At 66.6% G+C, this 56,671-nt stretch carries 51 protein-coding genes (1 of these 51 cut by a window edge); 14 read left to right on the top strand and 37 right to left on the bottom strand.

Annotated elements, in window-relative coordinates; genetic code table 11:
* Window positions 1-755, top strand: partial view of an amino acid ABC transporter permease gene (locus C9424_RS13495; protein ID WP_116767330.1) — the 3' portion only. 79 nt of this gene lie to the left of the window's left edge; only the last 755 of its 834 coding nucleotides appear in the window; its start codon lies beyond the left edge, outside the window; it ends in the stop codon at window positions 753-755.
* Between the two features lie 109 nt (window positions 756-864).
* Here the strand turns inward: C9424_RS13495 and dapE are convergent, their stop codons facing one another.
* The gene (gene dapE / locus C9424_RS13490; protein ID WP_116767329.1) at window positions 865-1,962 is read right to left on the bottom strand and encodes a succinyl-diaminopimelate desuccinylase; all 1,098 of its coding nucleotides are present in this window, start codon (window positions 1,960-1,962) and stop codon (window positions 865-867) included.
* A gap of 209 nt (window positions 1,963-2,171) precedes the next feature.
* Between dapE and dapD the strand changes: the two genes are divergently transcribed.
* Together dapD and C9424_RS13480 are read left to right on the top strand one after the other, a co-directional pair.
* The gene (dapD, locus tag C9424_RS13485; protein WP_116767328.1) at window positions 2,172-3,194 is read left to right on the top strand and encodes a 2,3,4,5-tetrahydropyridine-2,6-dicarboxylate N-succinyltransferase; all 1,023 of its coding nucleotides are present in this window, start codon (window positions 2,172-2,174) and stop codon (window positions 3,192-3,194) included.
* A 108-nt stretch (window positions 3,195-3,302) separates the two neighbouring features.
* Window positions 3,303-4,154, top strand: coding sequence for a hypothetical protein (locus C9424_RS13480; RefSeq protein ID WP_442862038.1), 852 nt, complete (start codon window positions 3,303-3,305; stop codon window positions 4,152-4,154).
* A 15-nt stretch (window positions 4,155-4,169) separates the two neighbouring features.
* On the opposite strand, the gene C9424_RS13475 is transcribed toward C9424_RS13480, so the two are convergent.
* The 5 genes from C9424_RS13475 to fdxA all read right to left on the bottom strand — a co-directional run bounded on the left by C9424_RS13475 (window position 4,170) and on the right by fdxA (window position 8,739).
* Entirely contained in the window at window positions 4,170-4,781 is a 612-nt protein-coding gene (locus C9424_RS13475; protein WP_116767326.1) for a hypothetical protein, read from the bottom strand.
* A gap of 48 nt (window positions 4,782-4,829) precedes the next feature.
* On the bottom strand, window positions 4,830-5,507 hold the full coding sequence (locus C9424_RS13470) for a TetR/AcrR family transcriptional regulator (RefSeq protein ID WP_116767325.1): 678 nt from the start codon (window positions 5,505-5,507) through the stop codon (window positions 4,830-4,832).
* A gap of 232 nt (window positions 5,508-5,739) precedes the next feature.
* Entirely contained in the window at window positions 5,740-7,023 is a 1,284-nt protein-coding gene (locus C9424_RS13465) for a citrate synthase (protein ID WP_116767324.1), read from the bottom strand.
* A 228-nt stretch (window positions 7,024-7,251) separates the two neighbouring features.
* Window positions 7,252-8,400: a succinyldiaminopimelate transaminase gene (dapC, locus tag C9424_RS13460; RefSeq protein ID WP_116767323.1), complete on the bottom strand. Its 1,149-nt coding sequence runs from the start codon at window positions 8,398-8,400 to the stop codon at window positions 7,252-7,254.
* A 12-nt stretch (window positions 8,401-8,412) separates the two neighbouring features.
* Window positions 8,413-8,739, bottom strand: coding sequence for a ferredoxin (gene fdxA, locus C9424_RS13455; protein WP_091248992.1), 327 nt, complete (start codon window positions 8,737-8,739; stop codon window positions 8,413-8,415).
* Window positions 8,740-8,892: 153 nt separating this feature from the next.
* On the opposite strand from fdxA, the gene C9424_RS13450 reads away from it, so the two are divergent.
* Window positions 8,893-9,141, top strand: coding sequence for a putative acetyltransferase (locus C9424_RS13450; RefSeq protein ID WP_116767322.1), 249 nt, complete (start codon window positions 8,893-8,895; stop codon window positions 9,139-9,141).
* Window positions 9,142-9,669: 528 nt separating this feature from the next.
* On the opposite strand, the gene C9424_RS13445 is transcribed toward C9424_RS13450, so the two are convergent.
* The 3 genes from C9424_RS13445 to typA form a co-directional block, all read right to left on the bottom strand.
* Window positions 9,670-10,479 carry a type IV toxin-antitoxin system AbiEi family antitoxin domain-containing protein gene (locus tag C9424_RS13445; RefSeq protein ID WP_116767321.1) on the bottom strand — a complete coding sequence of 270 codons (810 nt, stop codon included), beginning with the start codon at window positions 10,477-10,479 and terminating at the stop codon, window positions 9,670-9,672.
* Window positions 10,480-10,797: 318 nt separating this feature from the next.
* On the bottom strand, window positions 10,798-11,175 hold the full coding sequence (locus tag C9424_RS13440) for a hypothetical protein (RefSeq protein ID WP_237563449.1): 378 nt from the start codon (window positions 11,173-11,175) through the stop codon (window positions 10,798-10,800).
* A 27-nt stretch (window positions 11,176-11,202) separates the two neighbouring features.
* Window positions 11,203-13,131 (bottom strand): translational GTPase TypA, encoded by a 1,929-nt coding sequence (gene typA / locus C9424_RS13435; RefSeq protein WP_116767320.1) that lies wholly within the window; start codon window positions 13,129-13,131, stop codon window positions 11,203-11,205.
* 293 nt (window positions 13,132-13,424) lie between these two features.
* Here typA and C9424_RS13430 point away from each other — a divergent pair, with 293 nt between their 5' ends.
* Window positions 13,425-14,315 (top strand): SGNH/GDSL hydrolase family protein, encoded by an 891-nt coding sequence (locus C9424_RS13430; RefSeq protein ID WP_116767319.1) that lies wholly within the window; start codon window positions 13,425-13,427, stop codon window positions 14,313-14,315.
* A gap of 202 nt (window positions 14,316-14,517) precedes the next feature.
* Here C9424_RS13430 and C9424_RS13425 read toward each other — a convergent pair whose 3' ends face one another.
* The 5 genes from C9424_RS13425 to C9424_RS13405 form a co-directional block, all read right to left on the bottom strand.
* Window positions 14,518-16,233, bottom strand: a complete 1,716-nt coding sequence (locus C9424_RS13425) for a dipeptide ABC transporter ATP-binding protein (protein WP_202615871.1) — start codon at window positions 16,231-16,233, stop codon at window positions 14,518-14,520.
* Window positions 16,234-16,244: 11 nt separating this feature from the next.
* A complete protein-coding gene (locus C9424_RS13420; RefSeq protein WP_116767317.1) occupies window positions 16,245-17,237 on the bottom strand; it encodes an ABC transporter permease in 993 nt (330 codons plus the stop codon).
* On the bottom strand, window positions 17,227-18,156 hold the full coding sequence (locus C9424_RS13415) for an ABC transporter permease (protein ID WP_116767316.1): 930 nt from the start codon (window positions 18,154-18,156) through the stop codon (window positions 17,227-17,229). Before C9424_RS13415 ends, C9424_RS13420 begins: the two co-directional genes overlap by 11 nt.
* A 224-nt stretch (window positions 18,157-18,380) precedes the next feature.
* A complete protein-coding gene (locus tag C9424_RS13410) occupies window positions 18,381-20,021 on the bottom strand; it encodes a peptide ABC transporter substrate-binding protein (RefSeq protein WP_116767315.1) in 1,641 nt (546 codons plus the stop codon).
* Window positions 20,022-20,313: 292 nt separating this feature from the next.
* Window positions 20,314-22,140 (bottom strand): ABC transporter ATP-binding protein, encoded by a 1,827-nt coding sequence (locus C9424_RS13405; protein ID WP_116767314.1) that lies wholly within the window; start codon window positions 22,138-22,140, stop codon window positions 20,314-20,316.
* A gap of 79 nt (window positions 22,141-22,219) precedes the next feature.
* Between C9424_RS13405 and C9424_RS13400 the strand changes: the two genes are divergently transcribed.
* Window positions 22,220-22,849, top strand: coding sequence for a PH domain-containing protein (locus C9424_RS13400; RefSeq protein WP_116767313.1), 630 nt, complete (start codon window positions 22,220-22,222; stop codon window positions 22,847-22,849).
* Window positions 22,850-22,876: 27 nt separating this feature from the next.
* Here the strand turns inward: C9424_RS13400 and C9424_RS13395 are convergent, their stop codons facing one another.
* From C9424_RS13395 to ychF, 4 genes are all read right to left on the bottom strand, one after another.
* Window positions 22,877-24,007 (bottom strand): ABC transporter permease, encoded by a 1,131-nt coding sequence (locus C9424_RS13395; protein WP_116767312.1) that lies wholly within the window; start codon window positions 24,005-24,007, stop codon window positions 22,877-22,879.
* Between the two features lie 26 nt (window positions 24,008-24,033).
* On the bottom strand, window positions 24,034-25,575 hold the full coding sequence (locus C9424_RS13390) for an ABC transporter permease (protein WP_116767311.1): 1,542 nt from the start codon (window positions 25,573-25,575) through the stop codon (window positions 24,034-24,036).
* Window positions 25,576-25,752: 177 nt separating this feature from the next.
* The gene (locus C9424_RS13385; protein ID WP_116767310.1) at window positions 25,753-27,534 is read right to left on the bottom strand and encodes an ABC transporter family substrate-binding protein; all 1,782 of its coding nucleotides are present in this window, start codon (window positions 27,532-27,534) and stop codon (window positions 25,753-25,755) included.
* Between the two features lie 337 nt (window positions 27,535-27,871).
* The gene (gene ychF, locus C9424_RS13380; RefSeq protein ID WP_116767378.1) at window positions 27,872-28,957 is read right to left on the bottom strand and encodes a redox-regulated ATPase YchF; all 1,086 of its coding nucleotides are present in this window, start codon (window positions 28,955-28,957) and stop codon (window positions 27,872-27,874) included.
* A 263-nt stretch (window positions 28,958-29,220) separates the two neighbouring features.
* Between ychF and C9424_RS13375 the strand changes: the two genes are divergently transcribed.
* Window positions 29,221-30,459 (top strand): DNA recombination protein RmuC, encoded by a 1,239-nt coding sequence (locus tag C9424_RS13375; protein ID WP_116767309.1) that lies wholly within the window; start codon window positions 29,221-29,223, stop codon window positions 30,457-30,459.
* A gap of 39 nt (window positions 30,460-30,498) precedes the next feature.
* Here the strand turns inward: C9424_RS13375 and C9424_RS13370 are convergent, their stop codons facing one another.
* Together C9424_RS13370 and C9424_RS13365 are read right to left on the bottom strand one after the other, a co-directional pair.
* Window positions 30,499-31,587 (bottom strand): 4-hydroxy-3-methylbut-2-enyl diphosphate reductase, encoded by a 1,089-nt coding sequence (locus tag C9424_RS13370; RefSeq protein WP_091248953.1) that lies wholly within the window; start codon window positions 31,585-31,587, stop codon window positions 30,499-30,501.
* Between the two features lie 9 nt (window positions 31,588-31,596).
* Window positions 31,597-32,457, bottom strand: a complete 861-nt coding sequence (locus tag C9424_RS13365; RefSeq protein ID WP_116767308.1) for a hypothetical protein — start codon at window positions 32,455-32,457, stop codon at window positions 31,597-31,599.
* A 246-nt stretch (window positions 32,458-32,703) separates the two neighbouring features.
* On the opposite strand from C9424_RS13365, the gene xseA reads away from it, so the two are divergent.
* Window positions 32,704-33,990, top strand: coding sequence for an exodeoxyribonuclease VII large subunit (gene xseA, locus C9424_RS13360; RefSeq protein WP_116767307.1), 1,287 nt, complete (start codon window positions 32,704-32,706; stop codon window positions 33,988-33,990).
* A gap of 144 nt (window positions 33,991-34,134) precedes the next feature.
* Window positions 34,135-34,365 (top strand): exodeoxyribonuclease VII small subunit, encoded by a 231-nt coding sequence (locus C9424_RS13355; RefSeq protein ID WP_116767306.1) that lies wholly within the window; start codon window positions 34,135-34,137, stop codon window positions 34,363-34,365.
* A 25-nt stretch (window positions 34,366-34,390) separates the two neighbouring features.
* Here C9424_RS13355 and C9424_RS13350 read toward each other — a convergent pair whose 3' ends face one another.
* From C9424_RS13350 to C9424_RS13310, 9 genes are all read right to left on the bottom strand, one after another.
* Window positions 34,391-35,245, bottom strand: coding sequence for a polyphosphate kinase 2 family protein (locus C9424_RS13350; RefSeq protein WP_116767305.1), 855 nt, complete (start codon window positions 35,243-35,245; stop codon window positions 34,391-34,393).
* Between the two features lie 70 nt (window positions 35,246-35,315).
* Complete coding sequence (locus tag C9424_RS13345) at window positions 35,316-36,536, bottom strand: pyridoxal phosphate-dependent aminotransferase (RefSeq protein WP_091248941.1); 1,221 nt, start codon at window positions 36,534-36,536, stop codon at window positions 35,316-35,318.
* Window positions 36,537-36,773: 237 nt separating this feature from the next.
* Window positions 36,774-37,736 carry an ABC transporter substrate-binding protein gene (locus C9424_RS13340; protein WP_116767304.1) on the bottom strand — a complete coding sequence of 321 codons (963 nt, stop codon included), beginning with the start codon at window positions 37,734-37,736 and terminating at the stop codon, window positions 36,774-36,776.
* Window positions 37,733-38,479: an ABC transporter permease gene (locus C9424_RS13335; protein WP_116767303.1), complete on the bottom strand. Its 747-nt coding sequence runs from the start codon at window positions 38,477-38,479 to the stop codon at window positions 37,733-37,735. Before C9424_RS13335 ends, C9424_RS13340 begins: the two co-directional genes overlap by 4 nt.
* Complete coding sequence (locus C9424_RS13330; RefSeq protein WP_116767302.1) at window positions 38,476-39,210, bottom strand: ABC transporter permease; 735 nt, start codon at window positions 39,208-39,210, stop codon at window positions 38,476-38,478. Before C9424_RS13330 ends, C9424_RS13335 begins: the two co-directional genes overlap by 4 nt.
* Window positions 39,210-40,313, bottom strand: a complete 1,104-nt coding sequence (locus C9424_RS13325; RefSeq protein ID WP_116767301.1) for an ABC transporter ATP-binding protein — start codon at window positions 40,311-40,313, stop codon at window positions 39,210-39,212. The genes C9424_RS13330 and C9424_RS13325 overlap by 1 nt, the downstream gene beginning before the upstream one ends.
* A 240-nt stretch (window positions 40,314-40,553) precedes the next feature.
* Window positions 40,554-41,723 carry a ribosome small subunit-dependent GTPase A gene (rsgA, locus tag C9424_RS13320; protein ID WP_237563452.1) on the bottom strand — a complete coding sequence of 390 codons (1,170 nt, stop codon included), beginning with the start codon at window positions 41,721-41,723 and terminating at the stop codon, window positions 40,554-40,556.
* 391 nt (window positions 41,724-42,114) lie between these two features.
* Complete coding sequence (locus C9424_RS13315) at window positions 42,115-42,570, bottom strand: NUDIX hydrolase (protein WP_091248929.1); 456 nt, start codon at window positions 42,568-42,570, stop codon at window positions 42,115-42,117.
* Complete coding sequence (locus C9424_RS13310; RefSeq protein WP_442862037.1) at window positions 42,567-43,601, bottom strand: N-acetylglucosamine kinase; 1,035 nt, start codon at window positions 43,599-43,601, stop codon at window positions 42,567-42,569. The genes C9424_RS13315 and C9424_RS13310 overlap by 4 nt, the downstream gene beginning before the upstream one ends.
* 36 nt (window positions 43,602-43,637) lie before the next feature.
* On the opposite strand from C9424_RS13310, the gene C9424_RS13305 reads away from it, so the two are divergent.
* Window positions 43,638-44,729, top strand: coding sequence for a nitronate monooxygenase (locus C9424_RS13305; protein ID WP_202615870.1), 1,092 nt, complete (start codon window positions 43,638-43,640; stop codon window positions 44,727-44,729).
* Between the two features lie 152 nt (window positions 44,730-44,881).
* Here the strand turns inward: C9424_RS13305 and C9424_RS13300 are convergent, their stop codons facing one another.
* On the bottom strand, window positions 44,882-45,880 hold the full coding sequence (locus C9424_RS13300; RefSeq protein WP_116767299.1) for a LysR family transcriptional regulator: 999 nt from the start codon (window positions 45,878-45,880) through the stop codon (window positions 44,882-44,884).
* 150 nt (window positions 45,881-46,030) lie between these two features.
* On the opposite strand from C9424_RS13300, the gene C9424_RS13295 reads away from it, so the two are divergent.
* Window positions 46,031-47,281, top strand: a complete 1,251-nt coding sequence (locus tag C9424_RS13295) for an MFS transporter (RefSeq protein WP_237563448.1) — start codon at window positions 46,031-46,033, stop codon at window positions 47,279-47,281.
* A 138-nt stretch (window positions 47,282-47,419) separates the two neighbouring features.
* On the opposite strand, the gene C9424_RS13290 is transcribed toward C9424_RS13295, so the two are convergent.
* Window positions 47,420-48,565 (bottom strand): trans-sulfuration enzyme family protein, encoded by a 1,146-nt coding sequence (locus C9424_RS13290; RefSeq protein WP_202615869.1) that lies wholly within the window; start codon window positions 48,563-48,565, stop codon window positions 47,420-47,422.
* A gap of 150 nt (window positions 48,566-48,715) precedes the next feature.
* Between C9424_RS13290 and C9424_RS13285 the strand changes: the two genes are divergently transcribed.
* On the top strand, window positions 48,716-49,219 hold the full coding sequence (locus tag C9424_RS13285; protein WP_091248924.1) for an Lrp/AsnC family transcriptional regulator: 504 nt from the start codon (window positions 48,716-48,718) through the stop codon (window positions 49,217-49,219).
* Between the two features lie 75 nt (window positions 49,220-49,294).
* Here C9424_RS13285 and C9424_RS13280 read toward each other — a convergent pair whose 3' ends face one another.
* A complete protein-coding gene (locus tag C9424_RS13280; RefSeq protein WP_116767297.1) occupies window positions 49,295-50,536 on the bottom strand; it encodes an MFS transporter in 1,242 nt (413 codons plus the stop codon).
* A 175-nt stretch (window positions 50,537-50,711) separates the two neighbouring features.
* On the opposite strand from C9424_RS13280, the gene C9424_RS13275 reads away from it, so the two are divergent.
* Window positions 50,712-51,251 carry an Lrp/AsnC family transcriptional regulator gene (locus C9424_RS13275; protein WP_116767296.1) on the top strand — a complete coding sequence of 180 codons (540 nt, stop codon included), beginning with the start codon at window positions 50,712-50,714 and terminating at the stop codon, window positions 51,249-51,251.
* 7 nt (window positions 51,252-51,258) lie between these two features.
* A complete protein-coding gene (gene corA / locus C9424_RS13270; protein WP_116767295.1) occupies window positions 51,259-52,254 on the top strand; it encodes a magnesium/cobalt transporter CorA in 996 nt (331 codons plus the stop codon).
* A 28-nt stretch (window positions 52,255-52,282) separates the two neighbouring features.
* Here the strand turns inward: corA and C9424_RS13265 are convergent, their stop codons facing one another.
* From C9424_RS13265 to C9424_RS13245, 5 genes are all read right to left on the bottom strand, one after another.
* The gene (locus C9424_RS13265; protein ID WP_091248913.1) at window positions 52,283-52,606 is read right to left on the bottom strand and encodes a hypothetical protein; all 324 of its coding nucleotides are present in this window, start codon (window positions 52,604-52,606) and stop codon (window positions 52,283-52,285) included.
* Between the two features lie 174 nt (window positions 52,607-52,780).
* Complete coding sequence (locus tag C9424_RS13260) at window positions 52,781-53,557, bottom strand: hypothetical protein (protein ID WP_116767294.1); 777 nt, start codon at window positions 53,555-53,557, stop codon at window positions 52,781-52,783.
* Between the two features lie 195 nt (window positions 53,558-53,752).
* Window positions 53,753-55,345 (bottom strand): ABC-F family ATP-binding cassette domain-containing protein, encoded by a 1,593-nt coding sequence (locus C9424_RS13255; protein ID WP_116767293.1) that lies wholly within the window; start codon window positions 55,343-55,345, stop codon window positions 53,753-53,755.
* Window positions 55,342-55,812, bottom strand: a complete 471-nt coding sequence (locus tag C9424_RS13250; RefSeq protein ID WP_116767292.1) for a GatB/YqeY domain-containing protein — start codon at window positions 55,810-55,812, stop codon at window positions 55,342-55,344. Before C9424_RS13250 ends, C9424_RS13255 begins: the two co-directional genes overlap by 4 nt.
* Before the next feature lie 25 nt (window positions 55,813-55,837).
* Complete coding sequence (locus C9424_RS13245) at window positions 55,838-56,206, bottom strand: hypothetical protein (protein WP_116767291.1); 369 nt, start codon at window positions 56,204-56,206, stop codon at window positions 55,838-55,840.
* Window positions 56,207-56,671 lie beyond the last annotated feature (465 nt).

Below are 56,671 nucleotides of genomic sequence, written 5' to 3'. Positions count from 1 at the left end.
TGATCGGCGGCCTCCTCGTCCTGGCGGTCATGACCCTGGCCCAGCAGGGAATCTTCGACCCCAAACGCTGGGCGGTCTTCCAGATTCCCGATGTCTGGGTGCTGATCGGCAACGGCATCGGCGCGACGCTCGCCGCCGCGGCCGTGGCGGCCGTCATTGCCTTCCCGCTGGGCCTGCTCGTGTGCCTGCTGCGCATCTCGGACAACGCCTGGGTGCGGATGCCCATCAGGGTGGTGCTGGAATTCCTGCGGGGCATGCCCGTGGTGCTCATGATGCTGTTCGTTCTGCTCGTCTTTGCCACGAGCTCGTTCGTCGCAGTCGTGGCCGGCCTGGTCCTGTACAACTCCGCAATTTTTGCCGAGATCATCCGCGCCGGCATCCAGTCGCTGCCCAAGGGCCAGCGCGAGGCCGGCCTGGCGATCGGCCTGACCAGTTTCCAGTCCCGGCTGACCATCGAGCTGCCGCAGGCCATCCGCCGCATGCTGCCCTCGCTGGTCGCGCAGCTCGTGGTGCTGCTCAAGGACACCTCGCTGGGCTACATCGTCGCCTACGGCGAGCTGCTCCGGGCCGTGCAGGTCATGGCCGACTTCCTCGGCCCGCAGTACCTGTTCCCGGTGTTCTTCGTCGCCGCGGCCATCTACATCGCGATCGACCTTGCGGTCTCCCGCCTGGCCATCTGGCTCGAACGCCGCGGCTCCAAGCGTGCCGCCGGCGGCGTGGCACACGTCCCGGTCGCCGGGATCCCGACCAAGTAAGGCCTTTAGACGCTGAAAAGGTCCGGAACCCCACGGGTTCCGGACCTTTTCTGCGTCCTGACGTGCGCGGTCCGCGTGCTCCGCCGCGTGCGCGCGTTGCGCTGTGCGGTTAGGCGCTGAGCCAGGTCCGCAGCGCCCGCAGGCATTCCCGGATGGCGTCCGCCTCGACGTGCTCGTTGTCCTTGTGCGCCAGCCGAGCATCGCCGGGCCCGAAGTTCACCGCCGGGATGCCCAGCTCGCTGAACCGTGCGACGTCGGTCCAGCCGTACTTGGGCTTCGGTTCCGCGCCGACGGCGGCCACGAAGGACGCGGCGGCCGGGTGGTTCAGTCCCGGCCGCGCCCCGGCAGCGCTGTCGGTGCGAACGACGTCGAATCCGTCCAGCAGCTCCCGCACCACGGCCTCGGCCCCGTCCGGGGTCTTGTCCGGGGCGAAACGGTAGTTAATTTCCACGACGCACTTGTCCGGGATGACGTTTCCGGCCGTGCCGCCGTGAATCTTCACGGCGTTGAGGCTTTCCCGGTAGTCGAGGCCGTCGACCGTCACGGTCTGCGGCTCGTACGCCGCCAGCCGGGCCAGGATCGGGGCGGCCGCGTGGATGGCGTTGCTGCCCATCCAGGCCCGGGCCGAGTGGGCGGCCTCCCCGAGTGTGGTCGCCTCGAAGCGCATCGTGCCGTTGCAGCCGCCTTCCACCGTGCCGTCGGTCGGCTCGAGCAGGATCGCGAAGTCACCGCCGAGCAGGGACCCGTGATTGCGCACCAGCCGGCCGAGGCCGCTCTTCACTGCCTCGACTTCCTCGTGGTCGTAGAAGACGAACGTGACGTCCTTGTCCGGCTCCGCGCCGGCGTCGAACATGGTGGCCGCAAGCGCCAGCTGCACAGCGACGCCGCCCTTCATGTCGGTGGCGCCGCGGCCGTAGAGGATGCCCTCCCCCGGCGCCCCTGAAGGCCAGTACGCCGGCACGGTCCCAAGCGAGCCCTCCGTGATGGGCAGCGGCACGGTGTCCAGGTGCCCCGCCAGGATCACGCGCTCGGCGCGGCCGAGGTTGGTGCGGGCGATGATCGAATCGCCGTCGCGGACCAGCTCCAACTGCGGCAGCAGCCCGAGGGCACGCTCCACGGCGTCGGCCAGCACCATTTCGTTGCCGGAGACGCTGTTGATGTCGATCAGGGCGGCCGTGAGCAGGGCGACATCCTGGCGGAGGTCCAAGTGGACAGGAGGATGCCCTGAACTGCGGTCAAGGGCGCTGGCAGGGGTGCGGTGGTTCGTCGGGGTCACCGTCCCACTTTATCTGCTCGCCTGCCTCTCCCGACTGACCCGCAGCAGGGGCCGTTTCAGGCGTCACAACGGCCCCTGCCGCGGGTCACTTGGGCGACTCACGTTTCAGCGCGCAAGGACGCTCTCGTTAGACTTGGGCCATGACTGAAACTGCTTCTTCCGCTGTGCCCGCCGACGCCCGCTCTGACGCCCGTTCTGCCCATGGCTTCGGATTGGCCACCGTATCCACCCGCAATGGTGAAGCCACCGTGTTGGACGTGTGGTTTCCGGCTCCGGCGCTGGGAGTCGCGGCGCCGAGCCTGCGTGACGTGGCCAATGCGGACCAGTCGCTGATCGATATCGCGGCCAACGGCACCGACCCGGACCGCGGCACCGAGCAAAAGGTCGTCTTCGCCCAGATCCACCTGGACGAGGCACCGGCTGACACCGCGGACGCATACCTCCGCCTGCACCTGCTCTCGCACCGGCTGGTCCAGCCCAACAGCATCAACCTTGAGGGCATCTTCGGCAAGCTCCCCAACGTGGTGTGGACCAACTTCGGTCCCGCGGCCGTCGAGGACTTCGAGCTCACCCGGGCACGCCTTCGCAAGCGCGGCGCCGTCACCGTCTTCGGCGTGGACAAGTTCCCCCGCATGGTGGACTACGTGGTCCCCTCCGGCGTCCGGATCGCCGACGCCGGCCGTGTCCGGCTCGGCGCGCACCTCGCCGAAGGCACGACGGTCATGCACGAGGGCTTCGTGAACTTCAATGCCGGAACCCTGGGCACCTCGATGGTCGAGGGCCGCATCTCGGCCGGCGTCGTCGCCGGTGACGGGTCCGACGTCGGCGGCGGTGCCTCGATTATGGGCACCCTTTCCGGCGGCGGCAAGGAAAAGATCGCCCTCGGGGAACGGGTCCTGCTCGGCGCCAACTCCGGCGTGGGCATCAGCCTGGGCGACGACTCCGTGGTGGAGGCAGGCCTTTACGTCACCGCCGGGACGCGCGTGCGAGTCATTAGCCCCCGGGATGCCGAAGGCGAGGACACGAGCCGGGTAGTCAAGGCCGTAGAGCTTTCGGGGGTTCCGAACCTGCTCTTCCGCCGCAATTCGACCACCGGCGCCGTCGAGGCGCTCCCCCGCAAGGGCCAGACCGTGGAGCTCAACGCGGACCTGCACGCCAACTGACCGGACCGGCTGGTACGGTATGGCGGGCGGTGAAGGCCGCTCCGGCGGGGCGCCCGTCGATGAAGCAGCCGATGACGCAGCCCGCTAGGGCCTGAGGGAGTAAGTTTCGTGGCACGACGTGGGAGCTGGCGACGCCGGATCGTCCTTCTGCTGACCCTTGCGATGGTTGCAGGAGCAATCTACACCGCGGTGGCGTTCCTGCAGCGTTCGGAAACGCTGATCACCGAACGCTGCACGGCGGTGGGCAGCGGAGGCGATGACCTCGCCACCGATCAGGCGGCCAACGCCTCCCTCATCACGGCTGTGGCGGTCCGGCGCGGGCTTCCTGCCCGCGCCGCCAGCATCGCGCTGGCCACCTCCATGCAGGAATCCAAGCTGCGCAACATCGGCCACGGCGACCAAGCCGGCCCCGACTCACGGGGGCTCTTCCAGCAGCGGCCGTCCCAGGGCTGGGGCACCACGGCGCAGGTGATGGACCCATACCACGCCAGCAATGCGTTCTACGATGCGCTCGTGGAGATCTCCGGCTACCAATCGCTGGACATCACCGACGCCGCCCAGCAAGTCCAGCACTCGGCCTACCCGGGTGCCTACGCCCAGCATGAGGGGATGGCCCGCGCGTTCGCCTCGGCACTGAGCGGCCAGACGCCCGCCGGCCTGGACTGTTCGCTGCGGTCTCCCGACACCGCCGGGGATCCGGCCGCCGTCACCGCAAAGCTGACGGCGGCGCTCGGTGACGTGCCGACGTCGACGGACGGCCGGATCTTGATCGTGGAGGCCGACGGCACCCAGGCCTGGACTATAGCCCAATGGGCCGTGGCCAACGCCAAAGCGCTGTCCATCACCAGTGTCGAGGTGGACGGCCGCGCATGGAACCGGAAGTCCCGCGATGGCTGGCAGCCGGCGCAGGTCCCGGCCGGGCAGGTCCGGGTGACCGTCGCCGACGCGCCCGCCAGCTAGCGGCGGGCGACCGGCTCACACGAGGAGATCGACCACCGGCTGGACATAGCTGCGGAACAGTTCCGGCTCGGACAAAAGCTCCTGGCTCATGAGAATCTTGTCCGGCTCGAGGTACCAGGCCCGCGGCTCCGCCAGCGGGAGTTCGATGATCGTCAGGCTGAAATCCCGGGCCGGGCGGCCCACTTCCAGCAACCGGTCCTCCACCATGTCGGCCAGGAGCTCATTGTTGCTGTTGGATTCGCGCTCCGCTTCCAGGGCCAGGTATTCCGCGCGGCGTTCCCGGGCCCACGTCAGCGCGGCGCCGAAGTGCGCCTGCAGCACGCGGCGAAGCGCCGGTGAATTGCTGAACGACCCGAAGCCCGGCGGGGTGAGCTCGGGCGACATTTCCGGGTGGGCCTTCAGCAGCTGCTCCCACCAAGCCTCCCACTCGGTCTTGAGCACGGCCGTGCCTCCCACCTCTGCGATCAGGTGTGTATGGTCCGAGGCTCGGATCTTCGGCGCCACGTGACACAGTGCCGGATGCCCCGCGGTGTCCAGTCCGGCGGCGTCACGAACGTAGAGGGCAATGAGCATGGGACCAGATGTATCCATGGTGATCCGCCAGCCCGGTCCGCCGGTGTGGTGCATCCAATTGCCTCCCTTGGCAAGACGTACTATCTCAGTCTATTCCTGTTGTTAGTGCACGTTAACGGCTGGGGCCCGGTCCGCCATCCGGCGGCTCAGGCCCTCGAGATGGGCCTCCAGCACATCCTTGCACATGCGGGCCGTCATCCACTCCGGCTGCAGGAGGGCGTGCATCGTCAGCCCGTCCAGGACGGCCAGCAGCAGCTCGGCTTCAGTGACGAGCACCTGCTGGTCCATCCCGGCCGCGGCGTCGTCACTGTCGCGGCCATTTGCCCCGGCGGCCAGGCCGAGGATGAGGCCGCCGACTATTGCGGCCACGGCACGATGGCTGCGGTCGGCCTCGGCGGCCAGGAACGGCCGGGTCCGGGCGGCGTTCTTGAAGGCCATCCACACGCATGCGTCGACGGCCCGTTCCTCGTCCAGCGGAAGAAACTCATCCAGCAGCGCGGCTACGGCGTTGTGGTGCTCGGCCGAGCCGGGCGGCAGTTCTCCCACCCGGGCGTCCGCGGCGGCAAGGCGGCCAAGAATCCGGTCCACCACAATGGCGAACGCGTGGGACAACAGCTCGTCACTGCTGGCGAAATAGTGCCGCACCGAGCCGACGGCCAGCTGCGCTTCGTCGGCAACTTCGCGCAGGGAGGCCCGCTCAAGACCATCCGTAGCAATGATCCTGAAGACTGCGTCTACTACTTCCTGGCGCCGGATTACGGCGTCGACAAATTTAGGCACTGGTCTTTTTTAGCACGTCCGTGCCGTTGCCGCCCCGGGGCACACCGGTTCCCCCGTGCACGTGGCGCGGGTCACAACGGCCCTGGTCACAATGGCGCTGGTCACAATGGAGCGTTGGCATGGAGCGTTGGCACGGCGCGCCCCGAGCACGACGCCGGCCGCGCACCTCAGCGAGAGGTGCGCGGCCGGCGTCATGCTTTGCTGTGCGGCGCTGCCGTAAACGGCCGGTCCGCTACACCGAAGGGTAGTTCCGTTCCGGTTCGCCGATGTAGAGCTGGCGCGGACGGCCGATCTTGGTGTTGGGATCGCTGATCATCTCGCGCCACTGGGCGATCCAGCCCGGCAGGCGTCCGATTGCGAACAGCACGGTGAACATCTTCTCGGGGAAACCCATGGCCTTGTAGATCAGGCCGGTGTAGAAGTCCACGTTGGGGTAGAGCTTGCGCTGGATGAAGTAGTCATCGCCAAGGGCCTTCTCTTCAAGGCGCATGGCGATGTCGAGGAGCTCGTCATTGCCGCCCAGCTTGCTGAGGACCTCGTGGGCGGTGGCCTTGATGATCTTGGCGCGGGGGTCGTAGTTCTTGTAGACGCGGTGCCCGAAGCCCATGAGGCGGACGCCGTCTTCCTTGTTCTTGACCTTCTCCATGTAGTCCTCGGGCTTGATGCCGTCGGCCTGGATCTGGCGCAGCATCTTCAGCACGGCCTCGTTGGCGCCGCCGTGGGCGGGTCCGAAGAGGGCGTTGATGCCTGCGGAGACGGACGCGAACAGGTTGGCGTTGGAGGAGCCGACCAGCCGGACCGTGGAGGTGGAACAGTTCTGCTCGTGGTCGGCGTGCAGGATCAGGAGCAGGTCCAGGGCCTTGGCGATAACCGGGTCAACCTCGTACTGCTCGGCCGGCAGGCCGAAGCTGAGGCGCATGAAGTTCTCCACGAGGTTCATCGAGTTGTCCGGGTACAGCATGGGCTGGCCGATCGACTTCTTGTGGGCGTAGGCGGCGATGACCGGCATCTTGGCCATGAGGCGGATGGTGGAGACCTCCACCTGCTCGGCATTGAACGGATCCAGCGAGTCCTGGTAGAACGTCGAGAGCGCGGACACAGCCGAGGACAGTACCGGCATCGGGTGGGCGTCACGCGGGAAGCCGCTGAAGAAGCCCTTGAGCTCCTCGTGCAGCAGGGTGTGGTGACGGATCCGCTGGTCGAAGGACTCCAGCTCCGTGGGGGTCGGAAGGTTGCCGTAGATCAGCAGATAGGAAACTTCCAGGAAGCTCGAGTGCTGAGCCAGCTGCTCGATCGGGTAGCCGCGGTAGCGCAGGATGCCGGCGTCACCATCGATGTAGGTGATGGCCGAGGTGGTGGCCGCGGTGTTCATGAAACCGGGGTCGAAGGCGACGGCGCCGGTCTGCTTCAGCAGCTTGGAAACGTCGTAGCCTTCGTTTCCTTCTACAACCTTGATGCGCGGGAGCTCGAGCTCGCCGCCGGCATGGCGCAGGGTTGCGCTGGTGGTTTCAGTCATGGAGTCTCCTCATGAGGCATCGGGGCCTCTGTCGAAAGCTGGTCCAACATCTGGTGAAGCTGCCCGCGGATCCTGTGCGGACAGGATTTCCAAAGGCTGCGCTGCCTTCTTGTGGAAAGCCACCATTGATCGTCAGTTAAAAAGTACCGTCACTTCGCGGGTGGCACTAATCCGAGAGGACTCCAAAGCACCGAAAAGACGCCACATGTGGTAGGCGTCACAGCATTGTTACGCTCCGCTGGCCAGCCGCGCCGCGGCGGCGTCGATCCTCTCGTCGCTTGCGGTCAGCGCCACCCGGATGAATCCGTTGCCGGCGTCGCCGTAGAAAACCCCGGGGCCAACGACGATTCCGCGGTCCGCGAGCCTGCCCACGGTGTCCCACGTCGCTTCGCCGGCGGTGGCCCACAAATAGAGGCCCGCGCGGGACTCATGAATCGTCAGCCCGAAGCCCTCCAACGCGGGGACGATCCGCTCCCGCCGGCCCCTGTAGAGGTCCTTCTGCGCCGTGACGTGGGCGTCGTCGCCCAGTGCGACGCGCATGGCTTCCTGGACCGGGTAGGGGACGATCATGCCGGCGTGCTTGCGGCTGTTGACCAGATTCGCCATGATCGCCGGATCGCCGGCGACGAAGGCGGCCCGGTAACCGGCAAGGTTGGACTGTTTGCTGAGCGAATAGACGGCGAGCAGACCATCATGGGAGCCTTCGGCGACCTGCGGATCCAGGATGCTGGGGACCGGGGTGCCGCCGCGCTGGACGTCCCACTCACCCCAGCCGAGTTCGGCGTAACATTCGTCGGATGCGACGACGGCGCCGAGCTCGCGGGCCTGCCGGACGATCCGTCGCAGCGAAGCGATGTCCCGGACGCTGCCGGTGGGGTTCGCCGGAGAGTTGACCCAGACCAGCCGCACGCGGGCGCGGGTCCCGGCGTCGAGCTCGTCGAGGTCGTCGGCGGCGATGTGCTCGGCACCGGCGAAGGTGGCGCCGATGTCATAGGTGGGGTAAGCGACCGTGGGACGGACCACGACGTCGCCCGGCTTCAGGCCGAGCAGGAACGGCAGCCACGCGACGAGTTCCTTGGATCCCACCGTCGGCATCACGTTCTGCGGATCCAGCCCGGGCACGCCGCGCCGGCGCTCAAACCAGCCGGCGATCGCCTCCCGCAGTGCCGGCGTTCCGTGCACCGTGGGATAACCGGGAGCGTCCGCGGCGGCGCGCAGCGCGTCCTGGATGAGGGCCGGCGTCGGGTCCACCGGCGTGCCGATGGAAAGGTTGACGGTTCCTGCCGCGTGCCGGGACGCCGTGGCGAGATAGGGCGCCATGGCCTCCCACGGGTAGTCGGGCAGGCTCAGGCCGAAAGTGCGCACCGCGGATGCCACTGCAGCGCCGCCCTAGTTGTCTTGGTTCTGCGGCGGCAGGGCGGCGATCATGGGGTGGTCCGTGTGGGTGTTCCCGACCTTAGCGGCTCCGCCCGGCGAGCCGAGCTCGTCAAAGAACTCGACGTTGGCCTTGTAGTAATCGGCCCACTCGTCCGGGGTGTCGTCCTCGTAGTAGATCGCTTCGACGGGGCAGACCGGCTCGCAGGCACCGCAGTCCACGCACTCGTCCGGGTGGATGTACAGGGAACGCTCACCCTCGTAAATGCAATCGACGGGGCACTCCTCAATACATGCCTTGTCTTTGACATCTACACACGGCTGCGCGATTACGTACGTCACGTCCCTGGCCTCTCCACGTTGGTTCCCGGCGACCGGCCGGATGGTTTGCCCGGCCTGAGCGCCGGGCTGCTGACTTCTGAGCCTATTATCTCCCAGCTTGTTCCCGCGAACCTAGCGGGACGTCATACACGGTCCACGTCTTACTATGATCTGATGAGCTCGCCATTGCCGTTGCCCCAGCAGTTCCTCTCCGGCGCCCCGCTCGGCACCCGGGTTGTGGTCCGCTACCGGATCGAGGGCGGCCTGACGGATGCGCTCGGCGAGCTCGTGGAACGGGCCGACGGCGCGTGCACCGTCCGCACCCGCCGGTCCGACGTCGTCATTGCGCTCCCCCTCGTCGTGGCCGCCAAGGAAGTCCCTCCGGCCCCGCCGCGCCGCGCCCCGCGGGTCCAGTCGCCCTGACCGGGCCGGCCAGTGGACATGCCCTCCCCACACCTCAGCCCATGGACATGTGCCCTCCCCACACCTCAGCCCATGGACATGTGCCCTCCACGCACCTCAGCCGATGGACATGCCCTCTCTGATTGCCCCCAACCAATGGACATGCCCTCCCCTTGTTGCCAGCCGCGTGCATATCCGGCCATAGCTTCTCTACCAATGGACATGCCCTCCCCCGGGCTCTGGCAGTGGACACGCGCTTCTCACCTGCCCGCACCCCGTGGACATGTCTTCCCCTCGCTCCGACCACCGGACATGCCCCCTCTGATTGCCCGCAACCGATGGACATGCTCTCCCTTTGTTGCCAGCCATGGACATCCCGGCATCATGTCCATCACTGACGGCCAGTGCGGGACATGTCCAACGGCGGAACGAGGCAGCCAGGGACATGTCCGGTGACGGACTGCCACGGCGCAGGACATGTCCCATGGTGGAAGGACGTATCTCAAGGGGGCCCTGCAGGACGCGTGAAGGCGGAAATTGCGTCCGACTCTAAGCAGCTGCCGACAACCTGTTGAGGGTTTCACGGACCATCGCGATGAATTCTTCGGGATGGTCCCGCAGAAGCGGGTAGCTTACGATCAGTGTCGGGATTCCGCGGCGAGTGGTGACGTTCCAGCGCCGTCGGTCCTCCTCGAAGCTGACTTTGTCCATGTGGAATCCGGCCCCGTCGGTCTCAATCCCAAGACGGCCGTCGACCATCAGGTCCAGATGCCCCATGCCCGGAACGTTGACCTGTGATTCGACGTGGAAGCCGGCACGCCGCAGATGAAACCGGGCCAAGCACTCAATCAGCGACTGCGATTGCGGAACGATGGCCGACACGATCCGCCGCTCCCGGGCATCGTTCCGGCCATCCAGCCGGCGGCGCAGGGCACCAATCTGAAGTCCCTTGAGTACGACGGCGGACTCGGCGATGATCAGCCCGTCGGGTTCCGGCAAACAGCGCAGGCATTGGATGACCGCGTCCAGGAGAGTCGGCGGTGTGGCCGATCTGTGACAGACGAAGCCCTGGTAGCTCCGGCTGTGGGTGAGGGCTACGTGCGGCTGGGCAGGGGCCGAGAGAACCCATAGGCCGCCGCAGTGGGCCGCTGTGATGCAGGCCGGTTCTGCCGGAAGGGAGCGGATGGAAATCAGCTGCTCGTCAGCCCCGGGCAGCGCATAGACGCCACGGGCGACGCGGGATACGACTCCCGAGGCCATCGCGGACTTGAGCTGGAAATCGGAGACACCCGCCGCTGCAAGGTATTTGGCGCGGGCGACGCCGTCGTATTTGGAAAGCACTTCGATGATGTTGGCCATCCACCCATGGTGGAGTCGCACGTCGCGCCCGAGAAGTCCGATCCAGCGCTATGTGGAGAACTTGGAACCGCAGAGCCATTGCTGCCAGGACGTCGACCAGGAGTGACGGTGGGCATGTCCGTGCACCGGAAGTAGCACAGGGCATGTCCACCGGTGAGGACTAGGCATGTCCCGCGAACCAGCTTTGCGCTGGACATGATGCCGTTGTGCCCACTCGAGCGGGCGAAAATGAGCATGTCCCGTGGATGAAGCGGGTGGAGGGAGCGGGTGCAGGGAGCGGGTGCAGGGAGCGGGTGCAGGGAGCGAATAGGGTCGCGCTTAGCCCGTAGGCAGCCGGTAGCGTCGGCACCAGGCGAGCATGGCCACGGTAATGCCGGCGATGCCGAAAACCCAGATGTTGCCCGCAGTATCGCCGATGACCAGGCGCTTGCCCGTTTCCAGGGTGGACCACCAGCCGGTCAGTGCGTAGCAGAGAAGTCCGCAGACGGCTATCGGAATGATGGAACGGAACGCGGCCCCGAGCCAGACCTCGGCCGAGCCCAGCAGGAGCAGGGCCGCGGCCGCGCCCCACGGAACCTGCAGGCCGCCCAGAAGCAGATCGTGCCGGTGCAGGGCGGTGCCGGCCAGGGCAACAAAAAGAGCTGCCGGCACGGCGGCGGCAATGCCGCCTGCCATACCGGCAGCTCTCTTAGTCACGTGTCAGCCGAAGCCCGGAGACCGGGATCAGACCTTGGCGCGGGCGCGGTTGGCCTTGGCACGCTCGTTGGTGTCCAGGATGACCTTGCGGATACGAATGGAATCCGGGGTAACCTCCACGCACTCGTCCTCGCGGGCGAATTCGAGGGACTCTTCGAGGGTCAGGTCGCGCGGCGGCGTCAGGTTCTCGAAGGTGTCCGAGGAAGCTGCACGCATGTTGGTGAGCTTCTTTTCCTTCGTGATGTTGACGTCCATGTCGTCGGCGCGGGAGTTCTCGCCCACGATCATGCCTTCGTAAACCTCGGAGGTGGGCTTGACGAAGAAGGAGCCGCGCTCCTGCAGGTTGATCATCGCGAACGGGGTCACAACACCGGCGCGGTCGGCGATCATCGAACCGTTGGTACGGTACTCGATCGGGCCGGCCCACGGCTCGTAGCCTTCGGAGATGGAGGCCGCGATGCCGGCGCCGCGGGTGTCCGTGAGGAACTTGGTGCGGAAACCGATCAGGCCACGCGCCGGAACGATGAACTCCATGCGGCACCAGCCGGTGCCGTGGTTGGCCATGTTGGTCATGCGGCCCTTGCGGGCTGCCATGAGCTGCGTGACGGCGCCGAGGTACTCTTCCGGCACGTCGATGGTCATGTGCTCCATCGGTTCGTGGATCTTGCCGTCGACCGTCTTGGTCACAACCTGCGGCTTGCCTACGGTCAGTTCGAAGCCTTCGCGACGCATCTGCTCGACCAGGATGGCCAGCGCGAGCTCGCCACGGCCCTGGACTTCCCAGGCGTCAGGACGCTCGGTGGGGAGCACCTTGATGGAGACGTTACCGATCAGTTCCTTGTCCAGGCGGTCCTTGACCTGGCGGGCCGTGACCTTGGCGCCCTTGACCTTGCCGGCCAGCGGGGAGGTGTTGATACCGATGGTCATGGAGATGGCCGGGTCGTCAACAGTGATCAGCGGCAGCGGCTGCGGGTTGTCGACGTCGGTCAAGGTCTCACCGATGGTGATGTCTTCGATACCTGCGACGGCGACGATCTCGCCGGGGCCGGCGGATTCTGCCGGAACACGGTCCAGTGCCTTGGTGGCAAGCAGTTCGGTGATCTTGACGCTCTTCAGCTCACCGTTGGCACGGGCCCAGGCCACGGTCTGGCCCTTGCGCAGGGTTCCGTTGTAGATGCGCAGCAGCGCGAGGCGGCCGAGGAACGGCGAGGCGTCCAGGTTGGTGACGTGCGCCTGCAGGACACCGTCCGGGTTGTAGGTCGGAGCCGGGATGTGCTCGATGATGGCCTTGAAGAGCGGCTCGAGGTCCTCGTTCTCCGGGGCGGTGCCGTCGGCGGGCTGCTCGAGGGAAGCGCGGCCGACCTTGGCGGCGGCGTAAACGACCGGAACGTTCAGGATCTTGTCCAGGTCCAGGTCCGGAACTTCGTCCGCGAGGTCAGAGGCCAGGCCCAGGAGCAGGTCCATGGACTCGTGGACAACTTCTTCGATCCGCGCGTCCGGGCGGTCGGTCTTGTTGACGAGGAGGATCACCGGCAGGTGCGCGGCCAGTGCCTTGCGCAGCACGAAGCGGGTCTGGGGCAGCGGGCCCTCAGATGCGTCGACGAGGAGGACGACGCCGTCGACCATGGACAGACCGCGCTCAACCTCGCCACCGAAGTCGGCGTGGCCGGGGGTGTCGATGACGTTGATGGTGATGGTCTCGCCCTGGGAGGACGGTCCGTTGTAGGCCACCGTGGTGTTCTTGGCCAGGATGGTGATGCCCTTTTCACGCTCGAGGTCACCGGAGTCCATGACACGGTCCTCGAGGTGGTTGTGCTCGGCAAAGGAGTTGGTCTGCTTGAGCATGGCGTCGACCAGAGTGGTCTTGCCGTGGTCAACGTGGGCCACGATCGCGACGTTGCGCAGGTCACTGCGCGATGCAGTGGCTACCGCGGTGTTGGTGGTGGTTTCAGACATGCGTTATTGCTCGATTCAGTGGTGAAGTCAGCTGTGGTATCGCGACATTTCCAACCGGAACGCACGACGGATACGCCCTTTCGACACAGGGCACCTGATACAAGTCTAAGGGCTAGGCTATTTATTGGCCTAAAATGCGAACGCCCGATGATCCGGCGGCCGACCCTGCCGAGGTGGACAGCGCCGGAAGGACACACGAAAGTCGATTGTTACCTGTGAGTAAAGTCACTGGATTTTCCCGCTCCCATGCCCCATCATTGCTCTCATAGCAGCAAGCAAGCCCGGAGACATTCATGCGAAACGCCTCGGCTCTGTCCCGCTTTGTCGCAACGATGATCGCCGTAGGCGTAGTTCTTGGCGGCTGCGGGCAGGCTTCTTCGTCACCTGCGTCCGACGCGGGCACTTCGGCCGCGCCACGGGCGGCCGCCCAGGCCGGTGGCGCAGCCAACGGCGCAGGCGTGCCGGTGGCTGCAGGCTCGCCGGGAAAGACCCGGGTCGGTTCCGGAATCAATCCCGCAGACTTGGCCGGCGGTTCGATCTACCGCAATCCTGCCAACGGCCGCGACGAGGTGATCGTCAAGGACACCAGCAACATCGCGGTATTGATTGGCGACTCCCAATCGGAGCCGTCCTTCGGCTGGCCCAGGCAGGGCCTGGCCGCGGCGGGGTACAAAGTCTTCTTCTGCGGCCGGGGCGGCACCGGTTACGTGGCGTCGAACGGCAAGACCGGCAACTACATTGACGCGCTCCAGCGCGGTGACTGGAAGCTCCCCTACGGCACCCCTCCCCTGGTGGTGATTGAAGGCGGCGGAAACGACGCCGCACGCGGCGCCACTGACTCGCAGATCGTCGCCAATGCCGAGCGGCTGATCGCCAGCATCCGCCAGCGCTATCCTGCGGCGCGGATGCTCATGGTCGGCACGCTCGCGCGCGGCGCCAGCTTCGGCGGAGGACGCCGGAGCCAGGTGGACACGCTGCTGGGGACCGTGGCGAGCCGGCACGGACTGCCGTTCGTCAGCGCCGGAGACTGGCTCACCCGCTACAACCTCACGGGTTCGATGGCGGACGGGGTTCACCTGAACAGGCAGGGCCATGCGGCTCTCGGCGCCGTCTTCGGCCAGCGACTTGAGTCCATGGGACTGGAATACCAGGACGCCGGCCTCGTCTCCGGCTTGGCCCACTAACGCCGGCCCGGTCAGGCCGGACCGGAGCACCAAGCACCAAGCATCAAGCACCAAGGGAACCTGCACGACAAAGGAGCCGGTGCGCGCCTTTACGGGCGGACACCGGCTCCTTTGTTGTTACAGACGTACAGGCGCACTTGGTGGTGCAGGCTTGCTGTTACAGGCGCATCTGCCGCCCGGACCTGTCAGCTGTGTTACAGGCTCAGGCGACTTCCGGCGGCAGGATGAGGCCGGCACCGGGGATGGCGTTGAGCAGGGCCATGGTGTATTCCTGCTGCGGCGCATCGAAGACGTCGTCCGTGGAACCAGTCTCCACCAGCTTGCCCTTCTGCATGACGCACACGTGGTCCGCGATCTGCCGGACCACAGCGAGGTCGTGGGTGATGAACAGGTAGGTCAGGCCCAGCCGGGACTGCAGTTCGGCGAGCAGGTTCAGCACCTGCGCCTGCACCAGCACGTCCAGTGCCGAGACGGCCTCGTCGCAGATGATCACTTCGGGGTCCAGTGCCAGTGCCCGCGCGATCGCGACGCGCTGGCGCTGGCCGCCGGAGAGCTCATTCGGGTACCGCTGCATCGTGGACTGCGGTAGCGCCACCTGGTCCAGGAGTTCCCGTACCTTCTTCTCGCGGCTCGCCTTGTCCCCGATTTTGTGGGTCCGCAGCGGCTCCTCGATGGTCCTGAAGATGTTGTACATCGGGTCCAGGGAACCGTACGGGTCCTGGAAGATCGGCTGCACCCGGCGCCGGAAGGCGAAGAGCTCCTTGCTGTTCAGCGTGGAGGTGTCCACGCCGTCGAAGATGATCTTGCCCGAGGTCGGCGACAGGAGGTTCAGGACCATCTGCGCCACCGTGGACTTGCCGGACCCCGACTCCCCCACAATCGCCGTCGTGGTTCCCCGATTGACGCTGAAGGAGACGTTGTCAACGGCGGTGAAGTCCGTGGACTTACCCAGGCCCGAACGCAGCTTGAACACCTTCTTGAGGTCCTGGATCTGCAGGATCTCGTCGGTCTTTGACGGTTCAACCACGCCGGTCTCGGCGGAGGCGAGCATGTCGTCCGTTTCCACGCCCAGTTCCTTGGCGGCCTGGATGCGCCGGGACGCCAGCGACGGCGCCGAGGCGACCAGCCGCTGGGTGTACGGGTGCTGCGGGTTCTGCAGCAGCTCCAGCGACGGCCCGGATTCGACGACCTGGCCGCGGTACATGACCACTACCTGGTCGGCGCGCTCGGCGGCGAGGCCGAGGTCGTGCGTGATCAGCAGCACGGCGGTGCTCAGCTCGGTGGTCATCTTGTCCAGGTGATCGAGGATCTGTCGCTGCACGGTGACGTCCAACGCCGACGTCGGCTCGTCCGCGATGAGCAGCCGCGGCTGGCAGGAGAGCCCGATCGCAATCAGCGCGCGCTGGCGCATGCCGCCGGAGAACTCGTGCGGGTACTGCTTGGCGCGGCTGGCGGCGTCCGGCAACCCGGCCTGGGACAGGACCTTCGCGACGTCGTCGGGGCCGTTGGGCAGCCCGTTGGCCTTCAGCGTCTCGCGCACCTGGTCGCCGATCTTCCAGACCGGGTTCAGGTTGGACATCGGGTCCTGCGGGACCATGCCGATGCTGTTGCCGCGGAGTTCGATCATCCGCTTTTCGCTGGCGTTGGAGATGTCCTCCCCGTCGAAGAGGATCTGGCCTGCCGAGACGCGGCCGTTGCCCGGGAGCAGGCCGATTGCGGCCAGGGCGGTGGTGGACTTGCCGGAACCCGACTCGCCCACGATCGCGACGGTTTCGCCCGGCATGATGGTGAGGTGAGCGTTGCGGACGGCGTTAACCGCGCCGTTGCTGGTGGTGAAGCCGATTGCCAGATCCTTGATTTCAAGCAGCGGGCGCTCAATGGCGTCTTCCACTTCCTGGATTTCAACAGAGGCGCTCATGGTGTCCCCTTTCATCGCTTGCGGGCTTTGGGATCGAGCGCATCACGCAGGGCATCGCCCAGCATGATGAAGCTCAGGACGGTGATGGACAACGCGATGGCCGGGTAGAGCAGCGGCATCGGGTTGGACCGGAGCGAGGACTGCGCCGCCTGGATGTCGTTGCCCCAGGACATGACGCTGGGCGGCAGCCCGATGCCGAGGAACGACAGCGTGGATTCGGCCACGATGAACGTGCCCAGAGAGATGGTGGCCACGACGATGATCGGAGCCAGCGAGTTCGGCAGGACGTGGCGCATGAGGGCACCGAACTTCGAGACGCCGAGTGACCGGGCGGCCGTGACGAAGTCGGCATTGCGGACCTCGATGACGGCGCCGCGGGTGATGCGGGCGATCTGCGGCCAGCCGAAGACCACCAGGATAAGCACAAGTGTCCAGACCGTCCGGTTCGTCCGGAACATCGGCAGCTGCATGAGCACGATTGCGCCCAGAATCAGCGGCAGCGCGAAGAAAATGTCATTGATGCGCGCAAGGATGGAGTCGACCCAACCGCCGTAGTAGCCGGCCACAGCACCCAGGATGCAGCCGATGAGGAGGACCCCGATGGTGGTGAAGAGGCCCACCGTCACCGAGGAGCGTGTGCCGAAGATGACGCGGGCATAGACGTCGCAGCCCTGCTGGGTGAAGCCCAGGGGGTGGCCCGCGGCGGGGCCGGCGTCGGAGTTGGCCAGCTGGCATGCCTCCGACGTCGGGTCGATCGGCGAGAAGAGCGCAGGGAAGAGGGAGACCGCCACTACCACCAGGATCAGAAATGCGGAGATGAGGAAGAGCGGCTGCTTGCGCAGGTTCTTCCAGGCCTCGCCCCAAAGGCTCAGCGGTGCGGCTTCGTCCTTGACCCGGTCCGTTGCCTGGAGCGGAGTCTCGGAGACATCGGCCACGAAGTGCTCCATCCGGCGGGCCGGACGGGTGGCGACGGCGTGGCGTGCGGTGGTGTTCTCAGGAGTCATAACGGATCCTCGGGTCAAGCCAGCCGTAAAGCAGGTCAACGAGCAGGTTGGACAGGCAGTAGATCAGCACCAGGACGGTGACGATCGAGACCACGGTGGGGCCTTCGCCCGACAGGACGGCCCGGTAGAGCCGGTTGCCTACTCCCGGGACGTTGAAAATGCCCTCGGTCACGATCGCGCCGCCCATCAAGGCACCGAGGTCGGCGCCCAGGAAAGTAATGACGGGAATCAGGGAGTTGCGCAGGATGTGGACGCGGACCACCTGAAACCGGGACAAGCCCTTGGCGGTGGCGGTGCGCACGTAGTCGGCGTTCATGTTTTCGATGACCGACGTGCGGGTCAGACGCAGCACATAGGCAAAGGATCCCAGTCCCAGCACGATCGCGGGCAGGATGAGGTCCGGGATCGTAGCGGCGGAACTAACTGTGGGCTTGGCCCAGCCCAGCTGGACGCCGATGGTGAACTGCAGCAGGAATCCCAGGACGAAGATCGGAATAGCGATCACGATCAGTGAAGCGATCAGAACCGTGGCGTCAAACAACTTGCCCTTCCGCAGTCCGGCGATGAGGCCGAAGACGATGCCGAAGACACCCTCGAAGATCAGCGCCATGATGGCCAGCCGCGCCGTGACGGGGAAGACCTCGCCAAGCACTGTTGCAATGGGACGTCCGGAGAAGTCCTGGCCGAGGTCGAACGTGAAGATGCTCTTGAGGTAGAGCAGGTATTGCATCCAGAACGGCTGGTCCAGGTGGTACTGCTCCCGCAGCTTGGCTGCGACGGCCACGTTGACCGGCTTGTCGCCGAACAGTGCCACGATGGGGTCGCCGGGGAGGCTGAAGACCAGGAAGTAGACCAGCAGTGTTGCGCCGAGGAAGACGGGAATCAGTTGCAGGAAACGCTTGAGGATGTAGGTCGACATCAGCGAGTCACACCCTCGTTGGCAGGCATCCTGTCCAGGGATGCGGCGGAGTTGTTCATCAAAGAACCTTTTCACTATGGATGCAGACCGGCGCCGGTTCACTCACGGCGGCAGGGCTGCGAAAAGTTCGCCCGAAGAGTCGGGCATCAAGAAAAATTAGGCGTGCGAAAAGCACGACGACGGCGGAGGCCCCAGTGTGGGCGGCCCCCGCCGTCGCTCAGGTGTTACTTACCGGTGATGTTGTAGTACAGCGGGACGCCGTCCCAGCCGTAGTCAACGTTGGTGACCTTGTCGCTCCAGCCGCCCTGGGCAACCTGGTACCACAGGGGGATGGCCGGCAGGTCGTTCAGGAGGATTTCCTGGGCCTTGTTCATGGCCTTGTTGCCGTCGCTGACGGACGAGGCGTTCAGGCCGTCGGAGACGGCCTTGTCGAACGTCGGGTTCGCGTAGTTGGCGTCGTTGGAGCCGGCTCCGGTCTTGTAGATCGGGCCGAGGAAGTTGTACAGCGACGGGTAGTCTGCCTGCCAGCCGGCGCGGATGGAGCCGGTGAGGGTCTTGGCGGTGGCGTCGTTGCGGGCTTCCTTGAAGGTGGAGTACGGCTTGCCTTCAACCTTGATGCCGAGGGTGTTCTTGAGCTGGTTGACAACAGCCTCAACCCACGCCTTGTGTCCGCCCTTGTCGGCGTTGTAGGCGATGGTGAACGTCTCGTTGGGGTCCCACTTCTGGATGGCGTCGGCCTTGGCCCAAGCTTCCTTGGCCTTGGTGGCGTCAAACTTCAGGTTGTCAGCACCCGGGATCGCGTCGCTGTAGCCGTCAAGCACGGGAGCGGTGAAGTCCTTGGCGGGCTGGCGTGCACCGTTGAAGATCACCTTGGTGATCTCGTCGCGGTTGATCGCCATGGAGATCGCCTGGCGGCGGAGCTTTCCGGCGTCGCCGCTCCACTCCGGCAGGTATTCCGGGATGGCGATGGTCTGGTTGCCGGCGTACGGCTTGTTGATGGTGCGGTCGCCGAGGTCAGACTTGAAGTTCTTCAGCGCGCTGGTCGGGATGGTCTGCAGGATGTCCAGGTTGTTGGACAGCAGGTCCTGGTAGGCGGCGTCGTCGTTCTGGAAGATCTTGAAGGTCACGCCGGCGTTCTTGGCCTTGCGCGGGCCGTTGTAGTCCGGGTTCGGAACGAGCTGGATCTGCACGTTGTGCTGCCAGCCGCCGTCCGCAAGCTTGTAGGGGCCGTTGCCGACCGGCTTCTCGCCAAAGCCCTTCGGGTCCTTCAGGGCGCCGGAGGGAACCGGAACAAACGCGGTGTAGCCCAGGCGAAGCGGCCAGTCGGATTCCGGCTGCTTCAGTTCGACGGTGAACGTCTGATCGTCAACGACCTTCAGGCCGGACATGGTGTCGACGGTGGAGCCTTCTGCGCTGGCCTCGTCGTAGCCCTTGATGCTTTCGAAGAAGCCTCCGCTGAGCTGTGCGTTCTTTGCTGCGGCCCCGAAGTTCCAGGAATCGACGAAGGTCTTGGCCGTGATGGCCTCGCCGTTCGTGAACTTCTGGTCCTTCTTGATCTTGATGGTGAAGTGCTGGCCGTCCTTGCCCTCGATGGACTCGGCGAGCTCGTTGACCGGCTTGCCGCTGGGGTCGTAGCTGACCAGACCCGCGAAGATCATGTCGATGACCTTGCCGCCGCCGACCTCGTTGGTGTCGGCCGGCATCAGGGGACGCTGGGGTTCGGAGCCGTCGGCGAGGATCACTTTGCTGGTGTCGCCGCCGTTACTGCCGCTACCGGTTGCGGAGCCGCTGGCACCGCATCCGGTCAGGGCGAGGGCGGCGATAGCCACCATGCCCAGTGCTTTGGAAGTGCGCGAAAAACGCATTCCGCCTCCTATGAGTTGTGGGAGTTCGTGAGGGAAAAACTTATGCTTCCCCGAAGGCAGGCACAGGGGTATCCCCTGTGACGTGGCCTACATAAGGAAGTAGCCTAGCCCCAAAATGTCCAAATGTTGGAACTCCGTTGCCAAACCGTGATCCGACAACCTCATGACTGCTAGCGTCACGCGCAAAGTATTTCAAGTCACACGCTACCGGCTGGTAGTATTCGCCCGAAGTGTGATCCGGGTTACTCCGGATTAACTCGAAGTAGGCGGTTTTCAGCCCCCGGGGCACACCTTAGCTGGCCCCCGAGAGCAGCTGCGCGCGCAGCTCGCGGCGCTCGCGCTGCTTGTCCGGATCCGGCAGCGGAACCGCGGCCAGAAGCCGCTGGGTGTAGGGCTCCTGCGGGTTGCGCAGGATCTGGTCCCGGGTCCCCTGTTCGACGATTCTGCCGCGTTGCATGACGCAGATCCGGTCCGCGAGCACGTCCACCACGGCGAGGTCGTGGGTGACGAAGAGGCAGGCGAAGCCCAGTTCCTTTTGCAGGTTCTGGAAGAGATCGAGCACCTTGGCCTGGACGGAGACGTCCAGGGCCGAGGTAGGCTCGTCGGCGACCATGAGCTTCGGCTTGAGCGAGAGTGCGCGCGCGATCCCGACGCGCTGTTTCTGGCCGCCGGAGAGTTCGTGCGGGTAGCGGTTGCGGTAGTCCCGCGGAAGCTCGACCTGGTCCAGGAGTGCCTCGATCCGGTGCTGCAGCTCGGCGCCCTTCGCGACCCCCGCGAGGAACATCGGCTCGCCGATGCTTTCCCCGATGGGAAGCCTGGGGTTCAGGGACGAGGACGGGTCCTGGAACACCATGCCGACATGCCGGCGCATCTCGTGGAGCTGCCGGCCGTTCCTCTTGGCGGCAGAAATGTCCTGCCCGACGACGCGCATGGTGCCCGCCGCCACCGGCAGCAGGCCGACGGCGGCGCGGCCAATGGTGGTCTTGCCCGAGCCCGACTCGCCGACCAGGCCGACCACCTGCCCGGGGTAGATGACCAGGTTGGCGCCCTCCACAGCCCGGAAGGCCGGCACCCGGCCCTGCTTGGGGTATTCGATGGCGACGTCGGTGAGTTCCAGGACCGGCTCACCCTTTGGCTTGGCGGCCTCGGCCGCGGCCAGGGCAGCGGCGTTCTCCCGCTCCCGCCGGAGCAGCTCGTCTTCCGGAATGGAGAGGATCTCGGCGTGGGTGGCGGCGGCGAGGGCGGCGGTGACATCGACGTCCGACACCGAATCCGAACCGCCTTGGCCCAGGTGCGGGACCGCGGCCAGGAGGGCCTGGGTGTATTCGTGCTGCGGGTTGTGGAAGATCTGCGCCGCGGTGCCCGTCTCCACGATGAGTCCCCGGCGCATGACGGCGATCCGGTCGGCGAGGTCGGCCACCACGCCCATGTCGTGCGTGATGAGCACAATGGCGCTGTCCAGCTTGTTGCGCAGGTTGCGCATGAGGTCAAGGATTTCGGCCTGGACGGTCACGTCGAGGGCCGTGGTGGGCTCGTCCGCAATCAGCAGCTTCGGGTCGCAGGAGAGCGACTGCGCGATCATGGCGCGCTGGCGCTGCCCGCCGGAGAGCTGGTGCGGGTAAGACCGGAAGGCTTTCTCGGGATCGGGCAGTTCGACAAGTTCCAGCATGCGCAGGGCCTTGCGCCGCGCTTCTTCCGGGGAAACTTCGTTGTGCAGACGCACAGTTTCCACAATCTGCGACCCCACGGTGTAGACCGGGTTCAGGGCCGTCATCGGCTCCTGGAAGATAACCGCGACGTCCTTGCCGCGGACGGCCCGGATATTGGCCTCATTGGTTCCCAGCAGCTCCCGGCCGGCGAGCTTGACACTTCCGGTCACACGGCTGTTACTGGGCAGCAGGCCCAGCAGCGCCATTGAACTGGCACTCTTTCCGGAACCGGACTCCCCCACGATGGCGAGCACTTCGCCGGCCCGCACCTCGTAGTTCAGGCCGATCGCAGCCGGGACCCATTTTTTGTCCACGCCGAAATCCACGCTGAGGTCCCGGACCTCCAGGACGATTTCCCCCTTGCCGTGCGCGGGTGCCGCCGGCGGATCGAGGGTAATGAAGTCAGTCATGATGGGGCCATCCTTCCGCCCGAGCCGCCGGTGCACCGGGAATTAGTGCTGCGGCTCGGAATACTGAATTATTGGGGGCATGAGCACTGCGCCGCACGCCGGAAATGTTGAAGTCTTCAAGGCACGGACGAACAAATGGTTCGCCTGGCTGTCGTGGACGGTGGCCGCGTTCGGTGTCGTCGCCACGGTTGTCATGGCAGGGCCGGGAGCGCTGGCGGGCGTCGCCCCGCTGGCCTTCATTGCGTTCATGGGCTGGCAACTGTTCTGGATGCCGTCCGTGGTGGTGCACGATTCCGGCGTCACCCTGGAAAATCCGTTCCGCTCGATCGAGGTTCCGTGGGCCGCGCTGGTGCACGTTGATACCCGCTTTGCACTCACCCTGGTGACGGCCCGGAAGAGCTACGTCTCCTGGGCCGCGCCCGCTCCCGGAATCTGGGGCGGTCGCAATGGCCGCCCGGAAGACCTCCACGGCCTGCCGGCAACCACCTACGGACCCGGCAGGTCGGTCCGCCCCGGCGACCTGAAGACCACGGACTCCGGCCAGGCCGCCATGCTGGTGCGGGCACGGTGGCATGAGCTGGTGGAAAGCGGACAGCTCGCCGCAGACGACGCTGCCGCCACCGATGCGACCGTCACCGTCCGCTGGGTGGCGATTGGCGCCGTCGTACTGCTTCTGGCGGCGAGCTACCTGGCGGTTACCGCCGGCTAGCGCGGACCTGCCGCAGGGGGCCGGCATCTACTTGCCCTGTGTTCCGTCGGCAGGTCCGTCGTACTGTGATCCCTCGGGCCCGGATTGCTCATACCCGGGACCGTCGGGGGCTGTGACAGCACTTGCCTGCACGGCAGTCCCCCTGTGGTCCACCGCCTTCTTGGCGTTGAACTTCTTCTGCCGCGGGTCAAAGGCATCGCGCAGGCCGTCGCCGATGAAGTTGATGCTGAGGCAGATGAGCACGATAAACATGCCCGGGAACCAGAAGAGCCAGGGCCGGGTGGCGAAGGCCTGCTGGTTCTGCGAGATGAGCAGGCCCAGGGAAGTGTCCGGGGCCTTGACGCCGACGCCGAGGTAGCTCAGTGCCGTTTCGGTGAGGATGGCCGCGGACATCGTCAGGGTGACGTTCACGATCAGCACGCCGACGGCGTTGGGCAGGATGTGCTTGAAGATGATCCTGGCATTGCTGGCGCCGGAAATCCTGGCCGCATCCACGAACTCGCGTTCTCGCAGTGACAGGAATTCGCCGCGCATCAGGCGGGCCAGGCTTACCCAGCTGATCAGGCCCAGGAAGATTCCGAGGGCCAGGACGCCGTTGGTGCTGGCGAAGGAGGCGAACCAGCTCCCCTGGTCCCGGCGGCCGGCGAGCTGCGCCATGACGGCGGCTAGCAGCAGGGCCGGAACGATGATGATGACGTCAGTCACGCGCATCAGGATGGCCTCTGCCCAGCCCCTGAAGTAGCCGGAGATGGCACCGACCACCGCGCCGATCAGGCCCGCGATGAGGCCGATCACGAGCATGATGGTGATGGACTGCTGTGCGCCGCGCATGGTCATGGCGAACAGGTCCCGGCCGATCCTGTCCTGGCCAAACGGATGTTCGCCCCAGGCCAGGGGCCATAGCGAGGACGTCGGTGCGCCGTCGTTGACCAGCGGGGAGACTTGCTCGTGGGTGTACTTCCACCAGCCCGGAATGCCCAGGTAACCCACCGAGGTGAAGGCCATGACAAAGATGAGGGCGAAGACCACGAGGCCGATGATGGCGCCGGAGTGCCCGAGGAACCGCTTCCGGACGATCTGGCCCTGGCTGAGGCCCTTTGCCTCGAGGACCGGCTCTATTCCTGCCGCGGCTGATATCCGCGAGCCGTCTTCGGCCATGATTACTTCCTGCTGACTTGGCTGGCTCATGATTTTACCCTTACGCGCGGATCCAGTGCGGAGTAGGCCAGGTCCGCAATCAGATTGAAGACCATGGCCGTGATGGCGACGCAGATGAAGACGCCCATGACCGGGTTGGGGTCGACATGAGCGATCCCGTCCAGGAAGAGGAAGCCCATGCCACGGACCGAGAAGACTGTTTCGGTGATGACTGCACCGCCGATCAGTGCTCCGATATCGAAGGCGACGATCGTGGCGATCGGGATCAGGGCGTTACGGAAGGCGTGGCGCATGACGACGGTCCGCTCGCTCAGGCCTTTGGCCCGTGCCGTGCGGATGTAGTCCATGTTCATGATTTCCAGCATCGAGGCGCGGGTGAACCGCGTGTAGCTGGCCAGCGAGATGAGGATCAGGGCCAGGGTGGGCAGGATCAGGTGGGTGAAGGAGTCAAGGCTCAGGACCCAGAAGTCACCCTCAATGTTCGGTGTGCTGGCACCGATAGTGGCGATGGGCCGGCCGCGCACACGGCTGTTGTTGAAGTAGCTGGGCCAGGCCTGCATGTAACGATCCAGCAGGATCAGGAAGCCCACCAGGAAGGAGGTGATCGCCGCGGCCCGCATGGACTGCCCCCGGTCGTAGCCACCCACCACGTAGCCGATGCCCATGCCGATCAGGACAAAGGCGACCGCCAGGATCACGATCATGAGGAACGTCGCATCGTTGAGCAGCGGCTGCAGGACGAAGTACAGCACGACGCCGACGCCGACGGAGATCAGGGCCGACTGAAGGGCCTTGCGGTTTTTCAGTCCGGCGGAGAGCAGGGTGACGGCGAAGGCGATGCCCGCACCGGCGATGGCGATGATCACTGGACCTAGGCCCGGGGTCTTGAACCATTCGGTGGCGGAGAAGTAGATCAGCACCGCGGTGACGAAGGCGAAGACGATGGCACCGGTCAGCAGCCGGCGCTTCATGGCCCCGCCCGCCGCGACCGTTGTCAGCGCGCCGGCGACGACGCCGATGCCGAGTGCCGTCGGCAGCGGGACCTCGGGGTTTCGCAGGAAGTTGTTGAACCCGATGGCGCCGAATTCCTTGAGCAGGACGGCCACCCAGAAGATCGGCAGGGAGAAGAACAGGAAGGCCATGAAGGTCACGCCGTAGTCCAGCGTGCTGTACTGCCGGAGCGCGGTGACGATGCCCAGCGTGATGCCGATCAGGATGGCAAGCACGGTGGCCCCGGTGACGAGCGTCAGGGTCTGCACGAGCGCGAAGCCCAGAGCCTCGGTGACGGGCTGGCCGGCGATGTTCTTTCCGAGGTCACAGGAGTTGGCGAACGGAACGAGGCACTGGACCGCGCCGCCGAACCACTTGAAATACCGCAGCGGGGCGGGGGTGTCCAGCTGCAGGAGCTCGGTTCTCGCGTCCATGAGCTGCTGCTTCTGCGGCGAGTTGCTGGCACGGAACTCCTCCAGGGGATCGCCGGACGCCGCTGTCAGGAGATACACGAAGTAGGATGCGCCGAGAAGTATGAGGGCGGCAGTCACAAGCCGCCGGAAGATGTAGGTCACCATTGGTGTAGAACCTCGGAGTTCGGGCCCGGGGATTGCCCGGGCCGGTCGCGGAGTCTGGCCGGTTCCCGCCGATGTGGCGGCGGAACCACGGCATCGCCAGGGAGGTCGCCAGAAAGGCGCCAGGACCGAAAGCTGTGGTCCCGACGCCTTTCCAGCAGTGTTACTTGCGGTCGCGGGCTACTTCTGTGCCCATTCCCAGAAGTTCCACCAAACGCCGGTCTGGTTCGGCATGTACTTCACACCGGTGATGCGGTCGCTGTATGCGTCCACGCCAACCGACTGGAAGAGCGGAAGGCCGTAGGCCGAATCCCAGATCATCTTGTCGATCTGCGTTACGAGGCCGTCCTGCTTGCTCTTGTCGGTGGTGACAATCAGTTCGTCCATCAGTTTGTCCGCTGCCGGGTCGCTGAACTTGTTGAAGTTGGAGTCGTTGCCGGTCTTGAAGATCTGCGGGACGCCGGACACGCCGACACCGGAGTTGCTCCAGCCGAAGATGGTGGCGTCATAGGTGCCGTCACCGAGGGCCTTGCCCCAGTCGGACTTGCCGAGGCCGCCGTCAACGATCTTGAAGCCGGCCTTGGTGGCGGACTCGCTGATCAGGGAGAAAGCATCGACACGGTTGGGGTTGTCCTTGTTGTACATGATGCGGACCGTGGGGGTGGCACCGTTGAGGAGCTTCTTGGCGCCGTCGATGTCCACGCCCTGGTAGGCGGAGGATCCGTTGTTCTTCACGGAGTCGGCATAGGGGGCCTGGTCCGGGACGAAGAGCTGCGAGTCAAGCGGAGCAGCCTTCGGGTCGAGCTTCTTGACGATCTTGTCGACGATGTCCGCGCGCGGGACGGCCTTCATGAACGCCTCACGGACGTTCTTGTCGGCAAAGGGGCCCGAGTAGTTCAGGTCGATGTGGTCGTACGCGAGCTGGTTGCCGACGTCGACCGTCACGCCCTGGCTCTCAAGCGCCTTGAGCTGCTCCACGGTGTCAGCGGACGCCTGCGGGGCGATGATGTCGGCTTCGCCGTTCTTGAGGGCCTGGACCTGGGCGGGGGCCTCACCGATGTAACGGACGGTGATTTCGTCGAGGTTGGGTGTCGGGCCCCAGTTGTAGTCCTGGTTCTTGACCATGGTCAGGGACTGGTCCTGGTTGACGCTCTTGACGATGAACGGGCCGTTGGAGAGGTAGAGGCTCGGATCGGCCGGCAGGGTCTTGGTGTCAAAGCCGGTGTTCCACAGGTCTGCCATGGCCTTGAGCTGAGCGTTCGCCGGTTTGGGGGCCTTGGCGTCGCCGCGGGGAGTGCCCTTGAGGAGGTCGACGAATGCCTTGGCGTCGGCCAGGCCCGCCTTCTTGGCGAGGACGTGGGCCGGGATGTCGACGCCGGGGCCGCCGAGGGCGATTTCCCAGTCGGCGAAGGGCTTGGAGTACTTCAGCGTCATGGACTTGCCGTCGTCGCTGAGCTCCGGGAAGTCGGTAAGCGCCAGGCCGGTGGGGTCACCGGCGTAGGAGAAGTAGGACGTTCCGGTCTTGGCGTCCGCATTGGCGTCGTTGTAGTAGCCGGAGAAGGCGGCCCACTGCAGCAGGAGGTCGGCCGAGGTCACAGGCGTGCCGTCTGACCACTTCACGCCGTCATTGATGGTGTACTTGACCGTCAGGGGGTCGTCCGAGACCTTTTCCATCTTGCCGAACTTCTCATTGCGGACGACGTTGAGCTTGTTGTCGATATAGAAGAACCCTGAGTGCGTGGCGTAGCTGATCTTTGAGTTGATGTCAGTGTTTCCGTCAGCCGTGTTCGGGTTGAACGTGTTGAACGCGTTGACCTCGACTACGGTTGCCGATCCGCCTTGCTTGCCTGCTGCGGCCGCAGTTGACGGGGTTGTCCCGCCGCTGTTGCCTGCGCAGGCGCTGAGGGCGATGGCAGCTACTGCCGCCACGCCCACTGCTTTGGAAATACGACCCAAGCGCATTCCGCCTCCTTGTTTCTGTGGTGTGGGTGAGACCGGCGCCTACAGCGCCGGACAGACGTCCACACTCCCCCAGCGGCAGTGTGGGCCGTCTCACATGGCATGAAGCGTAAACCCCAAATGCGGCCAAGAGCCACCAAAGTTGACTCACTGTAAAGTTCGTTACCGAGCTGCAACATTGGACAGGCTCAGCAGGGCCATCGTTCCACAGAAACATTGACGGCCGGGATGGAAAAGATTAATAGATCCGGACACAGGAAAAGCCCCGATCCGAAAATCGGGGCCTTCCAGTTAATCCGTCTTTACTTGGCAGAATTACCGCACTGCCGGGCGGAGGACATCAGACGTTGAAGCGGAATTCGACGACGTCGCCGTCGGCCATGATGTATTCCTTGCCTTCGACCCGGACCTTGCCGCGGGCCTTCGCCTCGGCCATGGAGCCGGCCTCGATCAGGTCATCGAAGGAGACGACCTCGGCCTTGATGAAACCGCGCTGGAAATCGGAGTGGATCACGCCGGCCGCCTGCGGGGCGGTGTCGCCCTGCCGGATGGTCCAGGCGCGGGTTTCCTTCGGACCGGCCGTGAGGTAGGTCTGCAGCCCGAGGGTGTGGAAGCCGACACGGGCCAGCTGGTCCAGCCCGGACTCATCCTGACCGTTCATTTCCAGCATCTCGCGGGCTTCTGCCTCGTCGAGCTCCACGAGATCGGACTCGAGCTTGGCGTCCAGGAAGATGGCGTCCGCCGGGGCCACAAGCGCGCGCAGCTCGGCCTGCTTCTCCGGGCTGCCCAGAATCCCCTCGTCGGCGTTGAAGACGTAGATGAAGGGCTTGGCGGTCAGGAGGCCGAGCTCCTTGAGGTGCTCCATCTCCAGCTTGTCGCTCTTGATCGAGGAGAAGATGGTGTCGCCGCGTTCCAGGACGGCCTGGGCCGCCAGGATGGCTGCCAGTTCGGCCGCCTCGCGCTTTTTGATCTTGACTTCTTTTTCGATCCTCGGGATGGCCTTTTCGATGGTCTGCAGATCGGCCAGGATCAGCTCGGTGTTGATCGTCTCCATGTCGGAGCGGGGATCGACCTTGCCGTCGACGTGGATGACGTCCGGGTCATCGAACACGCGGACGACCTGCGCGATGGCCTCGGCCTCGCGGATGTTGGCGAGGAACTGGTTACCCAGGCCTTCGCCCTCGGATGCGCCCTTGACGATGCCGGCGATGTCCACGAAGGACACGGCGGCAGGCAGCAGGCGCTGGGAGCCGAAGATGCCGGCCAGCTTTTCAAGCCGGGCATCCGGCAGGTTCACGACGCCGATGTTCGGCTCGATCGTGGCGAACGGGTAGTTCGCCGCGAGGACCTGGTTGCGGGTCAGTGCGTTGAAAAGAGTTGATTTGCCGACGTTGGGCAGTCCGACGATGCCAATAGTAAGAGCCACGAGCATATATTCTACCCGCACAGGCTGGTGATCGCCGTGGCGGGTCCGGCAGGGGGTCAGTGCGGCAGGTCCGAAACCGGCAGGAGCGCAGTTCCGGGACGTTTCCGGGCGCCTTCCGGACGCCTTCCGGGCGCCTTCCGGACGCCTTCCGGGCGCCTTCCGGGCGCCTTCCTGGCTTCTTACGGGCGGTCTTACGGGCCCGTTCGGGGCGTCATCCGGGCGTCGGCGCTAAAACTGTCACAGGGGCGTGCAACAGTGAAGTCATGGATGCTTTTGCACTGATTCTTGCCCTGCTCATGCTGCTCACGGGCGCCGTTGCCGGCGCCGCCGTCGTTTTCGTTCTGCTCCGCCGGCGCTACCTCGCCGTGGAACAGGACTTCGACGGCGTATCGGCCCGGCTTTCGGAGGTCAGCGCGCAGTTCGCCGCCGCCGACGCCGAGCGGCGCCTTCTCGCGGCCCAGAACCGGGAGCTGGGCGAATCCCGGAACCAGGACGGAAGTGTGCTCCGGGCGCTGGCACCGGTGGCGGAAAAACTCACGGCCGTGCAGCAGCAGGTCTCCCTGCTGGAACGCGACCGGCTGGAGCAGTACGGCCAGCTCGCGCAGCAGCTGCAGGAGGCCCGCCTGTCCGATGAGCAGCTCCTGCGGTCCACGCATGCGCTCGAGTCTGCCCTGCGGTCCAACAGCGCACGCGGCCAGTGGGGCGAGGTTCAGCTGCGACGGGTGGTCGAGGCAGCAGGGATGCTGCGCCACGTGGACTTCCACGAACAGGTCCACAGCGGGCAGGCCCACAGCGCCGGGACGGACGGCAGCCTCCGGCCCGACCTCGTGGTGCAGCTGCCCGGAGATAAGCAGCTCGTCGTCGACGCGAAGGTACCCCTCGCGTCCTATCTCGCAGCCCAGGAGCTCGGCGCGGCGCCCGCGGGCCGGCAGGCCGCCCAGCCGTCCGGCAGCCAGCAGGCGCACCTCGCCGCCCACGCAAAGGCCCTCAAGGCCCACGTCGACGCGCTGGGCAACAAGAAGTACTGGGACATCCCCGGCAACTCCCCGGAGCTGGTGATCTGCTTCCTTCCGGCAGAGTCCATTCTGGCCGCCGCCCTCTCGGCGGATCCGGCGCTGCTGGACTATGCATTGTCGAAAAACGTGGTCCTGGCCTCGCCCGGGAGCCTGCTGGCTGTGCTGAAGGCCGTGGCGTTCACGTGGCGGCAGGACGTGTTGACGGACAGCGCCCGGGAACTCTTCGAGCTCGCCCGGCAGCTCTACGACCGCATGGGCACACTCGGCGAGAACGTCACCAAGCTGGGGTCCTCGCTGAAGACCTCGGTGGAGCGGTACAACTCCATGGTCGGGACCCTCGAAGCCCGGGTCCTGCCCACCGCCAGGAAGCTGAACTCCCTCGAAGCCACCGGCTTGGTCACTCCCCCGGCCGTCGAGGTCACGCCGCGGGCGGTCGCAGCACCCGAGCTGCAGCCCCGTGACGAGTCGGAAGAGTCCGCGGCCTGAGCCGGGCCGGGTTCCGGGCCCAGGTTCTGGGCCCGGACCCTACGACTGCTCGGGGCGGGTGCCGCGGCCGCCGAGGGCGCGGGAGACATCGCCGGCCTGCTTCAGGGTGGCTCGGAGTTCCTTCGGCAAGGAGAAGAGGAGGTCTTCCTCGGCCGTGACGACTTCCTCGACCGATCCATAGCCGTAGTCGGCCAGGAGCCGCAGCACGTCCTTGACAAGCACTTCGGGGACGGAGGCCCCCGACGTCACTCCGACGGTGGCGACGCCCTCGAACCAAGCCTCGTCGACCTCGTTGGCGAAGTCGACGCGGTAGGAGGCCTTGGCGCCGTATTCCAGCGCCACCTCGACGAGGCGGACCGAGTTGGACGAGTTGGCGGAGCCCACCACGATCACGAGGTCCGCTTGGGGGGAGATCTTCTTGATGGCCACCTGCCGGTTCGTGGTGGCGTAGCAGATGTCGTCGCTGGGCGGATCCTGCAAGGTGGGGAACCGCTCCTTGAGGAGGCGGACGGTCTCCATGGTTTCGTCAACGCTGAGAGTGGTCTGCGAGAGCCAAATGACCTTTTCCGGATCGCGGACCGTGACCTTGTCGACCTCGTGCGGGCCGTTGATGATCTGGATGTGCTCGGGCGCCTCGCCGGCGGTGCCTTCCACTTCCTCGTGGCCGTCGTGGCCAATCAGCAGGATGTCGAAGTCGTCTTTGGCGAACCGGACGGCTTCGCGGTGCACCTTGGTGACCAGCGGGCAGGTCGCGTCAATGGTCCGCAGGCCGCGGTCTTCCGCTGACTGGACGACGGCCGGTGAGACGCCGTGCGCCGAAAAGATCACGAGGGCGCCTTCGGGGACCTCGTCGGTTTCGTCAACGAAGATCGCACCCTTCTCCTCCAGGGAGCTGACGACGTGGACGTTGTGCACGATCTGCTTGCGCACGTACACGGGCGGGCCGTAGTGCTCAAGCGCTTTTTCCACCGCGATGACTGCGCGGTCAACGCCGGCGCAGTAGCCGCGCGGGGCTGCCAGGAGAACCTTTTTGGGGCCGGCGACAGGGGCCGCTGCCAGAACGTCTTCCGGTGAACGCCGCCGGCGCGGAACGGATGGCATCGGAACGGATACAGCGGTGGAGGTCATGCTCCCATGCTACCGGTGTTCGAAGTTGCCCCGTTTGCGGGCCCCGGTCACGCGGACGGCAATTCCCGTGACCAGCAGGGCCGCTCCGGCCACGGCGGCAGCGACGATCCACTGCCCGAAACCGGCTGAGCACGCCGCGACAAACTCGCTCTTGAAGAGCTCCGCAACATCGTTGCCGCTCGAGGTGGCGGCGACGGCTGTACCGGCAGCGTCGCTGGCAAGTTTCCATACCCCGGCGAGCACCAGCGCCCCGACACCCATGCCTGCCAAAACGGCCCATCGGCGTCGGGCCGCAACGAACGCGATGACGAAGGCGATGCAGGCGCCGACTGCGACGGCGTATCCCATCGGGGCGTAGACGGTGACCCGTTCGATGAGCTGGCGCTGGTTGGACTGCCCGATATGGATCAGCACCTGGCCGGGGCCCTCCAGCGGCAGGGTGGTTGCCTCAGAAACCTGCCGTGCCACGAGTCCCACGAGCGGTGCCACATCAAGAGTCAGCGACGAGGTCACGTCCGCGTCCGGTGGCACCGTGCTGGGGTCGGCGAACGTCAGGCGGTGGCTCTTGCGCAACGTTTCCGCCCAGGCGTCGGCATAGCCGGGCAGCGCGGTCAGCGATTGTGCCGCGTTGTCCAGGACCGGCCGGGCAAGCTGGGTGAGGGCTTCGGGGATGTTGGCGCCGGAGGCCAGGGCGTCGACGGCGGCCGTGGCCAGCCGCTGCTGGAACGCCGGGTCCTTGCCCAGCGGCGCGGTCAGGGCAACGAAACCGTCTTCCTGGACGATGTTCCGGTCCACCCACATGGCAGGAACGGCGACGGCGGCCATCAAGAGCCCGACGAGGACGGCGGCAGCGGAGACAAAAGTGCGCAAGGGATTCCTAGGAGGTCGTTGGGGTCCCACCCATCCTATGGTGGTCCCGCGCATGACCATAAAGTCGGGCCCCGCTGGTAAAGCTATGGACAGTAAAGCTATGGATAGAGTTGAAAGCGATAACTTCCGGCTCCCGGCCGGCGCTCCCCGACGGGAAGCGGATGCCGGCAGTCCCGCCCGGGCAAAGGACACGCACGCATATGCACAAGGCATTCCACGAGGCACTCTCCGCCACGGAGCCCACGCATGCCTGAGGAAGGGGCGGCGGCCACCACGCTTCCGGCCACCGCGGCCCAGACCAGCCCGGACAATCCCTGGCCGCTGCAGTTGCTGTCCCAGAAGCTCAAGATGCATATCGACCGCGCACCCTCGGCTTGGGTTGAGGGGCAGGTGATCGAGCTGAACCGGCGGGGCAGCAATGCCTACCTGACGCTGCGGGACATCGACGCCGAAATCTCGTTGCCGGCGTCGGTCTGGACCACCGTACTGGACCGCCAGGACGCGCCGCTGGAACGCGGCTCCCGGGTGGTGGCCTTGCTCAAGGCCGAATTCTGGCTTAAGACGGGCCGGCTGAACATGTCCGTGAAGGACATCAGGCCTGTGGGGCTGGGCGACCTCCTCGCCCGGATCGAGCGGCTGCGGCAGGCCCTCGCCGCCGAGGGGCTCTTTGCCGATTCCCGCAAGAAGCGGCTCCCGCTGCTCCCGCACCGGATCGGCCTGATCACCGGCCGTGATTCCGATGCCAAGAAGGATGTGCTCCGCAATGCTGCCCTGCGCTGGCCGGCCGTTGAATTCGAGATCCGCGAAGTCGCGGTCCAGGGCAACACCGCCGTCGCCCAGGTGATCGCGGCGTTGCGCGAGCTCGATGCCCATCCCGAGGTCGACGTCATTGTCATTGCCCGCGGCGGAGGCGCCCTCGAAGACCTGTTGCCGTTCAGCAACGAGGAACTCATCCGGGCCGTCGCGGACGCGTCCACCCCCGTGGTGAGCGCCATCGGACACGAGGCCGACCGGCCGATCCTCGACGATGTTGCCGACCTCAGGGCTTCGACCCCCACCGACGCGGCGAAGAGGATCGTTCCGGACGTCGTCGAGGAGCTTGCCCGGGTCCGGCAGGCGCGCGATCAGCTCCGCCGCGGGGTCGTCCGGCTCGTCGAACGCGAGGGCGACCGGCTGGCGTCCCTGCGCTCCCGCCCGGTGCTGCTGTCCCCCGACGCCATGATCACCCAGCGCCACGACGACGTCGAACGGCTCAAAGTCCGCTCGCACTCGGCCATCAGCACAGCTGTGGTCCGGGCCGCGGACCAGCTGGTCCACCTCAAGGCCCAGGTGCGGGCACTCTCGCCGCAGAAGACGCTCGATCGCGGCTACGCGGTGGTCCAGCTCGCCGACGCCGGCGCAGCCCCCGGGACCCGCCGGGACGTCGTGCGGCACCCTTCGCAGGCGCCCGCCGGCACGGACCTGACGGTCCGGGTGGCCGGGGGCCGCTTCAGCGCACAGTCCACCGGCGGCCAGGTGCCGGCCGAGGAGTGACCCGCCGGAGCGACTCCGCAGAGCGCATCCCGGGCCCCGGAACAACCCGACATTGCTGTGAGCAGACACGGCAATCATCAGACATTGCACTAGCCGGATTTCGCACAAAACCAGACCCCGCACTAACCAAGGAGCACCACCCGCATGGCAGCAGAATCAATCCCCAACGCCGACATCGAGGCCCTGAGCTACGAGGACGCCCGCGAGCAGCTGGTCGGCGTGGTCGGCAAGCTGGAAGCCGGCGGCGCCAGCCTGGAGGAGTCACTCGCGTTGTGGGAGCGCGGCGAGGCGCTGGCCAAGCGCTGCGAACAGTGGCTCGAAGGCGCCCGCAAGCGGCTCGCCGCGGCCCGCGACCAGGCCGTGGAGGAGAGCTAGGAATCCGCCCCTTAGAGACCGCAGTTCAGGACCGCAGCACCAATTCGCGTTCCATGTCGACGTCGAGGTCCGGAACCGGCCACTGAAGTTTCAGGCTCTCGAGGGCTTCCAAGAGCAACTGCTGCACGGCGATGCGGGCGTACCATTTCTTGTTGGCCGGCACCACATGCCACGGGGCCAGCTCGGTGCTGGTCTTGTCGAAGGCCTTCTGGTAGGCGTCCATGTAGTCCGCCCAGAAGGCCCGCTCCTTCAGGTCCCCGCCGCTGTACTTCCAGAGCTTGGCTGGGTCGTCCAGACGGGCCAGGAGGCGCGTCTTCTGCTCGTCGCGGCTGATGTGCAGCATCACCTTGACGATCTTGGTCCCGGCCCCCGTCTGCCGGGCTTCAAACTCGTTGATGGCCCGGTACCGGCGCTCCAGCTCCTCGGGGCTGGCCCAGCGGTGGACGCGGTGAATCAGGACGTCCTCATAGTGGGAGCGGTCGAAGACCCCTACCATCCCGGACGCAGGCACTTCTTTCTCAATCCGCCACAAGAAGTCGTACGACTTTTCCTCCTGGGTGGGTGCCTTGAAGGACTTCAGCTGGACGCCGTGCGGATTCATGGCGCCCATGACGTGGGTGACGATGCCGCCCTTGCCGGCAGTGTCCATGGCCTGCAGCACCAGCAGGATCCGTTTGGTGCCCCCGAACCGGGACTCGGCGAAGAGCTGCTCCTGGAGCCGGGCGAGTTTGTCGTCCAGCCTGTCCAGCAGCTCCTCGCCGTCGGGCTTCTCGCCGGCGTAGCCGGGGGTCGATTCGGGGTCCAGCGCTTTCAGGCTAAAGCCCTTCCCGACCTTCAGGAGTTTCGAGGGGTGGTCATCGAATGTCGCGGAGCCTGCCATCAACGCCTCTTTCCGGTTGGCGCAGCGCGGGCCGCGGGGGCGAGTGCCCCATTGCGCTGCTGACCGAAGCCTAGTTCCCCTTGTACCGGCTCAGGAAGTCCGCCATCCGGTTAATCGCTTCCTCGAGGTCCTTGACGTTGGGCAGGGTCACCATGCGGAAGTGGTCCGGCCGGACCCAGTTGAACGCCCTGCCGTGGGAGAGGAGGATCTTCTGCTCGCGGAGCAGGTCGAGGACGAATTTCTCGTCGTCGCGGATGTGGTAGACCTCTGGGTCCAGCCGCGGGAACAGGTACATGGCACCGCGGGCCTGCTGGGTGCTGACGCCCGGGATGGCGTTGAGCATGTCGTAGGCCTTGTTTCGCTGCTCCAGGAGCCGCCCGCCGGGCAGGATCAGGTCATTGATGCTCTGATAACCGCCGAGGGCGGTCTGGATCGCGTGCTGCGCCGGAACATTCGCACACAGGCGCATGTTGGCGAGCAGGTTGATGCCCTCAAGGTAGTCCGCGGCGGCCTTCTTCGGCCCGGAGATGGCCATCCAGCCGGCCCGGAAGCCGCAGACCCGGTAAGCCTTGGAGAGCCCGCTGAAGGTCAGGCACAGGACGTCGTCGCCCGTGAGCGAGGCGAGGTTTACGTGCACGGCGTCTTCGTAGAGGATCTTCTCGTAGATTTCGTCGGCAAAGAGAACGAGCCCGTGCTTTTCGGCGAGGGCGACGATCTTCTTCAGGGTCGCCTCCGGATACACCGCACCCGTGGGGTTGTTGGGGTTGATGACCACGATGCCCTTGGTGCGCGGCGTGATCTTCGCTTCCAGGTCCTCGAGGTCGGGCTGCCAGCCGGACTCCTCGTCGCAGAGGTAGTGCACGGGCTTGCCGCTGGCCAGGGCGACCGAGGCAGTCCACAGCGGGTAGTCCGGGGTAGGGATCAGGACTTCGTCGCCGTCGTCGAGCAGGGCCATGAGCGACATCGTGATGAGTTCGCTGACGCCGTTGCCCAAATAGATGTCATCAACGTGGATGTTCTGGATCCCGCGGGTCTGGTAGTACTGCGAGACCGCGGTGCGGGCGGAGAAAATGCCGCGGGAGTCGCTGTAGCCCTGGGCATGCGGCAGGTGGCGGATCATGTCCACCAGGATCGCGTCCGGCGCTTCAAACCCGAACGGGGCCGGGTTTCCGATATTCAGTTTGAGGATCCGGTGACCCTCTGCCTCCATCTGCTGGGCGGCCTGAAGAATCGGTCCACGGATGTCGTAAAGGACATTATGAAGCTTGGTGGACTGCTTGAATTCTGCCATCCATCAAATATGCCATATGGAGGATGTACTTCCGCTGAGACATGACTCACACCCGGCCCCGGCGGTAACAACGACGCCGGTGGCCGGGTTTCCGGCCCGGCCACCGGCGTCGTCGGTATGTCATCACGTCGGCATCAAGTCGCCGTCAGTTCGTCGACGGCCCGGCGGGGGTCGGGCGGGTCCGCTTCCGGCATGTTGCCGCCGCGCTCCCCTTGCCTCGATTCCCTGCCGTGCCGGCTACTGCTTGACGAAGCCCTTCTCCTTCAGCCACGCGTCCGCGGCGTCCTTCGGGTTCTGCTTCTGGCTGCCGCTGACGGCACGGTTGAGGTTGATGAGGTCATCCGTGGTGAGGACCTTGGACACAGCGTTCAGGGTTTCCTTGGCCTTGTCCGTCATCTTGGCCGAGTTGTACAGCGGCAGGACCTGTTGGGCGATGAAGTTGTTCTTCGGGTCCTCCAGCACCACGAGGTCGTTGTCCGGGATGGACGGGGTGGTGGTGTAGATATCCGCAACCTGGACCTGGTCCGAGAGCAGCGCCTTGAGCGTCACCGCGCCGCCGCCGTCGCTGAACGGCTCAAGGCTCTTGGGCACGCAGTTGTAGTTCTTCTTCAGGCCGGGCAGGCCGTACGCGCGCTCGGCGAAGGTTGCCGGGGCGCCGATGACAAGGTCTCCGCAGACCTTCGCCATGTCCTCGATCGACTTCAGCTGGTACTTCTCGGCCGTGGCCTTGGTGACCACCATGGCATCCTTGTCCTCGGCCTTGGAGGCGTCGAGCACCGCCAGGCCCTGCGGCAGCTTGGTCGGGAGTGCCTTCGCGATGTCCTCGGCGGAGACCTCGGTGGCGTCCTTGTTCACGTAGAGCAGCAGGTTGCCGCTGTAGTCGGGTACGACGTCCACGGATCCGTCCTGGACCGCTTTGATGTAGACCTCGCGCGAGCCGATGTTCGGCTTCGTGCTGGCCGTGACGCCGGCGGCATTCAGGGCGCCGGCGTAGACCTCGCCCAGGATCTGGCTCTCGGGGAAGTCAGCGGAGCCGATCACCAAGGCGCCGCCGGAACCGGAGGCGCCGCTGCTGGCCGGGGCCGAGCTCAGCGGATTGGATGAGCCTCCGCAGGCGGACAGGGCCATGGCCAAGCCCACGCCTGCGGCCAGGCCGCCGAATGCGCGCCGGCCGAGGGCTCGTTGGCGGGATTCCTTCATGACATACCTCCTTGAACAACAGTCCCCGCGAATACGGGGTCTGTGAGATCAACCGCAGCCTGCTGGCTGCGGTCTGGCTGGGAAAAGGCGCCCCGTGACAGGAAGAGCCTCTGAATCAGGGCAAGGACAAGGTCGACGGCGATGGCGAGGGCCGCGATCAGCAGGGACCCTCCCAGCATCTGCGGGAAGTCGGAGAGCACCAGCCCGTCGAACAGGTAGCGGCCCAGGCCGCCCAGATTGATGTAGGCCACCACCGAGACGGTGGCGATCACCTGGAGCACCCCGGTCCGGAAGCCGCCGTACATCACGGGCAGAGCGTTGGGGAATTCCGCACGGAACAGCACCTGCATCTCGGTCATGCCCATTGCGCGGGCGGCATCCACGACGTTGGCGTCGACGCTGGAGATCCCGGCGTACGTGCCGGCCAGCAGGGGCGGGACTGTAAGGATCACCAGTGCCCAGATCGGCGGCATCAGCCCGATCCCGGCGACCAGGACGAACAAGGTCAACAGGCCGAGGGTGGGCAGGGCACGCAGCGCACCGGCGAGGGCAACGATGGCCACCCGCCCGCGGCCGGTATGGCCCACGAACAGGCCCACCGGCACAGCGATCGCGATGGCGATCACCATGACGAGCCCGGTGTACGCCAGGTGCTCGGCAAGCCGCACCGGAATCCCGTTGCTGCCGCTCCAGTTTGCGGGATCGGTGAGCCAGTTGATGGTGTCCGTGACGACGTTGCTCATGCGGTGCCCCCGGCCTTGGACTCAGAGAAGCGCCGTGCGACGCCCCGCCGCCCGGGCGCTTCATCGCCGGCTCCGGGTTTGGCGGCTCCTGCCGGGCCGGCCGCCCGCGTCCACGGCGTCAGCACCCGTTCCAGCAGCACCAGGACCGAGTCCATGAGGAGCGCGAGGACCAGGATGGCGATGATGCCCACCACGACTTCGGTGACGAAGTCCCGCTGCAGGCCCGAGGTGAACAGCATCCCCAGGTTCCCGATCCCGAGGAGGGCGGCGACGCTGACCAGCGAGATGTTGCTGACCGAGACCACGCGCAATCCGGCGAACATGACCGGCAAGGACAGCGGCAGGTCGATCTGGAAGAACCGTGCAACCGGCGTGAAGCCCATGGCGACGGCGGCCTGGCGAAGGTCCTCGTCCACCGAATCAAAGGCGTCCAGGGCGGCGCGGACCAGCAGCGCCACCGCGTAGACGGTCAGGGCGACCACCACGTTGACCGGATCCAGGATCCGGGTTCCCAGGATGGTGGGCAGGATGATGAAGAGCGCCAGCGAGGGGATCGTGTACAGCAGCGAGGACCCGGTGAGCACCACGGACCGGAGTCCCCGGTTCTGCCGGGCAAATTGGGCCAGAGGGATGGAAATCACCAGGCCAAATATCATCGGCAGGACCGCGAGGACAAGGTGCTGGCCTGCGAGCGTGAAGACCTCCGCGCTGTTGGCCAGGAACCACTCCATCAGAGCCCTCCGTGCCGGACATTGCGGTCGGACTCGATCACGGCGAGGACTTCGGCTGCGGCGATGACCCCGGCTACCCGGCCGTCGGTGTCGACCGCGACGCCAAGGCCCGACGGGGAGGACAGGGCCGCGTCCAGGGCCCGGCGGAGGGTCTCGCCCTTGCGGAAGAGCGAGCCGCCGGGCACCATCGCCGGGGCGGCACCGGCACCCGTGCGGGGGCCGGCCCAGCCAAGGGGACGGAGCTCGCCGTCGACCACCAGCTGCCAGTCCTCGGAGCTGCCCTCCTGCCGGAGCTGGTCCGGCGTGACTGTGCGGACGGGGTGGATGGTGACGCCGTCGGACGGGCTGAATCCCAAGTGCCGGAATCCCCGGTCCCGGCCCACGAAGGACGCCACGAAGTCGCTGGCGGGGGCGCGCAGGATTTCTTCCGCGGCGGCGTACTGTGCCAGCTTGCCGCCGATGCCGAACACGGCCACCTTGTCGCCCAGGACGGTGGCCTCGTCGATGTCGTGGGTGACAAAGACGATGGTCTTGGCGAGGTCGCGCTGGAGCCGGAGGAGCTCCTGCTGCAACTCGTCGCGGACCACGGGGTCCACGGCACTGAAAGGCTCGTCCATGAGCAGCACGGGCGGATCGGCTGCCAGCGCCCGCGCGACGCCGACGCGCTGCTGCTGGCCGCCGGACAGCTGGGAGGGGTAGCGCTTGCCGAGTGAGGAGGCCAGCCCGACGACGTCGAGCAGTTCCTGCGCGCGCCTGCGGGCCTCCGTTTTGGATACCCCGTTGAGCCGGGGCACGGTGGCGATGTTGTCCAGCACTGAGCGGTGCGGCATCAGGCCGGAGGACTGCATGACGTAGCCCATGGACCGGCGCAGCTGCGCGGCCGGCACGGAGGTGACGTCGGCGCCGTCGACCGTGATGGTGCCGGATGTGGGCTCGACCATGCGGTTGATCATCCGCAGGGAGGTGGTTTTCCCGCAGCCGGAGGGTCCGACGAAGACCGTGATGGCGCCCTTGTCGATGGACATGGTCAGCCCGTCAACGGCGGCCTGGCCGCCCTGGTACTGCTTCGTGACGTTTTGGAACTCGATCATGGCTTCGGCCATTTCCGGGCTTACCTAACTGTTGGCGCAACATCGAACGGACCAGCCTACTGTTCGTCAGTGTGCTGGCCATAAAGCAGTTAGCACTTAGACTAACCAGCACTCATGACAAAGTCATGGAAATGTGGCCAGCGGCGCAGCGGCTCCTGTAAGGCTTCGGAACCACAGCGGCGCCGGATGGGTGGCGGGCCGGACAAGCTTCCGGCCCGCCACCCGGTCCGCGGCGGCAAGCCGCGGTGCACGTCAGCGGGGGCGCCGGCCAGCTTTGCCGCCCTTACCGCTGACAGTGCCCTCCTTGCCGCGGGCGCTCTTGCCGCTGCGGTCCCGCGCTTGCTCGTGGCTGTCCCGTTCGGCCGATCGCTGGCTCTTGCCCGCCGTCGCGATCTTCTGGTGCCATTCACGCTGGTAGGCCCGCCGCGCGGCCGCGTCGTGGCGCCGGGCGAGGGCGGCGAGTTCGCGCTGCAGCTTGAGGTAGCTGGACCAGCGGCGGTCATCGAGGACGCCGTCGACGAGCGCAGCCTGGACGGCGCAGCCGGGCTCCCGGCTGTGGGCGCAGTCTGAGAAGCGGCATTGCCCGAAGAGCTCCTCGAGGTCGCCGAACATCTCCTCCATTCCATCCCCGGCGTCGAAGATCCCGAAGCCGCGCACTCCCGGTGTGTCCATCAGGACCGCGCCGCCGGGGAGGGGAACGAGCTCGCGGGACGTGGTGGTGTGCCTGCCTTTGCCGTCGCCCGCCCGGACTTCCCCGGTCTGCTGGGCCGCAACGCCGGCGAGGGCGTTGATGAGCGTGGATTTTCCGGCGCCCGAGGGCCCCAGCAGCACCAGGGTGCCGCCGGGCGGCACCTGGCCGAGCAGTTCGTCGAGGCCGTCGCCGTGCTCGGCCGAGGTGGTGACGACGTCGACGCCGGCCGCCTGGCGCACCACCGTCCCCACGACGTCGTCCGCCACGTCCGCGAGGTCCGCCTTCGTGACGATTACCAGAGGTGTGGCCCCCGAGTCCCAGGCCGCGACGAGAGTGCGTTCCAGCCGGTTGTGCGTTAATGGCCGATCCAGCGGGACGACGATGCCCACCACGTCGATGTTGGCGCCCAGCACCTGCGCGTCGGAGGATGACTCGAAGGCACGCTTGCGGCTCAGCTCCGAATGACGCGGCAGGATGCCCACGATGGCGGGCTCCCCCGCCGTGTTCGGACCGATCCAGACCCAGTCCCCCGTGGCGGGAGGCTCCCCGCCGCGGGGGTAGGCCAGATGGGCGGTGCCGCCAGCCTCGGCCACCAGGACGAGGTTGCGGTCCACCCGGATGACGCGGCCCGGGCGGCGGCCTCCCGGCACGGGATGGGCCGCGAACCGCTCCGCGACGCCGGCCGTGTAGCCGTAGCGGACAGGACCCGTGTCCCGTGACGTGGTGTCCAGTGAAGTGGTGTCAAGCCACGTGGTGCCGAATGAGTTGGTGTCACGGGCGCCACGGGCGCCCGGGAATACAGCAGGATTGGTCAACGAAAACCCCTTGATGGGGCCCCGTGGTACGGCGCATGGGCGCTCGCTGCGGCGTGCGGAGCCGAGCATGCGTGGGAGACTAGCGGGAAAGGCTAGGCTGCGCCGTGGGACGGGGCAGGAATAATGACATGGCTTGTGTCGGCGCGCTGTGCGCTTAGAAATATCACGTTCATTGCTTCCACCTCCCCGTCCTTTGCCGGCTATCGGCGGCTTTTGATTCCGGCTACTCAATCCGGCTAGTTCCCGGGCCAAGGGCCGCCCGGCGATTTCTACACAATAGCCAAGGTACCCGCGCCTGGCTAGGGAGTCAGCCGGAAAGTTTGCCGTTCAAGGGCCGCTCGCGGTACAGGCGCAGTCCGGCATCCACCAGCGAGACCCTGTTGAGCTCTGCCACCTCATCCAGCGGAATCCATGCCGCGTGGGTGGTGCTCCCGTTCACCTCGTGGCGGAGTTCTCCGCCGGTGATCGTCGCGTCGTAAACGAGCCGCAGCGACTGGAAGTCCCGCTCGCCGCCGTCGAGCCGGACCTCGGAAGGCCAGTGCCCGACGTCGATCCCCAGCATGGCGCCGATCTCGGCGTCGTAGCCGGTTTCCTCCTGGATCTCCCGGCGGCACCCGTCGACCGGATGTTCGGCCAGGTCCAGGCCCCCGCCGGGCAGTGTCCAGCCCTCTCGTCCGTCCTGTTTCCAGTACGCCAGCAGGATCTCGGCGTCGCGGATGATGACGGCGTAGGCGGCGGGCCGGGTATCGAATTGCATGCTCATCCCTCCAGCGTAGTAGCCGCCGGTTTTCCGCCGGCCGACCGCTGCTCTGCCACCAGCTGCAGCACCCCGAACACGGGTTCCTGCTGCAGTACCCGCACATCGGTGATTCCGGCGGCGGCCAGTGTCGTGCGGAACGACTCCTGCAGCCGTGGCACGTTCATGCCGAGTCCGCTCCCCAGGATGACGGGTCCGTCGATGCCGAGCTGCCTGACGGTCTGCTCCGCCAGATCGGCGAGGTCGCGCCCGGCCTGATCCATCAATGCCTGGCTCGGCAGATGGCCGGCGTCCGCTGCCTCCACCACCAGCCGGGCCTGCTGGGCCCAGAAACGGCGTCCGGTCTCCGGTGAATGGAACAACGCGATCAGTTTGTTCGGGTGGTCCACCCCGCAGGATGCCAGGAGGGCCTTGGTGAGTTCGTCCGGTTCCAGCCCCTGGTTCATCCGGCGCAGGCTGTGCCGGACGGCCTCCCGGCCCAGCCAGTAGCCGCTGCCTTCGTCGCCGAGCAGGTAGCCCCAGCCACCGGCCCGGGCTTCCTCGCCGCGGCTGTTCCTGCCCCACGCCGCCGAGCCGGTGCCGGCGATCACGGCGACACCGGTGCTGGCCCCGCCTGCCGCGAGCAGCAGCCGGGAGTCATGGACCACCGTGACCCGGGCCCTGGGCACGTGCGGGGCAATCAGCGCGGCGAGCGCCGCCGCGTCGTCGTCGGTGTCGATGCCGCCGGCGCCGGCGTAGACCTGGGCGACTTCTCCCCCGCCGATCCGGGCGAAGAGTTCGGCCAGGTTCCGGGCGGCTTCCTCGGGGGTGACGTTCTGGACGTTGGAGCTGCCCACGGATTCGTCGGCGACGGGGATGCCGTCCTCGAACCGGACGCCCCGGGTCTTGGTCCCGCCGATATCCAGCCCGATCACGGCACCCTTCGCCGCCGGGGCGGCGGCGTCCGTTGCCGGAACGGTCGCACCGGCCGCAGTGCCGGTCGGGGTGGTGGAAGATGGGACGGAGTCCGCCGCCGGCGGGTTGTCAGTGTTAGTCACTGGAACAGAGTACTGAATCGCTGCAAGGAGCCCGCAATGCCCCACGACCTTTTCGGCACCCCCGTCATTGCGGCGCCCATGGCCGGGGGTACGTCCACGCCCGCATTCGTTGGGGCCGTGCACCGGGCCGGCGGCCTCGGCTTCCTGGCGGCAGGCTACAAGAGCGTAGCGGCCATGCAGGCGGAAGTCCGCACCACCCGGGAATCCGGCGCCCGGTTCGGCATGAATGTGTTTGTCCCGGATCCGGCCCAGCTGACGCCGTCCGCGGCGGTGGTGGCGGAGCTTGAGGAGTACCGCCGGGAGTTGCGTACCGATGCGCTGCGGTACGGTGTGGAACTCCCTCCGTTGCGGCTGGATGATGACGACGAGTGGCAGGCAAAGATTGATGCCCTGCTGGCAGATCCCGTGGAGCTGGTCAGTTTCGCCTTCGGGCTCCCGGGCCCGGACGTGGTCCGGGCCCTGCAACGGGCGGGGTCGGCAGTACTGGCCACTGTCACCACCGCGGCCGAAGCACGGCAGGCGGCCGGACAGGGTGTGGACGCTTTGGTGGTGCAGCACGCGAGCGCCGGCGGACATAGCTCGGCGTTCCTTCCGGCGTCGGCGCCGCCAGCGCGGCCGGCCGGTTCCCCGCTTCTCGGCTCATCTCAGGGCGGGTCATTGCATGACTCGTCCCGGCCGGGCGGCACGACGGCGGAGCTGCTCGCGGAGGTCCGGTCCGCCGTCGGCCTGCCGCTCGTGGCGGCCGGCGGCGTGATGGAGGCGGCCGGGCTCGACGCCGTGCTGCGCGCCGGGGCCGTCGCGGCCCAGCTGGGCACGGCCTTTCTTCGCACGGACGAAAGCGGGGCCCGGCAGCTGCACAAGGATGCCCTGGCGGATCCGCACTTCACCCGGAACCGCCTGACGCGTGCCTTCACCGGCCGGGCGGCGCGGGCCTTGGAGAACGAATTTATCCGCGACCATCCCGGGGCGCCGGAGGCCTATCCGGCTGTCCACCACCTCACGGCGCCCCTCCGGGCTGCGGCGGCCGCCGCCGGGGATGCGGAACGAGTGAACCTGTGGGCGGGCACGGGCTGGCAGCAGGCACAGGCCGGACCAGTGGCCGGGGTCCTGGCGCGTCTTCTGGGCTGAGCGGGCCGCCGCAGCGCCGAGGTCACCCCAGTTCGCACCGAGTTCGCCGGAAGCGCCCCATTTCGCCGTAACCTTTCGGCGACTTCGCAGCCTTCCGGCGAACTCGCGCCCGCAGGACCGGCACCCGGCGGCCGGGCACCCCTCGGCCCGGCTCAGCCTTCCGAGCGTTCCCGCACGAAACCGGCCAGGAGGGCGGGCCCGTCGCGCAGCACGAGTTCGCGGAACAATCGCACGGGGTCCGGCTCGGCGTCGGCTCCGCCCCGGCGCTCCCGCCAGGCGAGGCCGATCTCGCGGAACGCCAGGGCCGAATCCAAGGGAATTTCCACCCACCCGGGGCCGCCGTCGTCGGCGCCGTTGTCGTCTGACGGGTAGCGCCGCCCGGGTGCGGAGCCGCCAGGGGGCAGGATGCTCACGCCGAGCCCGGCCGAGACCAGCCCGCGGACGGTGTGCGAGTCCTGGCTCTCGAAGGCGACACGGGGACGGAATCCTGCCTCCCGGAACAGCGCGTCGGTCAGCGAGCGCATGCCGTAGCCGGTTCCCATCGCCACGAACGGCTCGTGCCGGATGTCGGCAACCCGTGCCCGAAGGCGGCGGGCCAGCGGATGCCGGTGGTTCACCACCAGGCGCAGCGGTTCCCGATACAGGGCAGCCGAGCCGATGCTCCTGCCCGGTGCGGCAACCGGGGCCGTGAGCGCCAGGTCGGCGGAGCCTGCGGCCAGTTCCGCGAGGCAGCCGTCCCGGGCCCCCTGGCTGAGGTCAAAGGCAGTCTGCGGATGCCGGCTCCGGAACGCACTGATGAGCAGCGGCAGCATCGCCTCGCCGAAGGTGTGCTGGAAGGACACGGCAATCCTGCCACGGACCACGTCGGATTCGTGCCGGACAACATCCAGCCCGGTCTGGAATTCTGCCAGGGCGGCATCGATGTGGGGCAGGAGGGCCTTCGCGGCAGGAGTCAGCCGCACCCCGCGGCCGTCCCGGATCACCAGGTCCGTACCCACGATGGCGCTGGCGCGGGCAATCGCCCGGCTCACGGTCGACTGCGGCAACCCCAGGATCTCGGCGGTCTCGGTGATGTGCTCGGTCCGACCGAGTTCTGCCAGCAACGGCAGGAGGGGCAGCAGCTGCACCAGCTGCCTGTGTTCTACATCCACGCCCTACCCGCCCTCTTCCGCTGCCCTCGGGATTTCTGCCCTCGGGATTTCTGCCCTCGGGATTCCTGCCACGAATGTTCCATATTTGCTATCTATCATATGGAAATCATGCATTGGAAGCATCCCTCAGGCACGTTCTACCCTGAAGGCATGCCTCGCGTTTCCGCGGCTTCCGTAGCCGGTCCCACTCCCGCGGCCATCTCTGCTGCCAAGGCTGCCCCGTGGGCGGGTCATCCGAAAGGCTCCGAGGCCTACCGCCGGATCCTCGCCGGACTTGCCTTCGCCGGCGTCGCAACGTTCGCCCAGCTCTACTCCACCCAGGCGGTCCTCCCCATCCTGGCGGCGGATCTGAAGGTCTCGGCCGCCGAAGCCGCACTGACGATCTCCCTGGCGACCGTGGGGCTGGCCGTGACGGTGCTCCCGTGGTCCTTCCTGGCCGACCGGATCGGCCGCGTCCGGGCCATGATGTGGGGCATTTCCGCGGCCACGGTCCTGGGCCTGCTGGTCCCGCTGGCCTCCAGCTTCCCCATGCTGCTGTGCCTGCGCATGCTTGAGGGTATGGCCTTGGGCGGCATCCCGGCCATCGCCATCGCGTACCTCAACGAGGAGGTCAACAAGGCCCATGCCGCGCTCGCCGCCGGAAGCTATGTCGCCGGGACCACCCTGGGCGGCCTCGCCGGCCGGCTGGTCGCGGGACCGGTCGGCGAACTGTGGGGGTGGCGGGCTGCGGCCCTGGCCGTCTCCGTACTGGCCACCGCTGCCGCCGTCCTGTTCCTCATGCTTGTGCCGCGGGCACAGGGGTTCACGGCCGCAGCGGCGGGCGGCTTCCGCGGGGCCGTCCGGACCCTGAGCGGCCATGCCCGCAATCCCCGGCTGCTGGCCCTGTACACCCAGGCGTTCCTGCTGATGGGCGGCTTTGTGGCCGTGTACAACTACCTCGGGTTCCGGCTTTCGGGGGAACCATTCAGCCTGCCGGCCACGGCGATCAGCCTGATCTTCCTGGCCTACCTCTCCGGAACCGTTTCGGCGAGGTGGGCGGCAGGGCTAACCCTGCGGTTCGGCCGGCGCACCGTCCTGATCACCGGGACGGCGCTCATGGCGGGCGGCCTGGCCCTGACGCTCACGCAACTGCTGGTCCCGATCCTGATCGGGCTGCTGCTGTTCACGGGAGGCTTCTTCGCGGCGCACAGCATCGGTTCAGGCTGGACCGGACTCATCGCCACGACGGGCCGGGCGCAGGCGGCTTCGCTGTACAACCTCGCGTACTACCTCGGTTCCAGCGTGCTCGGCTGGGCCGGCGGCCTGCTCTTCCAAGGACTCGGCTGGACGGCCCTGGCACTGGCCGTCATCGGACTGGCCGGCGCGACGGCGGTGATCACCGCCGTCGCGCATCCTGCGTAGGCGCCGGCAACCGGAGGCACGGCAACCGTGGACGCCGCAACCGGAGCCGCCCCAGCCGGGAGCACGGAGGCACCCGGCGGGACGGCCGCGGTCTGCGGCCAGGCGGCCGTACCCCGGTAGGCACCAGGAGGCCGCACCCTACCGGGTTGCCTCGATCGCCTGCAGGAGGTCGGCGATGATGTCCGCCGGGTCTTCCAGCCCCACGGAGATCCGCAGCAGGCTCGCGTGGGGCTTGGCCGAGGCTTCGACCGGCCGGTGGGTGAGTCCGGCCGGGTGCTGGATGAGGGTATCGATGCCGCCGAGGGAGACGGCGTGCGTGATCATGGCGACGGCGGCCGGGATCCGCTCGGCGTGCTCGGCGGTGGCGAGCTCGAAGGCCATGAGCGATCCCGGGCCGGACATCTGGGTGCCGATGAGGCCCCGCGGGTCGCATTCGGCCAGGCCCGGGTAGTAGACCCGATTGACGAGCCCGTGCCCTGCCAGGGCAACCGCGACCTTTCCGGCGCTGGCCTGCTGGGCGCGGACCCGGACGGGAAGCGTCGCCAGTCCGCGGTGCAGCAGATAGGCCGGCCACGGGGTCAGGATTCCGCCGGTCACGGCCCTGATCTGGCGCAGACGCACCGCCCAATCGGAGGCCGTGGCCACCACGCCGCCCATGGCGTCGCCGTGGCCGCCCAGGAACTTCGTCGCACTGTGCAGCACCATGGCGGCACCGTGCCTGAAGGGCTGCTGCAGCACCGGGCTGGCGAACGTGTTGTCCACCAGGAGCGGCACGCCGTCGGCAGCGGCAACCACCCGGGCAATGTCGACGAGCTCCAGGGTCGGGTTGGCCGGCGTCTCCAGGATCACCAGGCCCGTGTCCGGACGGAGGGCCGCACGAACGCCATCGGGCGTCGTGAACGTGACCTCGTTGCCGAGGACCCCGGAGGCGAGCAAATAGTCGCTGCCGCCATATAGGGGCCGCACGGCCACGACGTGCTTCTTGCCGGCCGCGACCACGGCGAGGAGCACTGCGCTCAGCGCCGCCATGCCGGTGGCAAAGGCGACGGACTCGGGGGTGCCTTCCAGGACGGCGACGCCCTCTTCGAACCGTGCCACCGTGGGATTCCACAGCCGCTGGTAAACGGTACTTTGACCCTCCACGTGCGAGCCGCCCGTGGCCATGTGCTCGTAAGCCAGGCCGCCGTCGTGCACGGAGGGAAGGGGCGCGGTCGTGGACAAATCGATCGGCACCGCATGCACGCCCAGTTCGGTGAGCCCGTCCCGGCCTGCATGTACCGCCATTGAATCTTGAGAGAGCACCTTACTCCTTACGAATATTCACCATTGAATGCCGCAAGTATCTGGCAATAATTCGAGGTTTAGTAGGGGTTCTGAATGGAACTGTTGGATTGTGCCGCTTATGATGAACTGACAACACTTCAAGGAGGATCCGTGAGCAGCAGTGCGAAGAATGTTCGGCCGGGAGCGGGTGCCAGCGAGCCGCTGGACGCGATCGACGAGCGCCTGCTAGCTGCCCTCGTCGCGGATGCGCGCATCTCGAACAAGCAACTGGCAGAGCTCGTGGGGATCGCGCCGTCGACGGCCCTGATGCGCACCCGCGCCCTGTCGGAGCGCGGCATCATCGAGGGCTTTGAGGCCAAGCTGAGCCTGTCCGCGATCGGGCGCTCGGTCCAGGCCCTCATTGCCGTCCGGCTCCGCGCCCACGACCGCGAACAGATCGACCGCTTCACGGCCCGGGTCCCCAAGCTCCCGGCCGTGCTCTCGACCTTCCACACCTCCGGATCAGTGGACTACCTGCTGCACATCGCCGTGGCCACCACCGAGGACCTCCGGGACTGGGTGCTGGATAACCTTGCCACCGATCCCGTCGTGGGCCACACCGAGACCACCCTGGTGTTCGACCACATCCAGGGCAACCACGGCCCGCTGCCGTAAGCTCGCGGCCTCCCGGGTTGCCGGGGCCTCCTCCCGGGGCCCTTCCGGGCCCGTTTCCGGCCCGGCCCCTGGCCGCTAGGCCCGCCGGCGCAGTGCGCTCCGCAGGGTGATGGCCGCCAGGGTCAGCGCGGCGGCGGCGCACACCACGACAAAGCCGGCGACGGCACTCTGCAGCCCCACCATCCCGGTCGCGAGTCCCAAACCGATCACCGGGATGGCGCTGCCGAGGTACGTGATGACGTAGACAGTGCTGATGATCTGGGCGTGCCGGGCGGCCTCCACCTTGCCGGCAACATCGTTGAAGACGGTCCGGAATGCCACGCCCTGCCCCACGCCGGCGGTGATGCTGGCCAGAATGAGCAGCCACGGGCTGCTCCAGGCGGCGGCAGCGGCGATCATCAGGACTGAAATGCCCAGGACGGCCAGGCCCGCGGGCACGGCGAACCTGCCCCGGACGGCCAGCAGTTGGCTCAGGGCTGAGGAACCCAGCGTCAGTCCGGCCAGCAGCCCGATCAGCGGCCGTGAATCCGCGTGGACAATTTGGGCAAAATAGCCTGGCGCGAGCGAGAGGCAAAAGCCGAAGACGGTGAAGCTCAGGAAGCCCACGGACGAGGCCAACCAGAAAGCGCCCCGCGCCTCGCTGGAGACGGACGGACGCCGTGGCGCCAGGACCCGCAGCGGCTGAGGACCCGCATGCAGGCTGATGGCGGGCCGCGCTTTGAGCAGGTAGAGCGGCACCAGGACGGCGGCGAGGACCACGGAGTGCACGTAGTACGGCGTCGAGGTCGGCCCGGGCAGCAGCGACAGCATTCCACCGATCGCAGGGCCGGCGGCAACGCCACCCGCCGAGGCCAGGAGCGTGAACCGGGAGGCCCACTCGGGCCTGCTGGGCAGGAGTTCGCGGAGCGCGGCAGAACTCGCGCCGGTGGCAAGCGCTACGGCGATGCCCTGCAGCGCGCGCCCGACGGAGAGCGCCACGAGGCTGCCCGCGGTGGCGAAGACAAAGCCGCCGGCCAGGCCCACCAGGACCGCCAGCATCAGTGCGGCGCGTCGTCCGATGTGGTCGGACCAGTGGCCGGCCAGGACGAGCGTGGCCACGAGCGCCAGGACGTAGGCCGAGAACGCCACCGTGACATCGAGTGACGTAATTCCGAGCTTTGCCTGCAGCAGGGGGTACAACGGCGTGGCAAGATTCGCGCCGACGAGCAGCGTGAAAATCACGACTCCGGCCATCACGAGCCGTGCGGTGGTGGACGCGTTCCAGCCCCAGCGGTCAGCTGTGGCCGGGCGCATGCGGAGTTCACTGAAGACTGTCATGTCCGTGCCCTTGCAAAATATCGGGCCAGGCTTTCCCTTTGTGGGGGAACAGCCCGGCCCGGTCGAAGATTGGTATCTATAGGATGCGACACCAGTGAGCTGCATGGCCAAGTTTTGTGCCAGAATTGAGCAAAACAGTCATTCTCAGACTGCCGAAGTGAACCGGAGTGATGATTTGAACAGTCTGGACCCCACCGACCTGAAAATCCTGCTGGAACTGATCCGGGATCCGCGGATCCAGATCGGTGACCTCAGTGATGCCCTGGGCATCGCACGGAACACCGCCCAGTCGCGGGTGCGGCGCATGCTGCGCTCGGGCATACTCCACGACGGCGGCCGCGAGATCGACCTCGAAGCGGTGGGCTACGACGTCGTCGCCTTCGTGACGATCGAGGTCAACCACCGGGAACTCGACGGCGTCGTGGGCGCCTTGCGGCTGATCCCCCAGGTCCTGGAAGTCCATGAGATCTCCGGGCGGGGCGATGTCTGGTGCCGCGTGGTGGCGACCGATACCCATAACCTTCAGGCGGCCCTGCGGTCGATCCTGCGGATCCGGGGGGTCATCCGCACCGAAACCGTGCTGGCGCTGCACACCCATATCCCCTACCGGACCGAGCCGCTGATCAGCCGGCTTGTCCAAGGCAGCGCCCTGGTTCCCGGCCGGTCCGCGTCGCGCCGGGGCGGTGCCGACGAACTCCAGGTGAACACTGGATAATGTCCCGGTGACTATCATCGACAACGCCGTCTACGTTGACGGTATCCGTGCCGTCGAGCCGCGGAACCTCGAGCAGACCTTCGAGACCCTGACCGAGCACGGCGGCATGGCCTGGATTGGTCTCTACCGGCCCACTCCGGAGGAAATGGCCGCCGTCGCGGCGGAGTTCGACCTGCACGGCCTGGCGGTGGAGGACGCGATCTCGGCGCACCAGCGGCCCAAACTGGAGCGCTATGACGACAACCTGTTCACGGTGCTCCGGCCCGCCCGGTACCTGGATGAGACCGAAACCGTGGAGTTCGGCGAATTGCACGTCTTTACGGGCCGGAACTTTGTGGTCACCGTCCGGCATGCCGAGACGGGGGTGGTGGGGCAGGTCCGGCGCCGGATGGAACGCCGCCCGGACCTGCTGTGCCACGGCCCGGAGGCGGTCCTGTACGCGCTCATGGACCAGGTGGTGGATGACTACGGCCCCGTGGTCGCCGGACTGGAAAACGACATCGACGAGATCGAGGACCAGCTCTTCAGCGGCGACCCTCTGGTCTCACGGCGCATCTACGAACTTGCCCGGGAGGTTATCCATTTCCAGCGCGCCATCCATCCGCTCCCGGCAATGATGCAGCAACTCCGGCGGGGCTTCGAAAAGTACCGGGTGGACACGGAACTGCAGCACAGCCTCCGCGACGTCGAGGACCATGTGGAGCGGCTGATTTCCCGCGCCGATTCCTTCCGTGACCTGCTGCAGAACGCGCTCACCCTGGACGGGACCCTGACCGCCAACCGGCAGAATGAGGCCAGCGCGGAGCAAAACGAGCAGGTCAAGAAGATCTCGTCCTGGGCCGCGATCTTTTTCGCACCGACCTTCGTGGCCGGACTGTACGGCATGAACTTCGACCACATGCCGGAGCTGCACTGGGCGCTGGGCTACCCGATGGCAGTCGCGCTCATGGCCGGCACGGCGGCGCTCATGTACGCCATCTTCAAGAAGAAGGGCTGGCTCTAAGAAGATCCGGTTCTCCGAACGACCGGAGCTAACCCGAAGTCCGCCTGTTCCGAGCCTGGGCCACAAGCCGGCGGAACGCCAGGACGAAGATGACCTCTATCACCACCATAAGCCCGAGCAACAGCCACTTCCCGCTGCCGATGAACACGATGGCTCCGGTGAGGACCAGAATGCTGCCGAGCGCCAGGGAGTAGACGGCAAATCCGAAGGCCACCCGGGCGCTGCGGACGCCCGTCCGGAAGCCGAAGCCTTGGGGTTCCCCGCCGGGGTAGCCGGCAACGCGGTCCGGGCCAGCCGGCTTGAGGCTGTCGAACTCCTCCCACGGATCGCGGTCCTGCTGCTGGTCGGTCATGTTTCCATTATCCCGCGGACCCGGCACCCCGTGCCCGGCGGCGGTCCTGCGGTGTCATTTTTCCGCGGTGTCGTTTTTCCGCGGTGTCGTTTTCGGGCCGTGGCACTTTCGGGCCGTTACGACGGCGGGGGCCCGGACCACTGGTCCGGACCCCCGCGTTGCCGGGCTATCTAACTAGTCGTCGTGGCCGTGGCCACCGGAGCCGCCGTGTTCCTGGGACGTGCCGGCGTGGTCGCCGCCACCATCGCCGCGGTGTTCGGCAGCGTTGGCCTGGCCAGCGGCGCGGTGTGCGTCAGCGTTCTGGTGTGCCCATCCGCTGTTGCCGTTCCCTTCGTGGGAACCGTCAGATTCCGGAGCGTCGGCCGAACCCTGCCCGTCATCTTCGGCCGGTGCCGAGGGAGCAGCAGGTGCCGGGGCAGCCGGCGACTCGGGAGTGGCGGGGTCCGCCGGAGCAGAGGCGGGTGCACTCGGCGCAGCGGAATTCTGCTGGTCTTCGCCCTGGTCGTCGCCGCCCTCATTCCCGCCCTGGTCCGTACCCTGGTCATCCGCTGCCGGAGTTTCCGAGTCAGTGGGATCGCTCGGCGCGGCGGACTCCTGGCCGTCGGCCCCGGGCGTCTGCGCCCCAGTCGGATCGCTCGGCTCGGAGGTCGCGGTGTCACTAGGCTCGGACGTCGGGGTGTCGGTCGGGCTGTCGCTCGGCTCAGATGAGGGGTCGTCGCTCGGCTCCGCCGTCGGGCTGTCGCTTGGCTCAGACGCCGGGGTGTCGGTCGGGCTGTCGCTCGGCTCCGCCGTCGGGGAGTCGGTCGACGTCGTCGACGTGGGGTCAGCCGGGAAATCGGCGGTCGCGGCAGCAGCGGCCGCGCCTGCCCCGCCGGTGACGACGACGGATGCAACTACTACTGCCTTGCCGGTGGTGCCCAGTGCGCTGAGCCAGCCGAAAATTCCTGCCATGGGAGATTCCTTTCACAACGGATGGTGAGACCGCTGCCGGTCCCCCACCGGCAGCCAGCGCCACATTACCCTTCAGAATCAGCCGTTTTGCGGCTCATCAGCCACTTCTGCCCCATCCTGAGCCAATGCTGGGCAAACGCTGAGCTTCCGTTCATCTCCGCGTTCTTTAAGTCGCGTTCTTTGGCCGGCGTCCACTCAGGCGGCGCGGACGTCAACCTCGCCGGGCTGCGAGCCGTCACTGCCGAAGACCAGGTGACGGTTGGCGATTTTCTCACTAAAGAAGCGGTCGTGACTGACCACCACCACCGCCCCGGGGAAGTGGAGCAGTGCCCGCTCCATCACTTGGGTGCTGGTCATGTCCAGGTGGTTGGTGGGCTCATCCAGGAGCAGCACCGAGGCCCCGGACAGAAGGCACTGAGCCATGGCGACGCGTGCTTTCTGTCCACCGGAGAGATTCCCGATCTTCTGTTTGAGGTCGGCCTCGGAGAACTGGAACATCGCGAGGAACCTGTTGACGGACTTCTTCGTGGCGCTGAAGGCGAGGCTGTCCGGCAGTGCGTTGACCGCGTGGGACACGGTGTCGGCGTCGTCGAGCTCATCCAGCATTTGGTTGTATGACACAAAACCCGGCCCCTTGGCCCACGCCACGTCGCCGGAATCCGCCTGTTCCTCGCCGGTCAGGACTTTGAGCAGCGTTGACTTGCCGCTGCCGTTGGAGCCCAGGACCACAATCCTGTTGCCGCGGCGGATCTCAAAGCTCAGGTCCTCGAACAACACTTTGTCGCCGTAGGACTTGCCCAGCGCTTCGACCCGGCAAAGGACATCCTTCACATGCAGGCCGCCGTAGATCTCCGTGACGATCTGGTCAACCGGCCGGGGCGTGCGCGATTTCTTGATCTTGGCCAACTGGTTCCCAAGCCCGCGGCTGGCGGCCTTGGCGGCCTCGCGACGGTCGGCGATGCCCTCTGCTTCGAAGGCCAGAAGCTCGGATTCATGGACGAACTGCGCCTCAAGCGTCTTGAGCCGGAACTGCTTCTGGACAACGTACTCGGCGAAATTTCCCGGGTACTCGTGCAGGTGGAAGTTCTCCACCTCGATGATCCGAGTGACGACGGCGTCAAGGAATTTCCGGTCGTGGGAGACGATGATCGCGGCGCCCTTGAAGTCGCGGAACCAGCTTTCCAGCCATTCGACGCCGGCCACATCCAGGAAGTTGGTGGGCTCGTCGAGGAGCAGGACATCCGGGCCCTCCAACAGGATCTTGGCCAGGGCGGCGCGGTTTCGCCAGCCGCCGGACAATTCGTCAATCGAGCAGGTGCGGTGGGCCTCGCTGAACCCCAGCGTGGTCAGGACGGTGTCGATGCGCCGCGTGTAGTCCCATCCGTCGAGGCGCTCCATGTCCTCGAACAGCTCGGCCTGACGCCGGATCAGCCGGTCGAGTTCGGCGCCGTCAGGATCCGCGGCAATGGCAGCGTCAATGGCCGCGAGCTCGGCCTCGGCAGCCTTGATGTCGACGAACAGGCCGTCAAGCACCTCAAGGATTGTTACCTCGCCGTCGAGCTCGGAAAACTGGGAGAAGTACCCCACCCTGGTTCCCTGTTCCACGGTGACCGTTCCGGCGTCCGGGGAAACCTGGTCCAGGATCAGCTTGAGGATGGTCGTTTTGCCGGAGCCGTTCTTGCCAATCAGGCCCACCCGGTCTCCCGGTTCGAGGCGGAAGAACGCTTCGCGGAGGATTTGTGCGTTCTCGAAGCGGACCCCGACGTCGTGCAGCCGGATCAGGCTCATTGCTGCGCGAGACGGTTGCGCACGATTTCGCTGACGGCCTTGCCGTCAAAACGTCCGGCCACCTTGGCGGTGACAGGCTTCATGACTGCCCCGAGCTGGCGAAGGGACAGTTCGACGCCCTCGGCCTTGAGCGCGGCGATGGCCTCGTCCACGATCGTCTCGACCTCCGCCGCGGTGAGTGCCTTGGGCAGGTAGGCCTCGATCACCTCGGCCTCGGCGATCTCGGCGGCGGCACGTTCGGTTTCTCCGGCTTCGGTGTAGATGCGGGCCGTGTCGCGGCGTTTGGCGGCTTCCTTTTGCAGGAGGGAAGTCACCTGCGAGTCGTCCAGGACGATGGGCGTCTTGCCCGACTTCTCCCGGGTTTCGATCTCGCCCAGGACGTTGCGCACAGTGGTGAGGGCAACCTTGTTACGGTCCTTCATGTGGCTCACGACGTCGGCGTGCAGTCGTTCTTTCAGGGTGGTCATTGTTCTCCTCGTGTCACCTACAAGGCTAACGGCAGAACCCGTTGGCCCCGATCGCCGAGAGAATCCGCTGGGCTTCCTCGTCCGAGACAACCGGGACGTCGCCGTTAGTGAATGCCGCCTTCGCCGCGGCGATGAGCTGGTCCGCCGACGATTGCCCCAGCAGCCGGCCGCAGAGGCCGCGGGCCGTCTCGACTGCGTGATCGTTCGACAGGCGCGGGTTGATCTGGGCGAAGGCGGCCAGGAGCGCATCCTGCTGGGCCGGGTTCGGTTTGGGAAGCGACGCCGCCAGCCCCGTGGACGGGCTGCCGGCGGCCGGTTCTGAAGTGGGGGCGGCGGAGCAGGCGGCCAGCAGAAGAGTCAGCAGAACCAGAGCGAGCGAGAGGGTGTTCTTCATGGTTCGTGGCCTTGTCTACAGTGGATTTCCGCCCTGGTTTGCGGCACTGGATTCCGGCACTGGCGTGGCTGTCGCGGGCTGCAACGTTCACCGGGCCAGCACGGCAGCTGTTCCGCCGGCCCGCCCATCAGCCGTTCGGCTGTGGAGCTAAGGAGATTCTAGCTCCCGGCCTCTTCGATGCGAACTCAGACTAACACCGGGTCACGCCGTCTCACGAAATCAACGTCTGCGCTGAATCTTCCTGGCATGGAGGTCTCCACGAAGCATGGGCATCCAGCCCGGCACGTGTGGAAGGCTAGGGGGCGGCGCGGATTTCGATGAGCGCGAGGTTCCAGCGATCGGTGGTGGGGGCGGTGTCGTTGATGGCGACGACGGTGCCGCTGGTGGCTGTCAGCCCGGTTTGGCGCTGCACCCAGTAGGTGTCGCCGGCCGGCGGGAAGTACTGGTCGACCAGGGTCTGGGCCG

It is taken from the genome of Arthrobacter sp. H-02-3 (assembly GCF_003097355.1).
Classification (GTDB): Bacteria; Actinomycetota; Actinomycetes; order Actinomycetales; family Micrococcaceae; genus Arthrobacter; species Arthrobacter humicola.
The sequence above is the reverse complement of the archived record's forward strand: the minus strand, read 5'-3'. Positions and strand labels throughout refer to the sequence as shown.

Bases quoted from the DNA above. Each gene is read 5' to 3' on its own strand.
- C9424_RS13400 (WP_116767313.1), top strand. From the start codon at position 22,220: ATGAGCACTGCGCCGCACGCCGGAAATGTTGAAGTCTTCAAGGCACGG.
- C9424_RS13295 (WP_237563448.1), top strand. From the start codon at position 46,031: ATGCCTCGCGTTTCCGCGGCTTCCGTAGCCGGTCCCACTCCCGCGGCC.
- C9424_RS13465 (WP_116767324.1), bottom strand. From the start codon at position 7,023: ATGACTGAAACCACCAGCGCAACCCTGCGCCATGCCGGCGGCGAGCTC.
- C9424_RS13315 (WP_091248929.1), bottom strand. From the start codon at position 42,570: ATGAGCATGCAATTCGATACCCGGCCCGCCGCCTACGCCGTCATCATC.
- C9424_RS13475 (WP_116767326.1), bottom strand. From the start codon at position 4,781: ATGCACCACACCGGCGGACCGGGCTGGCGGATCACCATGGATACATCT.
- C9424_RS13415 (WP_116767316.1), bottom strand. From the start codon at position 18,156: ATGTCGACCTACATCCTCAAGCGTTTCCTGCAACTGATTCCCGTCTTC.
- C9424_RS13280 (WP_116767297.1), bottom strand. From the start codon at position 50,536: ATGACAGTCTTCAGTGAACTCCGCATGCGCCCGGCCACAGCTGACCGC.
- C9424_RS13290 (WP_202615869.1), bottom strand. From the start codon at position 48,565: ATGGCGGTACATGCAGGCCGGGACGGGCTCACCGAACTGGGCGTGCAT.
- C9424_RS13420 (WP_116767317.1), bottom strand. From the start codon at position 17,237: ATGACTCCTGAGAACACCACCGCACGCCACGCCGTCGCCACCCGTCCG.
- typA (WP_116767320.1), bottom strand. From the start codon at position 13,131: ATGTCTGAAACCACCACCAACACCGCGGTAGCCACTGCATCGCGCAGT.
- C9424_RS13255 (WP_116767293.1), bottom strand. From the start codon at position 55,345: ATGAGCCTGATCCGGCTGCACGACGTCGGGGTCCGCTTCGAGAACGCA.
- C9424_RS13385 (WP_116767310.1), bottom strand. From the start codon at position 27,534: ATGCGCTTGGGTCGTATTTCCAAAGCAGTGGGCGTGGCGGCAGTAGCT.
- C9424_RS13445 (WP_116767321.1), bottom strand. From the start codon at position 10,479: ATGGCCAACATCATCGAAGTGCTTTCCAAATACGACGGCGTCGCCCGC.
- C9424_RS13430 (WP_116767319.1), top strand. From the start codon at position 13,425: ATGCGAAACGCCTCGGCTCTGTCCCGCTTTGTCGCAACGATGATCGCC.
- C9424_RS13355 (WP_116767306.1), top strand. From the start codon at position 34,135: ATGGCAGCAGAATCAATCCCCAACGCCGACATCGAGGCCCTGAGCTAC.
- C9424_RS13325 (WP_116767301.1), bottom strand. From the start codon at position 40,313: ATGGCCGAAGCCATGATCGAGTTCCAAAACGTCACGAAGCAGTACCAG.
- C9424_RS13260 (WP_116767294.1), bottom strand. From the start codon at position 53,557: ATGGCAGGAATTTTCGGCTGGCTCAGCGCACTGGGCACCACCGGCAAG.
- C9424_RS13425 (WP_202615871.1), bottom strand. From the start codon at position 16,233: ATGAGCGCCTCTGTTGAAATCCAGGAAGTGGAAGACGCCATTGAGCGC.
- C9424_RS13250 (WP_116767292.1), bottom strand. From the start codon at position 55,812: ATGACCACCCTGAAAGAACGACTGCACGCCGACGTCGTGAGCCACATG.
- C9424_RS13330 (WP_116767302.1), bottom strand. From the start codon at position 39,210: ATGGAGTGGTTCCTGGCCAACAGCGCGGAGGTCTTCACGCTCGCAGGC.
- C9424_RS13410 (WP_116767315.1), bottom strand. From the start codon at position 20,021: ATGCGTTTTTCGCGCACTTCCAAAGCACTGGGCATGGTGGCTATCGCC.
- C9424_RS13450 (WP_116767322.1), top strand. From the start codon at position 8,893: ATGAGCTCGCCATTGCCGTTGCCCCAGCAGTTCCTCTCCGGCGCCCCG.
- C9424_RS13375 (WP_116767309.1), top strand. From the start codon at position 29,221: ATGGATGCTTTTGCACTGATTCTTGCCCTGCTCATGCTGCTCACGGGC.
- C9424_RS13245 (WP_116767291.1), bottom strand. From the start codon at position 56,206: ATGAAGAACACCCTCTCGCTCGCTCTGGTTCTGCTGACTCTTCTGCTG.
- C9424_RS13345 (WP_091248941.1), bottom strand. From the start codon at position 36,536: ATGGCAGAATTCAAGCAGTCCACCAAGCTTCATAATGTCCTTTACGAC.
- C9424_RS13395 (WP_116767312.1), bottom strand. From the start codon at position 24,007: ATGGCCGAAGACGGCTCGCGGATATCAGCCGCGGCAGGAATAGAGCCG.
- C9424_RS13265 (WP_091248913.1), bottom strand. From the start codon at position 52,606: ATGACCGACCAGCAGCAGGACCGCGATCCGTGGGAGGAGTTCGACAGC.
- C9424_RS13305 (WP_202615870.1), top strand. From the start codon at position 43,638: ATGCCCCACGACCTTTTCGGCACCCCCGTCATTGCGGCGCCCATGGCC.
- C9424_RS13340 (WP_116767304.1), bottom strand. From the start codon at position 37,736: ATGAAGGAATCCCGCCAACGAGCCCTCGGCCGGCGCGCATTCGGCGGC.
- C9424_RS13405 (WP_116767314.1), bottom strand. From the start codon at position 22,140: ATGACTGACTTCATTACCCTCGATCCGCCGGCGGCACCCGCGCACGGC.
- C9424_RS13390 (WP_116767311.1), bottom strand. From the start codon at position 25,575: ATGGTGACCTACATCTTCCGGCGGCTTGTGACTGCCGCCCTCATACTT.
- dapD (WP_116767328.1), top strand. From the start codon at position 2,172: ATGACTGAAACTGCTTCTTCCGCTGTGCCCGCCGACGCCCGCTCTGAC.
- C9424_RS13370 (WP_091248953.1), bottom strand. From the start codon at position 31,587: ATGACCTCCACCGCTGTATCCGTTCCGATGCCATCCGTTCCGCGCCGG.
- C9424_RS13335 (WP_116767303.1), bottom strand. From the start codon at position 38,479: ATGAGCAACGTCGTCACGGACACCATCAACTGGCTCACCGATCCCGCA.
- xseA (WP_116767307.1), top strand. From the start codon at position 32,704: ATGCCTGAGGAAGGGGCGGCGGCCACCACGCTTCCGGCCACCGCGGCC.
- C9424_RS13350 (WP_116767305.1), bottom strand. From the start codon at position 35,245: ATGGCAGGCTCCGCGACATTCGATGACCACCCCTCGAAACTCCTGAAG.